The sequence below is a fragment of the Paenibacillus sp. J31R30 genome (assembly GCF_059692115.1).
Map to the genome: position 1 here is coordinate 1 of NZ_JCAUAV010000018.1, position 57,671 is coordinate 57,671.

At 47.0% G+C, this 57,671-nt stretch carries 44 protein-coding genes and 2 riboswitches; of the genes, 13 read left to right on the forward strand and 31 right to left on the reverse strand.

The window, feature by feature from the left end:
• Positions 1–389: 389 nt before the first annotated feature.
• Genes atzF through AC58QO_RS30875 form a run of 4 tightly spaced genes read right to left on the reverse strand, consistent with a single transcriptional unit; the run spans position 390 to position 7,287 of the window.
• The gene (gene atzF / locus AC58QO_RS30860; RefSeq protein WP_497272375.1) at positions 390–2,216 is read right to left on the reverse strand and encodes an allophanate hydrolase; all 1,827 of its coding nucleotides are present in this window, start codon (positions 2,214–2,216) and stop codon (positions 390–392) included.
• A 17-nt stretch (positions 2,217–2,233) separates the two neighbouring features.
• A complete protein-coding gene (gene uca, locus AC58QO_RS30865) occupies positions 2,234–5,857 on the reverse strand; it encodes an urea carboxylase (RefSeq protein ID WP_497272377.1) in 3,624 nt (1,207 codons plus the stop codon).
• A gap of 28 nt (positions 5,858–5,885) precedes the next feature.
• Positions 5,886–6,536, reverse strand: coding sequence for an urea amidolyase associated protein UAAP2 (locus tag AC58QO_RS30870; protein ID WP_497272379.1), 651 nt, complete (start codon positions 6,534–6,536; stop codon positions 5,886–5,888).
• 31 nt (positions 6,537–6,567) lie between these two features.
• Positions 6,568–7,287: an urea amidolyase associated protein UAAP1 gene (locus AC58QO_RS30875; protein WP_497272381.1), complete on the reverse strand. Its 720-nt coding sequence runs from the start codon at positions 7,285–7,287 to the stop codon at positions 6,568–6,570.
• A 69-nt stretch (positions 7,288–7,356) separates the two neighbouring features.
• A riboswitch (guanidine-I (ykkC/yxkD leader) is annotated at positions 7,357–7,455 on the reverse strand.
• 190 nt (positions 7,456–7,645) lie between these two features.
• Positions 7,646–7,750, forward strand: a riboswitch (guanidine-I (ykkC/yxkD leader).
• A gap of 90 nt (positions 7,751–7,840) precedes the next feature.
• Here AC58QO_RS30875 and AC58QO_RS30880 point away from each other — a divergent pair.
• Positions 7,841–9,184, forward strand: coding sequence for an APC family permease (locus tag AC58QO_RS30880; RefSeq protein ID WP_497272383.1), 1,344 nt, complete (start codon positions 7,841–7,843; stop codon positions 9,182–9,184).
• A gap of 187 nt (positions 9,185–9,371) precedes the next feature.
• Here the strand turns inward: AC58QO_RS30880 and AC58QO_RS30885 are convergent, their stop codons facing one another.
• The 4 genes from AC58QO_RS30885 to AC58QO_RS30900 all read right to left on the reverse strand — a co-directional run bounded on the left by AC58QO_RS30885 (position 9,372) and on the right by AC58QO_RS30900 (position 14,155).
• Positions 9,372–10,358 carry a Gfo/Idh/MocA family protein gene (locus tag AC58QO_RS30885; RefSeq protein WP_497272511.1) on the reverse strand — a complete coding sequence of 329 codons (987 nt, stop codon included), beginning with the start codon at positions 10,356–10,358 and terminating at the stop codon, positions 9,372–9,374.
• 99 nt (positions 10,359–10,457) lie between these two features.
• A complete protein-coding gene (locus tag AC58QO_RS30890) occupies positions 10,458–11,564 on the reverse strand; it encodes a Ger(x)C family spore germination protein (protein ID WP_497272385.1) in 1,107 nt (368 codons plus the stop codon).
• Positions 11,557–12,636: a GerAB/ArcD/ProY family transporter gene (locus AC58QO_RS30895; protein WP_497272387.1), complete on the reverse strand. Its 1,080-nt coding sequence runs from the start codon at positions 12,634–12,636 to the stop codon at positions 11,557–11,559. Before AC58QO_RS30895 ends, AC58QO_RS30890 begins: the two co-directional genes overlap by 8 nt.
• A gap of 13 nt (positions 12,637–12,649) precedes the next feature.
• Positions 12,650–14,155, reverse strand: a complete 1,506-nt coding sequence (locus tag AC58QO_RS30900) for a spore germination protein (protein WP_497272389.1) — start codon at positions 14,153–14,155, stop codon at positions 12,650–12,652.
• 216 nt (positions 14,156–14,371) lie between these two features.
• On the opposite strand from AC58QO_RS30900, the gene AC58QO_RS30905 reads away from it, so the two are divergent.
• The 5 genes from AC58QO_RS30905 to AC58QO_RS30925 all read left to right on the forward strand — a co-directional run bounded on the left by AC58QO_RS30905 (position 14,372) and on the right by AC58QO_RS30925 (position 17,014).
• Positions 14,372–14,755, forward strand: a complete 384-nt coding sequence (locus AC58QO_RS30905; RefSeq protein ID WP_497272391.1) for a hypothetical protein — start codon at positions 14,372–14,374, stop codon at positions 14,753–14,755.
• A 27-nt stretch (positions 14,756–14,782) separates the two neighbouring features.
• Entirely contained in the window at positions 14,783–15,205 is a 423-nt protein-coding gene (locus AC58QO_RS30910; RefSeq protein WP_497272393.1) for an SRPBCC family protein, read from the forward strand.
• A gap of 1 nt (position 15,206) precedes the next feature.
• Positions 15,207–15,581: an ArsR/SmtB family transcription factor gene (locus AC58QO_RS30915; protein ID WP_497272513.1), complete on the forward strand. Its 375-nt coding sequence runs from the start codon at positions 15,207–15,209 to the stop codon at positions 15,579–15,581.
• 219 nt (positions 15,582–15,800) lie between these two features.
• Positions 15,801–16,568 carry a DODA-type extradiol aromatic ring-opening family dioxygenase gene (locus AC58QO_RS30920; protein WP_497272395.1) on the forward strand — a complete coding sequence of 256 codons (768 nt, stop codon included), beginning with the start codon at positions 15,801–15,803 and terminating at the stop codon, positions 16,566–16,568.
• Between the two features lie 68 nt (positions 16,569–16,636).
• The gene (locus AC58QO_RS30925; protein ID WP_497272396.1) at positions 16,637–17,014 is read left to right on the forward strand and encodes a DoxX family protein; all 378 of its coding nucleotides are present in this window, start codon (positions 16,637–16,639) and stop codon (positions 17,012–17,014) included.
• A gap of 76 nt (positions 17,015–17,090) precedes the next feature.
• On the opposite strand, the gene AC58QO_RS30930 is transcribed toward AC58QO_RS30925, so the two are convergent.
• The 12 genes from AC58QO_RS30930 to AC58QO_RS30985 form a co-directional block, all read right to left on the reverse strand.
• Positions 17,091–17,546, reverse strand: coding sequence for an SRPBCC family protein (locus tag AC58QO_RS30930; protein ID WP_497272397.1), 456 nt, complete (start codon positions 17,544–17,546; stop codon positions 17,091–17,093).
• The gene (locus AC58QO_RS30935) at positions 17,543–17,878 is read right to left on the reverse strand and encodes a MerR family DNA-binding transcriptional regulator (RefSeq protein WP_497272399.1); all 336 of its coding nucleotides are present in this window, start codon (positions 17,876–17,878) and stop codon (positions 17,543–17,545) included. Before AC58QO_RS30935 ends, AC58QO_RS30930 begins: the two co-directional genes overlap by 4 nt.
• Positions 17,879–18,326: 448 nt before the next feature.
• A complete protein-coding gene (locus AC58QO_RS30940; protein ID WP_497272400.1) occupies positions 18,327–19,232 on the reverse strand; it encodes an AraC family transcriptional regulator in 906 nt (301 codons plus the stop codon).
• Positions 19,233–19,303: 71 nt separating this feature from the next.
• On the reverse strand, positions 19,304–20,014 hold the full coding sequence (locus tag AC58QO_RS30945; RefSeq protein ID WP_497272402.1) for a metallophosphoesterase family protein: 711 nt from the start codon (positions 20,012–20,014) through the stop codon (positions 19,304–19,306).
• Positions 20,015–20,193: 179 nt separating this feature from the next.
• The gene (locus AC58QO_RS30950) at positions 20,194–25,596 is read right to left on the reverse strand and encodes a right-handed parallel beta-helix repeat-containing protein (protein ID WP_497272404.1); all 5,403 of its coding nucleotides are present in this window, start codon (positions 25,594–25,596) and stop codon (positions 20,194–20,196) included.
• A gap of 150 nt (positions 25,597–25,746) precedes the next feature.
• Entirely contained in the window at positions 25,747–27,258 is a 1,512-nt protein-coding gene (locus AC58QO_RS30955; protein WP_497272406.1) for a glycoside hydrolase family 28 protein, read from the reverse strand.
• Positions 27,259–27,277: 19 nt separating this feature from the next.
• Positions 27,278–28,372, reverse strand: a complete 1,095-nt coding sequence (locus tag AC58QO_RS30960; RefSeq protein WP_497272408.1) for a glycoside hydrolase family 88/105 protein — start codon at positions 28,370–28,372, stop codon at positions 27,278–27,280.
• 49 nt (positions 28,373–28,421) lie between these two features.
• A complete protein-coding gene (locus AC58QO_RS30965; protein ID WP_497272410.1) occupies positions 28,422–29,615 on the reverse strand; it encodes a hypothetical protein in 1,194 nt (397 codons plus the stop codon).
• Positions 29,616–29,656: 41 nt separating this feature from the next.
• Entirely contained in the window at positions 29,657–30,532 is an 876-nt protein-coding gene (locus AC58QO_RS30970; RefSeq protein WP_497272412.1) for a carbohydrate ABC transporter permease, read from the reverse strand.
• 38 nt (positions 30,533–30,570) lie between these two features.
• Positions 30,571–31,521, reverse strand: a complete 951-nt coding sequence (locus AC58QO_RS30975; RefSeq protein WP_497272414.1) for an ABC transporter permease — start codon at positions 31,519–31,521, stop codon at positions 30,571–30,573.
• Positions 31,522–31,608: 87 nt separating this feature from the next.
• Entirely contained in the window at positions 31,609–33,144 is a 1,536-nt protein-coding gene (locus AC58QO_RS30980) for an extracellular solute-binding protein (protein ID WP_497272416.1), read from the reverse strand.
• 298 nt (positions 33,145–33,442) lie between these two features.
• A complete protein-coding gene (locus AC58QO_RS30985) occupies positions 33,443–34,960 on the reverse strand; it encodes an extracellular solute-binding protein (protein WP_497272418.1) in 1,518 nt (505 codons plus the stop codon).
• A gap of 156 nt (positions 34,961–35,116) precedes the next feature.
• Here AC58QO_RS30985 and AC58QO_RS30990 point away from each other — a divergent pair, with 156 nt between their 5' ends.
• Positions 35,117–37,438, forward strand: a complete 2,322-nt coding sequence (locus AC58QO_RS30990; protein WP_497272420.1) for a helix-turn-helix domain-containing protein — start codon at positions 35,117–35,119, stop codon at positions 37,436–37,438.
• A gap of 168 nt (positions 37,439–37,606) precedes the next feature.
• On the opposite strand, the gene AC58QO_RS30995 is transcribed toward AC58QO_RS30990, so the two are convergent.
• From AC58QO_RS30995 to AC58QO_RS31005, 3 genes are all read right to left on the reverse strand, one after another.
• The gene (locus tag AC58QO_RS30995; protein WP_497272422.1) at positions 37,607–37,903 is read right to left on the reverse strand and encodes a hypothetical protein; all 297 of its coding nucleotides are present in this window, start codon (positions 37,901–37,903) and stop codon (positions 37,607–37,609) included.
• A gap of 371 nt (positions 37,904–38,274) precedes the next feature.
• On the reverse strand, positions 38,275–39,114 hold the full coding sequence (locus AC58QO_RS31000; protein ID WP_497272424.1) for a sugar phosphate isomerase/epimerase family protein: 840 nt from the start codon (positions 39,112–39,114) through the stop codon (positions 38,275–38,277).
• Positions 39,115–39,164: 50 nt separating this feature from the next.
• Positions 39,165–40,238 (reverse strand): Gfo/Idh/MocA family protein, encoded by a 1,074-nt coding sequence (locus AC58QO_RS31005; protein WP_497272515.1) that lies wholly within the window; start codon positions 40,236–40,238, stop codon positions 39,165–39,167.
• Positions 40,239–40,360: 122 nt separating this feature from the next.
• On the opposite strand from AC58QO_RS31005, the gene AC58QO_RS31010 reads away from it, so the two are divergent.
• Entirely contained in the window at positions 40,361–41,251 is an 891-nt protein-coding gene (locus tag AC58QO_RS31010) for a helix-turn-helix domain-containing protein (protein WP_497272426.1), read from the forward strand.
• A 60-nt stretch (positions 41,252–41,311) separates the two neighbouring features.
• On the opposite strand, the gene AC58QO_RS31015 is transcribed toward AC58QO_RS31010, so the two are convergent.
• Both AC58QO_RS31015 and AC58QO_RS31020 read right to left on the reverse strand, forming a co-directional pair.
• A complete protein-coding gene (locus AC58QO_RS31015) occupies positions 41,312–42,295 on the reverse strand; it encodes an aldo/keto reductase (protein ID WP_497272428.1) in 984 nt (327 codons plus the stop codon).
• 377 nt (positions 42,296–42,672) lie between these two features.
• Positions 42,673–42,882: a hypothetical protein gene (locus tag AC58QO_RS31020; protein ID WP_497272430.1), complete on the reverse strand. Its 210-nt coding sequence runs from the start codon at positions 42,880–42,882 to the stop codon at positions 42,673–42,675.
• A gap of 198 nt (positions 42,883–43,080) precedes the next feature.
• On the opposite strand from AC58QO_RS31020, the gene AC58QO_RS31025 reads away from it, so the two are divergent.
• The 3 genes from AC58QO_RS31025 (at position 43,081) to AC58QO_RS31035 (ending at position 46,049) form a co-directional block, all read left to right on the forward strand.
• Positions 43,081–43,824 (forward strand): spermidine synthase, encoded by a 744-nt coding sequence (locus AC58QO_RS31025; protein ID WP_497272432.1) that lies wholly within the window; start codon positions 43,081–43,083, stop codon positions 43,822–43,824.
• A 95-nt stretch (positions 43,825–43,919) separates the two neighbouring features.
• On the forward strand, positions 43,920–45,476 hold the full coding sequence (locus AC58QO_RS31030; RefSeq protein WP_497272434.1) for an ABC-F family ATP-binding cassette domain-containing protein: 1,557 nt from the start codon (positions 43,920–43,922) through the stop codon (positions 45,474–45,476).
• A gap of 237 nt (positions 45,477–45,713) precedes the next feature.
• Entirely contained in the window at positions 45,714–46,049 is a 336-nt protein-coding gene (locus AC58QO_RS31035; RefSeq protein WP_497272436.1) for a DUF5658 family protein, read from the forward strand.
• A 124-nt stretch (positions 46,050–46,173) separates the two neighbouring features.
• Here AC58QO_RS31035 and AC58QO_RS31040 read toward each other — a convergent pair whose 3' ends face one another.
• Positions 46,174–49,551: a response regulator gene (locus AC58QO_RS31040; RefSeq protein WP_497272438.1), complete on the reverse strand. Its 3,378-nt coding sequence runs from the start codon at positions 49,549–49,551 to the stop codon at positions 46,174–46,176.
• A gap of 16 nt (positions 49,552–49,567) precedes the next feature.
• Complete coding sequence (locus AC58QO_RS31045) at positions 49,568–50,839, reverse strand: GGDEF/EAL domain-containing response regulator (RefSeq protein ID WP_497272440.1); 1,272 nt, start codon at positions 50,837–50,839, stop codon at positions 49,568–49,570.
• A gap of 267 nt (positions 50,840–51,106) precedes the next feature.
• Between AC58QO_RS31045 and AC58QO_RS31050 the strand changes: the two genes are divergently transcribed.
• Positions 51,107–51,820, forward strand: a complete 714-nt coding sequence (locus tag AC58QO_RS31050) for a response regulator transcription factor (RefSeq protein WP_497272442.1) — start codon at positions 51,107–51,109, stop codon at positions 51,818–51,820.
• A 127-nt stretch (positions 51,821–51,947) separates the two neighbouring features.
• Here the strand turns inward: AC58QO_RS31050 and AC58QO_RS31055 are convergent, their stop codons facing one another.
• Together AC58QO_RS31055 and AC58QO_RS31060 are read right to left on the reverse strand one after the other, a co-directional pair.
• Complete coding sequence (locus tag AC58QO_RS31055; protein WP_497272443.1) at positions 51,948–52,397, reverse strand: RrF2 family transcriptional regulator; 450 nt, start codon at positions 52,395–52,397, stop codon at positions 51,948–51,950.
• Positions 52,398–52,519: 122 nt separating this feature from the next.
• Positions 52,520–53,470: an AraC family transcriptional regulator gene (locus AC58QO_RS31060; RefSeq protein WP_497272445.1), complete on the reverse strand. Its 951-nt coding sequence runs from the start codon at positions 53,468–53,470 to the stop codon at positions 52,520–52,522.
• 216 nt (positions 53,471–53,686) lie between these two features.
• Here AC58QO_RS31060 and AC58QO_RS31065 point away from each other — a divergent pair, with 216 nt between their 5' ends.
• The gene (locus AC58QO_RS31065) at positions 53,687–54,538 is read left to right on the forward strand and encodes an aldo/keto reductase (protein WP_497272447.1); all 852 of its coding nucleotides are present in this window, start codon (positions 53,687–53,689) and stop codon (positions 54,536–54,538) included.
• Between the two features lie 104 nt (positions 54,539–54,642).
• On the opposite strand, the gene AC58QO_RS31070 is transcribed toward AC58QO_RS31065, so the two are convergent.
• Together AC58QO_RS31070 and AC58QO_RS31075 are read right to left on the reverse strand one after the other, a co-directional pair.
• Positions 54,643–55,905 (reverse strand): voltage-gated chloride channel family protein, encoded by a 1,263-nt coding sequence (locus AC58QO_RS31070; RefSeq protein WP_497272517.1) that lies wholly within the window; start codon positions 55,903–55,905, stop codon positions 54,643–54,645.
• A gap of 239 nt (positions 55,906–56,144) precedes the next feature.
• Positions 56,145–57,644, reverse strand: a complete 1,500-nt coding sequence (locus AC58QO_RS31075; protein WP_497272449.1) for a DHA2 family efflux MFS transporter permease subunit — start codon at positions 57,642–57,644, stop codon at positions 56,145–56,147.
• Positions 57,645–57,671 lie beyond the last annotated feature (27 nt).

Consider the following 57,671-nt stretch of genomic DNA (forward strand, 5'->3'; position numbering starts at 1 on the left):
TCGTCCTATTTGAAAGCTTAATTGCTCATTTGCGTTGCTAGCGAGATTTTGCAATCTCTTTTTTTGAACGATTTCTCGTTCGTGCTTACTCACTCGTTGTTCAGTTTTCAAAGATCAATATTCCATGCACTCTCTGCCGTGTTACCGAAGCAGCGAGAAGTAATGTACCATGTACACTTTTTAATTGCAAGTGTTTTTTTTGTTTCTTTTTCTCAGTCAATCTACATCCCCATTCCACAAGAAACTTCTCTCGAAAAGAATGGCGGACTAGCAATATACCATGGATATAAATGCATTGCAACCCTCATTCGCAAAAAAGTTAAAAGAAGACGACTGCCCCTTCAAGATATAAAGGAACAGTCGTCTCTATTAAGTTCCTATTACAATTACTACAAAGGCACCACGTTGCGCCAGCTGCGCAACGCCGTAACATCTTCCGCGCCCACGGCCGCGTAAGCTTCGCACACGAAGCCCGGGACTTCCGTGCCGTCCCGGAGCTCAACCTTGCCGATCCCGAGCGGAGCCGGGATCGCTGCAGCAAAGCCGCCGAATGCCTCGAGCGGCATCTCCCAGATCTCCAGCTGGATGGCCGCGCCACCCTGCTGTTGCTTGATCATCCCCGGCTTCGCAGGGGATGTTGGCAGCTTCACAAGGCTGTACTTCGCAGCGGATTCATCCTCCCGGATGAACCGCGCTCCACAGCCTTGCATCTGTTTCTCCAGCGGGTAGCCACGCATGTGCAGCCCGCAAACCGCTACCAGCGTCGTTTGCGCAGCACCGGCGCCATCCGCACTTGAACTCGCCTTTGCACTCGCACCCACACTCGCGGCAGCAACCTCCGCCTTCGCACCATCACTAGCGCCAGCCACGAACAACTCCGCCGCCCCACAAATCAACCCTTCCTCTTCCGCTACAGCAAATAGCGTAATCCCAAAAGGCGTCTCCGGAGCCGCATCGCCCGCAGGCACAGCAACCGCGCACAAATCCAGCAGGTTGCAATGGTTTGTATAGCGCCCCATATCGCGATTCGTGCTGATCGGGTCCGCAAGCACCTGCTCGCGTGTCCATGTACCTCCGCAGGTCGGCATGACAAGCACCGCATCCTGCAACAGCTTTCTAGCTTCCAATTTATACCTTTGGAGCTTATGCATCGCAACAAATACCGAGGCTGCATCATACTCAGTAGCAGAACCAGAGCGCAATATCTTCTCCGTCACCGGATAAGCTACACCTGGATTAGCTTCAATAAACGGCCCTATATCAGCCCAGCGTTCTGCCACCCAAGGTCCTTCATATAAAATCGCCGCAGCTTGCGCAAATAAGGTTACGTCCACCTCTACAACTTCGATGCCCTCACGAAGACTAACTTCATATACATAGTCAACAGCTTCTTTCCACGCTGCACGATACTCATCAGCGTAAGGCCCATAGAAGCCCAGTTCACCTTGAGGCAGGAGAACGCGAGCAGGCAATCCCGCTGGTTTCCGCACCACGCTGCGGGACCAAGGATCTTCCGCGTGGACACCGCGCGCCACGCTGTCTACGATAAGCGCATCCGCTAGCGTATGCGCGAAGACCGTGACACAGTCGAGGCTCGCACAGGCGGGAACGACCCCAAGGGTCGGCCACGCGCCGAGACTCGGCTTGTAGCCGACTAGGCGATTCAGCGCTGCCGGCACACGGCCGGAGCCCGCTGTATCCGTACCAAGTGAGAAGACCACTTGGCCACGGGCCACGCTAACGGCTGAGCCTGAGCTCGAGCCGCCGCTGATCAGCTCGGGACGCAGTGCGTTATGCGCGTCTCCGTAAGGACTGCGAGCGCCGACTAAACCCGTCGCGAACTGATCCAGATTCGTTTTGCCTACAGGAATAGCGCCTGCAGCAATTAATCTTTCCACCACACCCGCATGCTCCTCCGGGGTAAACGCATATTCCGCACAGCCTGCCGTTGTAGGCACGCCAGCTAGATCAATGTTATCTTTTATCGCGAAGGGAATCCCCCACAACGGTGCATCGGCTATAGAAAGAGATGACAATCGATCCAAGTACGGCTGGATCACATCCATCGACGGCGGTGTAATCCAAATGTTCATGTCAGCATCCGCTGCGGAACGCTCTACTATGATGGTCATGACCTCCTGTGGAGATAATGCGCCCGTTTCATACTTTTCACGCAAATAAGATATGGTTAACTCTTTTTCCAAACGAACTCCCATAACCCTTCACCTCTCCCTTACGCAGATTGTGCAATACCCAGAATTAATTGACCTGCATGCACCTGATCGCCTGGCTTCACACCAATCATCGAAACATAGCCATCACAAGGCGCGTGCTGCGGGAATTCCATTTTCATACTTTCGAGAATCGCGAGTTGGTCGCCTTTCTTCACTTGTTCGCCTGGGGACACGAGTACTTTCCACACACTGCCCGGCATAATACCACGCACAGCAACAGTCCCTGCAGGCAACTCATCTTCCGGCGCAGCATCACCTGTCTCCTGCTCGGAGACATATTCAGCAAGCCCTTTCGCTTTCCAGCTTTCACGTTCCTCATTGAACGCTACGCGCTGCTCAGTACGGAAGATATCCGCACTTTCTTCTATAGAACTTAAGAATTGTAAATATTCACCTAAATCAAACGTCGTCTCTTGAATGTCAGCCTCATAACGACCGCGAGGGAAATCCTCACGCAGTTGAAGCAACTCTTCCGCGCTCACTTCATAGAATTGGATTTGGTCAAAAAATCTCAACAACCAAGGCTTGCCCGCATGAAAGCTCTCCGTTGAGCGCAGACGATTCCACATTTGGATAGTACGCCCTACGAATTGATATCCGCCTGGACCTTCCATCCCATACACACACATGTAAGCTCCACCGATACCAACAGCATTCTCCGGTGTCCATGTACGCGCAGGGTTGTATTTCGTAGTTACTAGACGATGACGAGGATCAACCGGCGTTGCCACAGGAGCCCCCAAATACACATCCCCTAACCCCAGAACGAGGTAGTTGGCTTCATATACGATTTTTTTAACTTCATCTATCGTGTCTAGTCCGTTAATTCGTTGAATGAATTCAAGGTTGCTCGGGCACCAAGGCGCATCCGGACGCACTCCCTGTTGATAACGTTGAATCGCCAGCTGGGTAGCCGGGTCATCCCATGATAATGGCAAGCGCACAATACGCGAAGGTACACGGAACTGTTCTAATGGAGGAAGAGCAGCGTCGATCTCAACTACCTTTTTACAAGCCTCTGTCACCGTAATTTGCGATGGATCAATATGAATTTGCAAAGAGCGAATACCTGGCGTCAAATCGAGTACCGGAATCGAACCACTTTCGACAATGGCCTGCATCAACGCCTGCACTTGGAAGCGAAGCAGCAAATCCAGCTCTAGCTCACCGTATTCAACGAGCAAGTTTTGGTCCCCGCAGCAGCGGATGGTAATTGGGAATCGGCGGTTCTCCACTTCATGGAAAAGTCGTGGATATTCCGGTGTAATCTCTTCATTCACAGCAGGCAACTGCACGTGTAGCAATTGGTCAAAATGACCCTCGCCAATCGCACGCAGGTTGCTCTCTTGCAGATCACGCAGCGCTTCCGCTTCTGGCAGCGTCAGCAGGTGGAAACGGATCGTGTCGCCAGGGTGCAGCTGACCCAGTTTCCAGAACTCAGCTGATGCCGTCGTCACTGGACACACGAAGCCACCAAGACTCGGCCCGTCAGGTCCAAGAAGAATCGGCATATCGCCGGTCAAATCTAGCGTCCCAATTGCGTAGGCATTATCGTGAATATTAGAAGGGTGAAGTCCCGCTTCCCCACCATCTTCACGTGTCCATAACGGAGCAGGCCCTTTCAAACGAACCCCCGTCCGCGAGGAGTTAAAATGCACTTCCCAGCTCGTTTTTGTCAGTTGATCCAAATACTCTGTGCGCAAAAACTCACCTGTACAATGCGGTCCAGGCACGACTCCAATCGTCCACTCGCGTGTCATCCCTGGGCGATGTTCGATAGCAAGCTCAGTCGCCTCACCACTTAACATCTCGCTGCCTTCATTAACCCCAAGCACATCGCCCGTGCGCAGCGCACGACCGCCGTGCCCCCCGAAGCCGCCCAACGTAAACGTGGCCGAGCTGCCCAGAATCTTCGGCATATCGAGTCCGCCTCCGATGAGCAAATACGTGCGCATGCCTTCTTTGGCCTCGCCGAAGCTCAGCACTTGCCCGCGTGCAGCAAACACAGGACGGTACGTAGCAACCGCCTCTCCGTCGAGCTCCGCTTGCATATCCGCACCTGTTACGCAGAACCACATGTCGCTGCGGAACTTGTAAGAACCGCCACGTAAAGTCATTTCAAGACCAGGCGCATCGTCAGCATTGCCTAGCAATTTATTCCCGATGCGGAACGACAAGGGATCCATCGGTCCGCAAGGCGGCACCCCTACATCCCAATGGCGAATACGACCCGGGAAGTCTTGCACAGTCGTTTGAATACCGCCATCGACGACTTCAAGTGCTCTTTCCGTAGGTTCAAAAGTGTTAAGCAGCTGCGTATATACATTGCCGCTCAGGCAAGCCTCTTCTTGCAGAAGTGCACGTACATACTGCAGATTCGTCGTTAAACCGTACATGCGCGTTTCAGCCAGCGCTTCCACTAATTTATGGATCGCGTCTAAGCGGTCCTTGCCGTGAACAATGATTTTAGCCAACATCGGGTCATATAGTGTCGTTACGGTCAGACCATCTCTGACCCACGTTTCGTTGCGAGCACTGCTTGAGAAAACGGCGCGATCCAACTGCCCTGCACTCGGACGGAACTGTTGAAGGCAATCCTCTGCGTAAATCCGTGCTTGGATACTGTGGCCTTGCGGCTGGCGGATCAAGGATTGCAGATCATTCAGCTCCAATGCCGCTTCACGCACCATCCACTCCACGAGGTCAACGCCCAGCACTTCCTCCGTCACGCCATGCTCTACTTGAAGACGTGTATTGACTTCCAAGAAGTAGAACTCACACGTTTCTGGATCATAGAGATATTCCACCGTTCCCGCACTGCGGTAACCTACTTCTGCAGCCAAACGTTTGGCCGAAGCAAACATCGCCTCACGCACTTCGTCCGAAAGGTTCGGAGCTGGACTCTCTTCAATGACTTTTTGGTTACGGCGTTGAATAGAGCAATCGCGCTCACCGAGCGTTACAACTTCACCCAAGGAGTTGCCGAAAATTTGCACCTCAACGTGGCGCGCACGGGCAATATATTTCTCGAGGAACATGCCCCCGTTCTTGAAATTCGTTTCGGCCAAATGGCGTACGCCATCATAAGCCGCTCTCAGCGTCGCTTCGTCTGCGCACACACGCATGCCGATACCGCCGCCGCCTGCTGTGCTTTTCAGAATAACTGGATAGCCTATGCGTTTTGCTTCCGTTAAAGCTTCCTCCAGCTCCGTGATTAACGGAGTGCCTGGCAGCATCGGCACACCTGCACGTTCGGCAATCTCACGTGCGGAATGCTTCAGTCCGAACATTTCCATTTGCTCCGGCGTAGGTCCGATAAATACAATGCCATGTTCGCGACAAGCGCGGGCAAAATCCGCATTCTCACTCAAGAAGCCATAACCAGGATGGATCGCTTGCGCACCGGTTTCGAGCGCTGTTTGCAGGATCAGCTCCGTATTCAAATAACTCGACTTCGCCGGCCCCTCACCGATCAGAACTGCTTCATCGGCTCCATCCACATGTAAACTATCTTGATCTGCCGCCGTATACACAGCAACGGATTGAACTCCCAATTTGCGTAATGTACGCTCAATACGTACCGCAATCGCGCCACGATTCGCAATTAGCACTTTTGTAAACATCGTAACCACTCCTTCATGTGTATGTTCGTTATTTATCCCAGATGAGCACCTGAATCGGTGTCGGGTTATAGGCATTACATGGATTGTTAAGCTGTGGACAATTGCTGATCAGTGCCATGCTGCTGCCAATGGACTGCATTTCAACATAACATCCTGGTGCGGATACACCATCATCGAATTTCAGACCACCATCGGGTGTCACAGGTACATTCATGAAGAAATTAATGTTCGGCGCCAGATCGCGCTTCGTATACACACCGTCTTGCCCAGCTAATTGCAGCATGAACGTATCGCGACAATTGTGCATCGACAGCTTATCGTGTGAGTAACGTACGGTATTGCTTTGTGCCGAGCACGAGCCGCCAACTGTATCATGACGACCGCAGGTGTCAGCTACGATTTTCAACAATTCTTTACCTGACTCTGCTCTCAGAATAGAACCCGTGCTCAAGTAGATGTTGCTTTGACCTGTGATTGTCGCCACCGCACTGTAGTGATCCTCCGGATTCTCCGCATCATAGAACAACGTGTCTGCCGCCTGATTGCCTTCCAGATCCACGATGCGCATCACTTGTCCTGGCTTCAGGACACGCATCCAGCCATCTCCCGCCTGAATCACTTCACTATATATGGCATCCTCCACTTGACGAGGGCTTTCTACTCGATTAAATACAGCCATACTTCCTGCCTCCTCCGCATTGTCTTTTCTATTAAGAACCTAACAGTGTGTGGTATTCCCATGTATTTTCAAAAGCTCGGCGATTCTCCGGGCGATAATTCAAGCAAAAATCATCTTCATTAACAGGCGATGCTGCGAGCACTTCGATTTTGACAGGTACGGAAGGGTAACTCTCTCTCGGATCAAGCGGGTTCGGCGTGTTGGACAGGACTACTAATGTATCTAGCTCCGTCCTTAGCGTGACCGTTGCCCCTGCTGGACAGTGATCTAAGCTGAGCCGCATATCCCCGTTATCATCCACGACGACTTTGGAGAATAGATTCACCACTGGCATCATATCCCGCATGCTTAGGCCATTACGAACCAGTTCAACTGCAAAGTTCTCTTGACCGCTCCGCAGCCAATCATTGCGTAGCTCCTGATAGTTCGTTGACCCGTACTTGGCATCTGTCGCCGCACGGCTTGTGTATCCGCTAAGTGGATCATGCCAGCCTAGGCTGTCTTCCACGATACTCACCATCGCACGACCGTTATCGCTCATCAGCACATTCCCTCGGGTTAAATGAGCGGTGTGCTGCGCCTTCAATGTATCTGGCATATTGTAGCGCTCCGTCAGATCCTTCGCGTGGTACAACTGGATCGACACATTCGCGCCCGCTTCCAGCGCAGTCAAACGAATCAACTTTCCTTTGCCAATCGTCCCTGACCATTTATCCCCTGGCCCGATATCTTTGCTCCAAATGTTCCCCATGCTATCGCTCTCCTTCGCTTTTTTCTTAAACAAAAAGGGAGACATCACAAGACCCATTGTCTTGGTGATATCTCCCAGGTTTTTATCCTTCCGTGTCACTCTCTCACAAGAGTGGTTTACTCTCGGACCAGCCCGTAACGTAACGGCGGAACCCTAGTAAACAATCGTATTCGTTTGTGTTACTAAACATAACATCGTTGATGATATGTGTCAATAACTTCTAACTATTTTAGCTAATCGGCATAAAATACTTCTCACAGCCCTAATAATGTGTTATATTAACTTACACAAACAACAAATATCTAACATCATTGATGAAATGGTTAACATCCTTACATATAAGTTATGAAACATCACATACAAAGTTTTCTAGGGTTCCGCGGGCGGCATTGTTTCCGGTCTGGACCAAGAGGAGACGCACAGCTAAAGACTGTGTTCACGGAGGGATAAAAGCCCGGGAGATATCTGCACGTTAGATATCCCCTTGGCTTTTTTGCATATAACCCGCTCCCGAGTTCACAACAGCCAATTACTGATGAGGAGTGTTTCCGCTATGACCAAAGAAGTCACACTACGTAAATCACTAAGCCTTTTCCAAGTTGTCTACATGGGGCTCGCCTGGATGACACCGATGATTTATTTCTCCATCTATGGGATTGCGTATGAGAATGCACATGGAATGCTAACGCAAGCCTACCTTCTGGCCTTCATCGCCATCTTCTTCACCGCGTATAGCTATGGTGTGATGTCAAAGGTGTTTCCGACTTCCGGTTCAGCCTACACCTACACCAAAAAAAGCATCCATCCCTATCTCGGCTTTCTTGTGGGGTGGGCGCTCCTCCTGGACTACTTCTTCTCTCCCATCATCGCGTGCCTAACCTTCGGCATTTATCTGCATGCTCAATTCCCATCCATTCCCGCTTACGTGTGGATTATCGGACTTAATATCGTCCTCGGCCTCATTAATATCATTGGCATCAAGTTTTCCGCGAATATCAGCAAATTGTTCGTCTGGATTCAAATTGTGTTTATTGCTGTGTTTTGCTTCTTCCTATTCCGAAACTTATCTGGCGTTGGTGAGATTAACCCGCTTGGGCCGTTTCTGCAAACGGATGTGCCTTTCTCTACGATTCTCGCTGGTGCTTCTATTATCTGCTTCTCCTTCTTAGGCTTTGATACGGTTACGACAATGGCAGAGGAAACCATTAATTCCGAGAAAACCATTCCGCGAGCCATCATGATCATCATCATCGTAGCCAGTATTCTCTATTTAGTGCCATCTTTTCTAACACAGCTCGTGTATCCGCATCTGACTTTCGTAAACATCGACTCTGCCGGCTTTGAAATTGTTAAAATGGTAGGCGGGGCAGCACTGAGCTCTGTGTTCCTCACCGTTTTGATTCTTGCGATCTTCACCCAAGGGTTATCGTCGGTTACCAGCGTGTCGCGCCTCCTCTTTGTGTTGGGGCGAGATAACGTACTCCCTAAACGGGTATTCGCATTCCTTCATCCGAAGTTCAACACACCAGTCATCAACATCGTGATCGTTAGTGTCGTCTCCCTGCTCGCTCTCGTGATCTCCCTGGATAATGCCGTGAAATTCGTTAATTTCGGCGCCCTGACCGCCTTCTTCTTCGTTAACGTATCCGTTATTGCACAAAAGTACATGAAAGAACGCCAACGTTCGCCGAAGCAAACGTTCCTGTATCTCGTGCTTCCATTGCTTGGCGCTGGATTCATCGGCTATCTGCTGTCACTGCTGGATAAGGACGCTTTATGGATGGGCGGAACGTGGCTATTAATCGGGGTTGTCTATCACCTGGTTCAAAAGCGTGCCGCTCAAACCAAAGAGGCCGCAGTCGGCATGCGGGCAACTCGCTCCACTCCACTAAACTAGCGTAGAACCAGAAGAACCTGAGGATTTCCTCAGGTTCTTCTTTTGTGAGGCTATGTGTCGCTGCTCAACTCGGGAAGCATGATTCTTTACTTGTTTGAAGCGCAGCTGGACAGGTGGTTTCGGGTTTCGGGTTTCGGGTTTCGGGTTTCGCTCTACTCCCCGCGCTTCCGCACCGCCGTCCCTTCCCCTACTTCCGATCCGCCGGGAACACCAGCCCGATCTGTCTCCGCGCCTCATCCATGATCGCCATGGCAGCGCTGGAATTGGCATGCGAGTTCGTCGCAGATTCCAGCTCGCCTTGCTTGATCAACCGACTGAATTCCTCCGCCTCGTAGCGCATGGTTCTCGCGCTCTGCTCCTGCGTCAAATCCTCGACGGAGCCGTCGCGGTAACGGATTTGCACCTTCTCCGGTTGGTTAATTTTATCAATGACCATGGTCGCTAGCTCACCTTGAATCTCAGCAGGCAGGTAGGAGCTGGCGATTTTGGAATGCTGAATCACAGCATCCATCTCTTCGTAGCTCAGCAACAGGCTGCCCTCGCCATCGACGCCTGATTCTAGCATCACTGCACTCGCCTGTACTTTCTCTGGTGCGCCAAACAAGACAACCAACGGATAAATACAATAAACACCTAAATCCATCATCGAGCCATTTGAAAAAATAGGATTGAACGCATTTAACACGGTTCCCTGCTTGTAAGCATCATATCTGGATGAATATTGGCAATAACTCGCAAAATAACGCCTTACTTTCCCAAGCTTATGTAAATTCTCTTGAACGACTTTAAAATTAGGCATGAGCGTTGATTTCAACGCTTCCATAAACACAACCTGATGATTGCGCGCAGCATCAATCATTGCAGCAAGCTCCGTACTATTGGAAGCCGCAGGCTTTTCACAAATCACATGCTTGCCATGCTTCATGCAATGAACCGCATACTGCGCATGCAGCGAGTTAGGGCTCGCTATATATACAGCATCAAACGCATCACTCTGCGCAAAAGTAGTCAAATCTGTGAAGCGATTCTCCACATTGAATTTCTCTGCGAATTCCGCTGCCTTTTCTTCCGTGCGGGAGTATACAGCCGTCAACTCGAACTCTCCTGTTTCAAGCGCCGCATGTATGAATTCCTCTGTGATCCAGTTCGTACCAATAACTGCAAAACGTATCATTTTCCCCATGACTCCTTCACCTTGCTATAGTCTGTGACCTATACCCTATCAAATTCAACCTCCGAATTCAATTGCCTTGTTGCTCTACTAGCTTCGAACTTACTGCAGCTTCCCATAATGCTTGATTTTCACTTTGGTTTGACAATGAATCTCGACTTCAGGGTATACCTCGCGCCAGTCCATGGCCTTCCATTCTTTATAAGAAACGATACCCTTAATAGCGCCACCCAACCCGATACTATCCACGTTATGCTTCTGCATCTCCTTCAGCATCATTTCCATCTGTTCGCTAATTCTATCTGAAATTTTGGATTCGAGTGTATGCCGGTCCTCTTCCTTACTGATTTTCAAATCTCCGACATACTCCAGAATAGCTCCGTTTAGTGATATATCAAAATCCACCCTAAATGAGCCAGATCCCGATCGAGATGCTTTGACATGCCTTTTGCTAATGAGTGCGTCAAATAGCACAAGCTCCTTGGCTTCATTTTCTTTATTTAGAAGCAGCGGTAACGAACCCAACTTGAAATCCCCGCGAAGCATGGCGAAATAAAGCGATTTTTTCGTATCGATCTTCAATCGATACCGTTCGTCCCGAAAAAGGGCAATTCCCTCGATTTCGACATGATCTCCGCCATCTTTAATAATGGGAGCAACAGGATCAATGCCATCGTCATAATAATCTCTTGTGAAATCATATAAGGTAACTTTCGGAACGGTCTGAGCCTGCGATTCCGTTTCCAGCATACGATCAATATACTGTCCTGTTTGCAAGAAGTTGGTGTATTTTTTCTTCAAGATACCATGGGCTTCCCCGTCCACAACCGTGACTTTAACACGTGGTGAGATCGAAGGATCTCTCACTAAGGTATCGATATCGTCCCAGAAGCCTCGCTGAGCTAACGTTAGCCCGAACATGACATTGCGCAGCTGTCCACTAACCAGAACTAACTGTGTTTGTCTGGAGAGGTCAACCTTTGCGCTTTTACTGCTGTGCGAAATGGTTGTCAATACCTCCCTCGCTCCTTTGGAATCGGTAGAAGAAAGCGGGATACTGTTTGTGACCTTGAGCATATCCCCTGGCATTAAATCAAAGCCTATCGTATGGGTCAAACCGATTTTCTCCAGAATGCGTTGATCATTACCACAACCTAAAAGTAGGAGCAACACGCTAATCATCAGGCATCCAAACCGAATCTTAAGCAAGCTGTTTTCGCCACCTTTGAATAGAAAGAATACCAATTAAACAGATCGGCAAGCCAAAGGACAGACTAATGTTGATATACCCGATAAAAAACAACCATTTGCCCGCCTCATCCAAGACACTTGGAATAAACGAGATCAGATAGGTCGTAATCATGACATACAAGGTTATTTTGTTCGCTTTCGTATGCTTGAAAATCTGTTGCATGTTCATGCTTGCAGCCCAGTGATACATCACAATTGTAATAATGACAGTGAATACAAAAAAACCAAAAAGCACATTCTCCACTCTCTCCATAAACGGAAATTTAACGTAAGCGAGTAGATCGAGGAAAGGAAACATAATAAGCTTAAGTTGCTGCAAACTATAAAATCCAAAGCAAATAACAGTTACGCTCAAATAAAACAAGAAGGTAAGTACATTGCCCAGTTGTACAGCCGTGAAAAATCTCGTCTTAGGCTGAATAAAGGGAAATAAAAGTAAACTGAATTCATACCCTTGAAATGAGCCATACAGGTTCAACCCACCTTTCCAGAATTCTTTCCCTTCCTTGAATACATAATGGGTGTATCTCGATAACTTCAAGTCATTCATAAAGGTAAGCTCCAAGAACATCATCCACATTACTAAATAGAAGAAGACCGTACTTGCCTTCGCAATCGTGTAGATGCCTTTGATAACTAACACATACGCCAGGAGACTCATCGCAAACATGAAAACCATCGGATTTGTTGTAGGGAATGCCGTCACTTGGAAAATCAGTACATAGATCTTAGTGACCAAACTCGCTGATAATGACCATGCAAGCGACATGATGACATACAAAGGATAAATGATCCACTTCGGTAGATACCTTTCAAAAATGGCGTATATACTTTCCCCTTTTCCCATCTTCCACACGATCCACATCAAATATATATTAAACGCAACTACACCCGCGATGATGAAAAGCATAAGCCAACCGTTATAGCCAAAATATTCAGCAGCAACCCGAGGCAAGGCAAAGATACCGACACCAATCTGTATCATTGGAATTAAAATGAAGATGTGGAAACTGTTCAGCTTCTCTTTCACGCTCGGATCATCCTTATTTTCTCATTTTATTCTTCGTGGAATTCGCCGTTTTCACTTGATTAGGTCGTGATGTCAGTATGGAGAATGGGCCTCGGATGAAAACATCCCTCCAATCACTCCATTTCGCAGGTGCAACTGGTGTGATATAGGAAGTACCCAAACTTGTTAATCCACAAAGATGGATCACAATGTAGCTGATCCCCATCATGAGCCCGAAGTTCCCCCAAATACCTGCCAGCAGAATTAAACCGAAACGAATAAGACGAATCGAAGCACTCATCACATAACTAGGAATAACGAATGACGCTATTGCGGACGAGGCAACGGCAATGATGAGAATGTTACTTGTGAGCCCCGCTTGAACAGCCGCTTGTCCAATTACGATACCGCCTACGATACCGATGGTTTGCCCGATTTTGGTCGGCAGACGCGCCCCGGCTTCCCGCAATAGCTCGATTGTAATTTCCATCAGCATCGCTTCATACACAGGAGGGAAGGGTACCCTGCTTCGCGACTCTCTCAAAGTTAATAGCAAAGCCTCTGGGATCATTTCATAATGATACGTAGTCACCGATACATAAATAGCTGTAAAAGATATGGCCATCACGAAAGCGATAAATCGAAGCAGCCTTGTGGCGGTTCCAATCGTCCATCTCTGATAATAATCATCCGCGGAGGAGAAAAAGTCGAAGAAGGCCGTCGGACCGCTCACCACTGCCGGACTTCCATCGATGATGGCTAGAATCTTGCCTGAAATTAATTTGGAAACTGCGGTATCCGGGCGCTCCGTTAGTAAGAATTGTGGAAATAACGAATTCGGCACATCATCGATGTGCTGTGTGAACATATTGCCATCATAGATCGCGTCAACCTCGATCCCTCGAATACGGCGAACAAACTCGTCAACCAGATCCATGTTCACAATGCCTTTGAGATACAGGACGAATACGACGGTTTTGGTGACTTCACCCACTTCTAGTTTGATCACTTTCAAATGGGAGCTTTTTACCCGTCTTCGAACTAAGGAGAGATTCGTGCCCGCCGTTTCTGTAAACGAATCATGCGGCCCGGTAATAACGGTCTCGGTTTCGGACTGTTCCACGCTCCTTGCTTGAGGCCCATACAGAAAGACGAGATACACCTTCTCATTATGAAAAATAGCCACTTGCCCAGATAAGATTCCCACGACGATCTTCTTAGGGTCATCCGATACTTCAAATTGAGACTGTTCCAAAATGGAGCTTAGATCATCTGTTTGCACATTAGATAAGGGATCTAACACTTCCCGAGACAATTGCACGTGATCAATGAGATGCGGAAAATAGATAATATCAACTTGGATATTCGGCATGTTTCGATGAAACACATCGATGCAATCCTCAAATTGGTATAGGATATGAGCTAATGACAACGGCTCATTATTGTCGGTCAGGTCATCTAGAGCAGGTATCTCAAACCGCTTAGGCTCCCTTTCTGTTTTCCGCGAAAAGGAAAATAATAAACGATCCCATACGGCCATGCACGATCCCCTCCACCTAGAGCTTTCCTTTATTCTGAGCAGTTCCGCTTAAAATATTCCATATTGCCCATAAGTTGCGCATTGGCGTACACCTTGACATGTAACCAAATGGTTTCATATAATAGAATACGTAACCAAATGGTTCCGCATTTACGGACCGATGGAAAAGTGATTTTGCGGGAAAACTAAGTAGAGAGCTTTATTTTTGAAGGGAGATTGTCTGATGCAAGAGGAGCTTCTGAAAAAGCTCGCTATAAAAAAGGAAGAGCACTTGTCATGCAAGCGCCTGAGGGCTATGTACTCGGTGTCGAGGAAGATGGGGCGCCGAGCGGTACTTATGATTTTGTTCAGCTTTTTGTTAATAATGCTGCTGAAGTGAACACTTGGGTCCATAAAGCGATTGCCTATTTGAATGAGGATGCTTTGTTCTGGATCACGTATCCTAAGCAAAGCTCGAAGATCAAAACAGATATTAACCGAGACAGTCTATTCGGGCTGGTTGCCGATACGACTGATTACCGCGCAGTTAGTAATGTCGCGGTGGATGATACATGGTCCGCTCTGCGATTTCGTCATACGAGTAAGGTAAAAAGTAAATAACGATTACATCACTGGAGGCCTTTTACTATGGAAAATCACATGCAAACCCTATCTGATATTAAACAAACACTCATTTTCAATGCGCCGATTCAAAAAGTTTGGAATGCCGTAGCCACTTCTGAAGGCATTGCCGTATGGTTCATGCCGAATAATTTCATGCCGGAAATCGGCTACGAATTCCATTTGGAAGCTGGCCCTTTCGGTAAATCCCCTTGTAAGGTTACTGAACTAGACCCTCCGAATCGATTGACCTTTTCCTGGGGGAAAGACTGGTTTCTAACCTTTGAATTGTCAGATCTTGATGGCAGAACAGAATTCACCCTAACTCATGGCGGTTGGGATATCGATAAGGTCACCGAATTCGGTCAACCGCATGAAGATGTTCGCGGGAACATGGCGCAAGGTTGGGCAGGTATCGTCCTTAGACTTACTGCTTACGTCGAGGCTTAAGATGGCCATTCCCGCGCAAAAGCATGACGTCTTTCAGGCCATAGCCGATCCGACGCGACGACATTTGCTGCAGCTACTGGGTGATGAGGAAATGCCTGTCACCGCCATCTCTAGCCATTTTCCAATGAGCCGTACGGCCGTTTCGAAGCACCTTCGCATACTTGCCGAAGCAGGTCTCGTGAAGGAACGCAAGGTGGGCCGCGAAACCCGATACCGATTGGAGGCCGAGCCGCTGATGGAGCTCAAACGTTGGCTATCCTATTATGAGCGCTATTGGGAAAACAAGCTCAATGTGCTCAAACGCTTCGTCGAACAGGATGATGACGCAGCTGGGCTTACGTTCTCACCTCTTGAAGTTGTGGATCCGAACAAATAGAAGTTATTGCGTGAGAGAGTCTCCCCTTCCGGGAGGCTCATTTGCGTTTTCGCGGTAGGGGCGCCTATATTCACACCCCTTTCTTCAATCCGTTTTTAGCTTACTAAAAGTAATTTACTTACTTGACTAAACATTTCCAGAGGCGTATCATTAATTACATAAAGTAACTAAATATATTTAAGTAAATAAACTTATGATGAATTAAAGGAGATGTGCGCTATGATTTCACCGATTTTTGTAGGCCACGGTTCGCCCATGATGGCTCTTCAGGATACTGCATGTACACAATTTCTGCTCGATTACGGTAAAAAGTTGTCGCCCAAAGCGATCGTCCTCTTCACCGCACATTGGGAAACAGAAGTACTCACCATATCTTCCACCAATGATGTGTACGAAACGATTTACGATTTCCGCGGCTTCCCCGATGAGCTATTTCAGCTAAAATATCCCGCCAAAGGTGACGTTGCTCTCGCGCAATCGATCGCGGAACGGTTTCAGGCGAAAGATATTCCCGTGCAGTTCGATCGCACACGCGGCCTAGATCATGGCTCTTGGGTTCCGTTGTTAAGGATGTTCCCGACACCAGAATGCCCTGTCATTCAAGTGTCCGTGAATCCATACCTGCCGCCTGCCGAGCAGTATCGGATCGGCGAAGCCTTGCGTGGACTCGATCAGGAAGACGTCCTGATCATCGGTAGCGGCGCCACAGTGCATAACCTGCGCGCGTTGAACTGGAACGCCACCGAGCCGGATGCTTGGGCGGTTGCATTTGACGATTGGCTTGCTGCCAACATGCAAGCTCAGAACTTAGAGGCGTTGTTCAACTACGCCGCAGAAGCACCGAATGCGAAGATGGCGGTACCACGCCCCGAGCATTTCATTCCGCTATTCATCGCGATGGGCAGCGGCGACCCTGGGCGGCCTGTCGAGATCATTCACCGCAGCTATGAAGTCGGTTCGCTGAGCTATCTAGCCGTGTCATTTTAAGCAGCATGAAATTGGTTGGTTTGCACATGCTAACATAACCAATTCCAACAAACAGAGGTGCTCTGGCTTTGACATGGACGACTCGCATCATTCAAATCTTATTGGCAGCAGCGTATGTCATGTTTGGGATTTTGAAGCTGTCTACCCATGACCTGCAAATGAAAATCTTCACGTCCACCTATGGATACACTGTAGGGTTCATGTACATCGTTGGCGCCGTAGAGCTAGTCGCCGGCATCGGGCTTATCATCGGCCTGTGGCGCCCGCGGATTGCGCTCCTCTCCGCAGGCGTCATCGCCATGATTATGGCTAGCGCCATGCTGACCCACATCCGCTCCCACGAGGGGATGCGCACCGCGGTGCTGCCGCTCATTTTCCTCCTTATGGCGATATTCGTTGTTGTGAGCAGCTCACGTCAACGTGAACGGGAGCGAGAGAGGGCCTAAGCGGCGTCATTACGCCAAAAAAGCGTGCGAGCCAATGGCCCGTTCGCTTTTTTTACTTACCCGATACTACCGAAACCTACTCGGACTTCATCGCTTCTTGTTCAACCCTTTGCATAAACTCATGCACCACTTTCAGGTTGCTTTTCTCGCTGCCGAGCTTCAACATCGCTCTTCCAACAAAATTAACACCTTTATTGTGACCCTCATAAATAAATTTCGTATGCGTATGATCGATCTTAATTAACCGAAACGTAAGCTTGATCTCAAACGCCTTTCCCAAGACAAAGCTGATCGTCTTCCGCTTCTCGCTCTCCTGATCTTCATATGCTAAGGTTTCAACGATATACGTTTCCACACGTTTGCCTTCTCGGTACTTCTGCTGATGCTTGGCCCCCGCTTCCGTTTCACTCTTCTCCATGAGCGTATGTTCCTCTACTTTAGGCATAATTCGCTTGATATTTTTATCCGAAAATAAGGCCCATACCTTCTCAATCTCTGCTCTAATTACGATTTCTTCTTTCCATTCGATCATGTATGCTCATCCTTCCCCGAAGCCAGAAATTCATCGATTTCCCCAGCCTGCTCTTGCAGTTCTTCAATTTGTTTCTGTATCTGTTCTCTTTTCTGTACCAACAATTCGTCCAAATGAGCGAAAGACTCATCCGCCATCACGGAACGCATTTCCTGTATCGTAAAGCCAAATTTGATTAATAGAACAGCTAGAAAGTAGCTTCCATCATCGTAATACCGATAATTGTTCATCGGGTCAATCGAAGCAGGCTCAAGCAGCCCCACTTCTGCATAATACCGCAATGTATCTTTGCTTAACCCCGTCATTTCCGAGAACTCACTAATCTTGTACATCTTTCCCTCCCATGAAAATAATAAACCGTTGGGTGCACTACAGGGTCAAGAGGCCTTCTGCCCGAGAGCCATCGTTCTTCGGAGGGAACACGACCCATAGCCCCACATTGACAAAAGGAAGCGCTGCCACAATTCCTTACACGCAACATGCAGATCCTCCATTCAAATTTGACCTTCTATTCTAGAATTGCATCCATATCATCTTTATTCTGCCGATATTATATCATTAAGTAACTGACACTACTTGCTTCTTTATCACTATGTAAGTTTCCGCAAAAAAAAAGAGACCCACAGCAACGGGCCGCGAGTCTTAAGGTATATATATTTAAAAGGGGGTCGAATTTCATTATAGGCCCCGAACCTTAAGGAGAGATGAAATTCAGATGTCATTTACGTGACAAATGATTCCTCCTTTGTTACAGCTTGCACCCATCCTATTTCCGACAGTTTACTTTGCTTTGATTGGAATATAGATATCCATCTCTACAAGCTCGTGCAGGTTGGCATGACAGCGCTCATCATAGTATTCAAACTCGGCGCCCCCCGCATGCTCATACCCTGAATGAGGAAACCATTCCGTGAAAATCGTGTTCCACGTACTCTGAATGGACGCAACAAACTGATCCTGAGGCACCTTCGGTGTCGTAAATACAGCGTAATTCGCCTCTGGAAACTCACGGCACACCAGATTCTCTGGCACATTCTCGAAGCTCGTCGCCTCCATCCCGATGATGTAGGTCATATCTCCGCTCTCCAAGTCAACATCCGCGCAGACCCCAATCTCGACTGGCAGCCCTGTGTGAACGCGGTTCGGGATGTGTTCCCCCAGCCCTTCTTGCATGTATTTTTGCCAAAAAGCAGGAATATCTCGAAGATTTTCCCCCTCTTTGCACGAGGTCTTTAATTCATACCCAATTAATTTGAATCCTGGTTTCGTTTTCAAAGCGTAGTTCATACGTATTCCTCCTAAATAGGGATTAAACTTCCGATCCAGCACATTCACTTTGGGATAACTAGGCGGTCGAATGCCTTCCTTGCGGTAAGCAAGCGGCGTACGTTCAAACACCTTTTTGAATGCCCGCGTGAAATTCTCTGGTGACCCAAAGCCATTATCGAAGGCAATATCGATTAATTTCTGATCCGTATGTGCGATTTGATAAGCCGCTCTCGCTAATCTTCTCTTGCGAACATATTCCATCACAGCGTCCCCCACCATGGTTTGAAAGACCCGATGGAAATGAAAGGCTGAGAAGCAGGCTACCTCGGCTAAGCACTCCACGGACAGCGATCCCGATAGATGTTCCTCAATATGATCCAGCGTCATCTGAATCCGCGACTCATAAGTGGTGTCCATCTTTTGCCTCCTTCAGCTTGTTAACCTCAGTTTACGCCATTCGGAACTACGCTTCTTGATATTTCTTGCTCCTATCTCCAACTCCCTTTGGAAGCAACGGAGTAGGTCTTGTACTGATTCTTCCCCTTAATCTCCAGAAGATTCAGTTGCAGACCGTAGGCACAGCCGCCGTCGATCCCGATTTTATCCGTATCAAACCACACATCCGCTTTGCCGTGAATATCCTTCGTCGTCGTGTGCCCGAATACAACAGGCTTCTTCACAACCGTTTTCTGCTGCACGAATGGCGCACGAATCCAGATAAAGTCCCGCTCCGGCTGCGTTTTCCAGTCTGCATAGGCAGGATTTAGCCCAGCATGTACAAAGATATGCGTGTCAGTCTCGTGATACAGCGGCAGATCCCGTAGAAATGCAAGATGCTCGCCGCAATTCGCCCGAATGCGCTCCTTCGCTGTTTTCAAATCAAAGTCCCTAACACCGCTGAAGCTTTGGAATGTCTGAATGCCGCCATGCTCGAAAAACTTCATCTCCGTCAAAGCATCCGTCTCGCCCATCACTTCCAGAAAGCGTTGATCATGATTCCCTTTGAGAGCAATCGCCCCTTTTTCACGAACCAAATGCATCACATGCTCCACGGTCTCCCGGCTCGCTGGCCCCCGATCCACATAATCTCCAAGCAGAACAAGCTGATCCTCTTCCGCATTGAACTTTACTTTATCTAGTAACTCCTTAAATTCATCCGCACAGCCGTGGATATCGCTGACTGCTAGTAATCGTTTCATAGACCGTTCCCCCTGATGTTGCGCTCCGTACCCAATCTATCTTATTTACGGGCATCTATTAGATTTAGCATGACTATCTATTATTCTATTTTAGCATAGTCATTACCTGTCTTGAACGATTGGTAACTTATGAAATATGAGAAAAAAGGACGCCCTGATGGACGTCCTCCAAAAACGAATTAATTGATAAACTGAACAAATTGTAAGAATCTCTTCAGCATTACCGCGGCTTCTGCTCTTGTCGCCGGAGCTGCTGGAACAAATTCCGTTGCGGTTACGCCATTTACAATACCAGCGCTTACCGCAACAGCTACGGCATCTTTGGACCATACGCCCAATCCCTTGCTATCCGTAAATTTGTCTAATTGCTTGAGGTCAACTACAGCTGATTTGCCGGCAAATTTCATTGCTCGCGTGATCATAACCGCCATCTGCTCTCTCGTGATACGCTCATTCGGTTTGAAAGAGCCATCTTCAAAGCCATCAATCAAACCAGCCTTAACAGATGATCCAACTGCTCCCGCGAACCAACTATTCGAAGGTACATCTGCGAATTTTGCTGAAATCTCCTCTTTCAAGCCAAGCGATCTAATCAGAAGAGCTGCAAATTCAGCACGAGTAATGTTTGAATTTGGTGCGAATTGAGTGTCGCTTACTCCTTTAATAACCAATTTGGAAGCAAGTAATTCCACATCCGCTTTCGCCCAGTGCCCTTTCACGTCGTCGAACGTTTTGAAAGATTGAACGACCGTGTAGATACTGTTACCTTGACGTTTGATCGTAGCTTCTGTCTTACCATTTACTGTTGCAAAAATTGCAGGAACGAAGGTCATCTCCCCAGTTTCCGGGTTGTACATGACGGCAGTTAATTGATTGGAACCTACCGTTTGAACAAGAGTAATCGTTCTAGGCACATAAGTATTTCCAAAATCGTTCAATGTTGTTGTCTTACCATTGCCTTCCGCAGTAATGGTGAAATCAACTGCACCAGAAAGGAGGGATAAGCCTGCTTGTTTGGCTTTAGCGTTAATCAGATCTGCTGTAGGGCCAGTAACTTTTTCGATAGAGATATTAATTTTCACATTGCTTACGTCGGTACCAAGCGTTTTAGCAATATCCGCAAGATTCAACGACTTCGCTGGAAGATTGTAAGTTACTTCATTGCTTTTAATGGATAATACTGTATCTGGAGCATTTGCCAGACCTGCCGATAAAGCGTTAGCTTCAAGCTGAACCTTAGCTGCTCCTTCGCTACTTTTTACTTCAATATTAATTCTTTGATCCTTGGATTCTTTTGTTTTGAGTGCATCAAAAGCTTTGCCCAAAGTACTTCCATCCACTGTAACTACCGCAACGGTTTTCCCGTTGATCGTTTGATTTACTGGTGCGATTGACACTTGCACGCCATCATCGTTGCTGATTGGAGCAGCAGGCGCCGAACCTCCAGGTGCATAGTCATCTGATTTAGAAGGCACTACACTTACTGAATTCGAATATTGACCTTCCCCTAAAGCGTTTGCTCCAGTAACCTTGTAATAATAAGTCATACCGTTAGTTAATTCGCTATTTGTATACGTTGCACTCGTAACATTTGTTGCAATTTTTTCATAGGAGCCATTTTCACCCATTCCACGATAAACGTTATAATAGGTAGCTCCAGTAACGGTACTCCAATTTAAAAACGCTTTTGCGTCACTTGCACTGACCGTCAAACTTGTTGGCGCAGACAGCGGTGCAGTAAATTGAAGGAAGGTCCCCCAGATGATGGTGCCGTCTTCATTTCTTGTGTACGATTCAACCGGTACTAAACTTGTAAAGTTGGCATCCGTAAGTTGAATACCCGATTTGTTAACGGATATAGAACCGTCAAACATGTAGTTATTGTTAGCTTTTAATTCCGACGGATAACTGTCTTTGACAGATACCGTTTTTTGATAGGAAACAAATCCATTAATTGTAAAATCAGTAGGTATGCCTGAATACGTTGTAAAGCTTAAGTTACCTTTGGCATTGTTAAAGCCAATATTATTTTCAGCTCTGACACCTGGGTTACTATTACTTGTAAAACCATTAGCACCATTGCCAAAAGCAATGCTATTGCGAATGATATGAGGTACGTGAATGCCTTCACCTCCAAGCTTGAAGCCATTCTTGTCTCCTTCACCTTTACTGCCATTCGTTAATGTACCGTTATTATAAGCGATGCTATCCTCAATCGTAACAGCGCCTATCGCACCCGAACCTACTTTGGTGTAAAGATCCCAGCCGTCATCAATGTTATTGTGAGCAATATCACCTCTGAAAACATTGCCTACACCCGCTGTCAGTTTTGCCGCAAAACCATCGGCATTGTTATTGGATGGATCTATATTATCAAAGGATTCATTGTTCAAAATCAGATTGTACGACGGCCATGTCGATTTATCCGTGGATCCATCTGTGCTGCTGATCTGTAGTCCCGTGTCACCGTTCGAATAGAATCGGCTGTTCTCAACGATGTTGTAATTCCCGCCTACCGTAAAGCCTTTCGTATTGCCAGCCGAGCGTTTAAAATCAATCCCATTAACGTTCCAGTAATTCCCACTTAATACAACACCCTCAGACTTCCTGGCAAAGTCAATGACAGGTTTTGCACCTAGAGCGGCAATGAGAGACTTCTTGGCATTGGCAGTACCGTCATTGCCCTTCTTAATGTCTAGTTTTGACTTACGAACATATCTACCATCTTGCACAATGATCTTCTGACCCGCGCTTACATATGCGATAGCTGTGTCAAGGTCAAGTGGACTGCTGCTGGAACCTGTACCCGTACTAGTCCCGGTTGGAGATACATAAATGTCTGCGCCTTGACCAAACGTCTTCATCGTGACCGAGAAGGTTTTCACCAATCTGCCATATGATGTTAGAAGCTGTGTATCATCTGGCAATAAAGTAGCGCTAAAGTTCGTAGTTGCGTTCTCGGCAACCGAAGTTTTCAACGTAATCGTTTTTCCAGCTTCAACGGTTTGATCTAATGCGATCACTTCTTCACCTTTTTTGATCGTTACCGTACCGTTCACAGTAGACTTTATCGTTAGGTCATAGTCAGTCTTTGAAGTTTTATCCAATGATAGAATTTGAAGATCAGGTGTAACTGATTCTTTGGGTCCTTCAACTTTTGGTGCATCAGCTTCTGCTGCTGTTACTTTCAACTGGATATTGCTTACATCAATCGTCGCAAGACGTGCTGCATAAAACCCTACATACATTTTGGAATCTTGAACGTTCATGATATCAGGAATAAAGTATTGTACATCTGTACCTGTATTCAATTTCCCAGTAAAACCACTATTTGTTTTTGCAAGCGTAAGTTTGTATGCCGCAGCAGGACTAGTGTTAGCAAGTGCAGGTCTTACATTGTTTAGCATGGTACTTTGAATCCCTTTACTGCCTGTACCATCCTTGGCTTCGACACCTGTTCTTACAAATAGTTGAGTTCCAATCGGCTTTGTTGTTCCGCCACTGTAACCGCCTATTGCTGCAATATTAGAAGCGAATACACTGGAATCACCAGGAGCACCAACTGCATCTCTAGCCATAATCCCAAAAGATTCTTGACCATCGTATGGATTTTTAGCATATAAGGTAACTTTAACATCTGCCGACAACACAAAGTTATCTTGAACGGCATCAAGTTCTGTGTAGTAGAAGGATATCCCATCATGATCACCGGTAACTTTACCGCCGCCTTCTAGTGCTACAAGGGTTACAGTTCCATTTGCATTAGGCGTTATTGTATTACTGACTGCCGTTGTAGATTGTCCGAATCTTATAGCATTCCATTGCGTTTGCACTGGTGCTCTTACGACCACTTTAAATGTAATAGGCATAATGGTTGTATCTGTAGGAATGACTCGTATTTCGTACGTTCCTGCGATATTTTTATTATAATTGGAGGAATCTGTTGAAAAGCTTGTTAAAGGCTCTGTATCCAGATTATCGTATACTTTTGACACACTTAATCCGGTAGTGACTAAATCTTCACCGACTAGATAAGTAGTTTTGGGATATTGGTTAACCTTGATCCCTGTTAATGCTTTTTGTTTAACCGTAACGTTAGAATAAGTTTTTTGTCCTCTATACGAAATTTCAACCTGCTTCGAACCCGCACTGTTCGTATCAAGTAGAGCAGAGTATTCGCTAGACATTAGTCTTACTCTCGAATTATCACTATATTTCGCATAGACAACCATCCCATTAGGTTTGAAAGAATCACCGAGATAATAAAGCGTTTTTTGCGGTGGTTGTGCGATTTCCAAACCAGTGAGCAAAGCATCTTTCACGATCACGTTAAATGTTGCGGTTTTTGCAGGAGTTTCCGTCGATCTGATCGTAACGGTTTTTGTCCCCGGGGTGTCGAACGTATACGTATTCCCCGTAACTGTTGCATTCGGAATCGAGACTGTGTATAAATTACTTGCAAGTTCAGCTCTACTTCCTGAATCGTATCCAGCTGTAACGACTAAACCTACTGGATCAAATTGGTCACCTGTGTAATACACCGTTTTAGCAGGAACTAAGGTCAGATCCAATGCGGTAACTGTCAAAGGAGCGATCGTGAGATCAATCGTTTTGATGGCTCCGTTATAGTTTACTGTAACCGTATTTGTTCCAACTTTACTGCTGTCAAACCCTGTAATGATATAATCATTGTTTGATAATACCTCGTACACGGATCCAGTTACGGAGGTTACTGTCAAACCAGTCGCATCTAAGGTTTGATCCTTCAAATACGTGGTTTTCATTGCCGTTTTGTCTAGTGTAATACTACTAGGTACATGAGAATCCAAGCTAATGTCAAAATTACTAAAAGTGACTTCCGCGTCTCTAGCTACATAAAAGCCTGCATATGCCTTATTTGCGTATATGGAATGGGAAAATAAATCAAGAAATAGAGTCTGACTTTGTCCATTTATCGTTAGTTGGTAGGCATTCCCTGATTTCTTAATCGAAATATCATATTCTTCACCTTCAATGGGGTCATTGACATTATTAAAAGCATTCGATTTAACTTGCGTACCCTGACCCGATGTGAATGCAGTAGCTCCCGTTTTATAAACCACTTGAGTAACGGTAGAAGCAGGGGTACCAGTAGTTGGGACCGCAGCAACACCTAATCCACCGACCGCCACATAATTTGATGTTGTAGCTGTTGATCCTGAACCGATGTTCCCTCTGACCATTATCCCAAAAGAAGCTTGGTTAGGGGTGTTAGCCGGATTGGTAAAACTAACTACTTTTGCTTTAGTATGTATCTCAAAGTTGGACTCCGTTGTTAAGTCTATCTGTTTATAGTAATACGACAGCCCTTCATCTGTAGAAGCAAGTTTCCCTCCATTAACAGCTTTTAGGGTAACTGACCCATCTGCATTGTTTAATATGGAATTTTTAGCTGGAGTACCCGTAAGCCCTGTACTTCCTCCAAAACCTGCAAATGTCCACGCCGACCCAACAGCCGCTGCAGCGGATCCACTAAACGGAATTATTGAAAGTAATAAAACAAGCGACATGACGGTTGCAAACAATCGTTTTTGTTGTTTCAAGTAACATCCCCCCATATTGTCAAAAGAATCAAACTATTGAATACGCTTACATTATTGCTGACTTATTAATGCTTTCCACAGCAACTTGGATAGAAGGACGCCATCTGGCGTCCTTTCTTTCCCAATCCACGAATTACATTAGCGGCAATCTTACGAACGAACCGCCTCTTTCACTTCTTCCAGATAGTCCGGCTCCAACGACTGCCTTCCCGAGAAGAACACATCCTCAGAACGTGCTACACGCACAACGGGCGTCGCGGCATGTTTCCCCTTCATTGTAAGTGAGTGAACATCGACGCCATGCGCATCTTCTAATTGAAGAGCAGGACCTTGCCGCGTTTCGATACGCACATGATGAAGCTCCAAATCCGCAACATGCTTGCACAGCATGCCATCACCTGCCATGATCAACTTCTCACGCACCATGTCAGGCTCATCCCCCTGCTCCGAAGGATCTAGCGTCATCTCAATATGAACATGCGAGAGCTGCACGTCACGAATCGGCATTTCCGGTAATCCGTAGAGGAAGCCAGCAGCCGCGCGGGATCGCTTTGCGGTTACTTGATGTATCCGAATGTGTTCGATCACAGGCGTGCATTCGGTTACGGGAACAGCATCCGGACTGCTGATCAACGGATCGCTTTCGTCAACCCCGTGCCGATAGAACGAGTTAATCGTTAACGGACAAAACACATCTTCCATATAAATGTTGCTGACCAAAATATTTTTGATATACCCGCCGCGGGCGCGGTTCGTTTTCATCCGTATGCCACGATCTGTCCCCGTGAAAATACAATTGGAAATAACCACGTTGCGAATACCGCCAGCCATCTCGCTGCCAAGCACGACACCGCCATGTCCTCTTAGCATCGTACAGTTGGTAATCACGATATACTCGGAAGGCTTGCCTACCCGCCGGCCATCCTCATCAATGCCGGATTTGATGCACAAGCAGTCGTCACCCACATCGAAGAAGCAATCGGAAATACGAACATTTTGGCAAGAATCGATGTCCAGTCCGTCGCCATTCGGCGTATCATTCGGGTTCTTAATCGTCACCCCATGCAGCTGAACATCTGAGCAATAGACCAAATGTGTATTCCAAAAAGGGGAGTTTTGCAAGGTGATGCCTTCGAGCTTAACGCCCTCACAATCGATCAATTGCAACAGCGGCGGCCTTAGAAATTGGGAGGGCCACTCTACAATGTTACTCTTCACGGTTTCTCGCAAGGCTTGGTTCTTTACCTTGAGTTCTTGCGTCTGAGCGGATTCCATCGTGCCGCCTTTACGAATCTCGCGATAAGCCTGCCACCAAGCTCTGCCTTGTCCATCAATAATACCGTCACCTTTGATAGACACCTTCTTCAAGCCTCTCCCATAAATGAGCGGGGAGTACCCGTAGCATTCGTAGCCTGACCAGCGCGTCTGTACGAGCGGATACTTGTCGAACTCGTTGATAAACATCAGCTTTGAGCCCGTCTCAAGCTCCAGTGTCATGTAACTGCGCAGCTCAATCCGGCCCGTGAGATACGTACCAGCTGGGACGAAGACCGTTCCGCCGCCCTGCAGGGAGCAGGCCTCAATCGCCTCCGCGATAGCCTGCGTATTGTCCGTTACGCCATCACCGATAGCGCCGAACGTTGTTATGTTAATGATCGCCATAGGTCGCTCCTTCGGATCCTTACTTATTCAATGCCTGAACTTCAACACACGCCATGACAAAAGCTCCCACACCATGCAGATCATTCTCACTCGTTGGACGCGTTATATAGTTCTCATAGTCTCCCGCAGATGTACCAATACAGATCAGCGGCACAATAACTCTCCCCTGCTCATCGAATTTCAACGTACGCAGCAAGCCTTCATACCCTTTCACGGCTGCTTCCGCGCATTCGCGGCCAACGATGCCGAGATTCACGGCTTTGGCAATCGTGTAGACGAATAGACTTGTACAGGAGCTTTCGAGCCAGTTATCAGGCTGATCGCCTTTGTCGATTACCTGATACCACAGGCCGCTCTTCGCGTCCTGATAGTGGATGATTGTATATACGAAGTCGCACAGCGACTTCACTAGCGCTTCGCGCCCAGGCTCGTCAGCTGGCAATTCGTCGAGGAATTGCGAGACGGCTAGGCCGTACCAGCCAAGCGAACGTCCCCAGAATTCCGGCGAGCAGCCGGTTTCAGGATTCGCCCACGGCATGCGGCGGCTTTCGTCCCACGCATGGTACAGCAGACCCGTGCGCTCATCTTTCATGTACTTGCGCATGAGCTGCTCTTGGTGCAGCACAGTTTGGCGCAAGTCGGTCTCGCCGAAGGCGTTCGCGTATTTCAGCGAGAATACGCCGGCCATGTATAAACCATCCAACCACATTTGGTTGGCGTATTTGTCTTTGTGCCAGAACCCGCCTTCGGAGGTGAGGTTCAGCGTTTTGAGCAGGTTGCGCAGTTTATCCGCAGCAACACGGTATTTCGGCTGGCCTGTGCGCTGCTCCAAGCGGAACAGTAACAGCCCTGCTTGCATCGCGTCGAGCTCGTCACGCGCGAAGTAGAGACTGCCATTGTCGTCGACTAGACCATCGACATAGCCTTGGATGTACGCGTCATAGCGATCATCCTGTCTGGCTTCTGCGAGCATTTCCATGCCGCAAAGGAATACGCCTTGATGGTAATGCCAACGCCCTGCGGGCGGCAGCTCCATCGGCGTATGCGTGTCCATGATCGAGTCGCAGGCAGCTTGTGCCCACTCCAGTGGTGTTTTCGTCTGAACAGGAGCCATGGTTTGAAGTTCTCCTTTCGCTAATGAGAAAATAATTAATTTAAACGTTTCAATTTTGATTCATTACGTGGAATGTCGGCCCTTTGGTCAGGGGTGGCGCTTTCTTGCCTGCTAACTGGTAGCAGACCGAACGAATCAACAAGGCCTGTGTGCCAGCGTTCATATCGCCCTCCACTTCGCCTCCCCCGATCTGGACAGCCTTCGGCATGCCGGGGTAATATTCGCCTTCCTTCACCTGAGCCACATTGGGCGCTATTGGCGAGTGGGCCAGCTCACGGGAAAAGCCCCCGTCTGCACGAAGCAAACGCTTCATATTGCCCAATGTAATCGCAATGATTTCTCGCAAGTCTTCCAGCGGAATGGATAGCTTCATATAGGACAATAAGTGAATTGGATTACGAATATAGCACATGTCAACGGCTTCCTCATGCCGTAAAGCATAGAGAATACTTTGGTAAATTCGTTCCTCTCTTGGCAAAGGCACGTTGAAGTGGTCATAGAAGATGTGCAGCTTGAACGTGCCCGAGATCCGCACATAATAGGACCCTTCCCCCCATAAACCGGTAAAAGGATCCTGTTTATTGGCGAAGAAATCGAATGCTGTTTGGGCAAACTCAGCTCTGCGGCTCGCAGGCTCTACTTGCTTCACATACACGCTGGAGGTCGACAGGCGATCACAGCCTCGCCAGCTGTTCGTTAGCTCAACCGACTTCAGCCACATGAGATAGTCCTCCGGTGAAGCCATATACGATGGTGCTTGCTGCGCCTCGTAAGGCAGTGCATGAAGCGGCTGCCCGCCAAGCTTGCGCAACGCATTCAAGCTATAGGAAATGGCGCGGGCAACCATCACTTCATCTTCGCGCATCAGCGGATTCTCGTCATAGAAGTAACCTGACGATGCCTCCTGCTTGCTTTGAAAGAAACGGATACACCCGCGCTTCACGTCTGTCGACATGGCATCCAGCCAATCACATCGTTCCAGAATGTTCAGTGCTTGCGCCGTCGATTCAATGTCTGGAGCGCCGCCTGGTATCCGTCTGGAGCTTGCGGCGTAATAAAACCCGCCGCTTTCCGCATCCTTTTGCCCACCAAGCCACGCTCCAAAACCATCAAACAATTGATCCATTTCGGCAAGCAGTTTGCTGATCTCTGCACTTTGATCTTGATCTGGCCTCATATCTTGATCTAGCCTCATATCTTGATGATCTTCTCTCTGATCTCTCTGATTTTCCCCATCTGTCATGCGCATTTCCCCGCTTACTGTGTTGTCTTGTCCTTTACAGACTAACCCTTAATGGATCCAATCATCGCGCCCTTAGCAAAATGCTTCTGCAAGAACGGATACACAATCAGAATCGGAATCGTAGCTACGACGATAACAGCCATTTTAATCGACTGTGCTGGTGGTGGTGTCGCGCTGTCCAAGTCCGAACTTACATCCAAACCGCTGGCAAGAACGACAATTTGGCGCAGCAAGACTTGAATCGGCCACTTGGCACTTTCGTTGATGTAAAGAATCGCACTCAAGTACGTGTTCCAATACGTAACCGCGTAGAACAGTGAGATCGTTGCAATCGCAGGCATCGATAATGGCAGAACGATACGGAATAGGATACCGAAGTCGCTGCAACCGTCGATTTTCGCCGACTCCTCGAGCCCTTCAGGGATGTTTTGGAAGAAGTTTTTCAAAATAATTAAGTTAAATGCACTGACTGCTGTTGGAAGAATCAACGCCGCATAGGTGTCGATCATACCAAGTTCCTTTACTACGAGAAACGTCGGGATCAAGCCGCCATGGAACAACATTGTAAAAACAACGAGGAACATGATAATTTTACGTCCATCCACATCTCTGCGTGCCAAGCCGTAAGCCATCAATGCTGTGATGAACATACTGATCACCGTGCCGACAGCCGTCGACCCAATCGAGACCGCCATGGCTTTAAAAATGGTATTCGTTGAAAAAATAAAGCGATAGGCCTCGATACTCCAATCCGTCGGAATGAGGACGAACTTCTTCGTCGCCATTTCCGCACTCGTCGTGAAGGAACCTGCCACCACGTGCACGAACGGGATAATCGTAATCAATCCGATGATGGTTAATAACAAATAGTTAATGATACCGAACATTCTGCCGGCTAATGTTTTATCTTCTACCACGACTTCAACCTCCTAGCTGCTTTACACTCTACCCAAGCCTAGTAAACGCCTTCTTCGCCCAGTTTCTTTGCAATCCGATTCACAATCATCACGAGCACAAGTCCAATGAATGATTTGAACAAACCAATTGCTGCGCTGTAACTGAATTGCCCTTGTTTAAGACCCGCTGTATATACATAAGTATCAATGATCTCAGCAACTTCTCGGTTCATGGAGTTAAGAAGCAAATACACATGTTCAAAACCGAGTTCGAGAACCGCACCAATTTTCAAAATTAATAAAACAATAATGACACTTCGAATCGCGGGCAGCGTAATGTGCCACACTTGTCTAAGACGTCCTGCACCATCCATGCGAGCAGCTTCATACAATCCAGGATCAATAGAAGCAATCGCCGCCAAATAAATGATTGTTCCCCAACCTGCTTCACGCCAAATCACTTGCAAAATATAAATCGGTCTGAACCATTCTGGAGCTAATAAGAAGTTCACTTTTTCTAAGCCGAAATACGAAATCAACTCATTGATAATACCGCCGTCCATAGTCAACATAACGAAGCTGATGGAGACTATAATAACCCAAGACATAAAGTGAGGCAGATACACAATCGTTTGAAAAACTTTCTTAAACAGGTCTCCTCTGACCTCATTCAGCATGAGTGCCAAGATGATCGGAATCGGGAAATAGAACAAGAGATTCATGACGAACAAGATTAACGTATTGCTCAAAATGTTCAGGAAATCCGGCTCTGTGAACAACCGCTTAAAATGCTCCAAACCGACCCATTCGCTTCCGGTAACACCTTTGAATGGCTTGTAGTTCTGAAAGGAAATGATTAATCCATACATCGGGATATATTTGAAAACGATAAAGTACAAAATCCCCGGCAGCAACATGACATAAATCCATTTATTTTTCCAAAGACGTCTGCTCAACTCGCTGCTTGACTTCCTAGCGACCATGTTTTGTGCAACATTCACTTCTTGCATAGGACTTCTTCCTTTCCTTAAAAGGAGAAGGCTGCCGCGGTTTCAGCAGCCCTCTCACCTTGACTAGTCAGACACTTTGTTGCTGAATTACTTTTTCAGTGCGTTGTATTCTTCGATGATTTTGCTGCCGCCACGAGCTTTCCAATCTTCAATCGCTTTATCAAAGCCTGCTTTATCGATTGTTCCATAAATGTATTTGTTCGTTGCATCAGTGATAACGGCTTGCGCTTGAACACCTTTTTCAAGGTTTGTTTTAGAATCAAGTGCAGCTACTGGATCTTGAACAGCGAACTTCAGGTTCGCGATTTTCAACTCGTCTGCTTTTCCTTGTGCTGGGATCGTTGGAATACCCAAGAATCTGCCCGACGTATCTTCATCACCAATTGCTGCATCTGTGAATGGTTTCACTTCGCGTGTCCATTTCTCATCGTCCAGCTTTTTCGCTTTGTTATCAGTTAGACTGTAATGGTTATCTTTGATACCCCAGTTTGCCATGTTCGCTACTTCTGGTGTCATCATTTTGTCGAAGTAAGCTAGTACTTTACGAAGATCAGCTTCCGTTTTATTCGCGGATTTCGGGAATAGAACTACGTTTGCAAATCCAGGCAGTGCCCAGTGTGCGAATTTGCCATCAGGTCCAGCAACCATACTGTGAACATCAACTACTGCGTTTGGAACGTTTTTAACCAAATCCTTGTTCAGTGTCGTCACATCCGTCATCGCTCCGATGTACATACCTGCCGTACCCGCAGTGAACAACTTTTGTTGATCCGTTTTACTTGTTGCTGCGAAATCTTTGTTGATGTAGCCGCCATCACGCATTTTTTTGAAATAATCCATGGTCGCTACATATTGCGGGAACATGAATTCCGGAGCTAGCTTGCCGTCTTTCACGCCCCAGTTATTTGGTGTGCCCTGCCAAGCAGCAATGGTTTTGAAAGCTCCGTAGATGAGATCGTTACGATCTGTTAAACCAATCGTATCTTTTTTGCCGTTGCCATCAGGATCGTTTTCCGTAAACGCTTTCGCCATTGCGAATAATTCGTCTAGATTAGCAGGAGGCTTCAGACCTAACTTATCTGCCCAATCCTTACGGTAGATTAGACCTTGACGAGCGATGTCGACACCGCGGTACAACGTGTACAATTTGCCATCGACTTTCGTATTGTCATTCGTTGTGGATTTCAGCTTGCTCAGGTTCGGGAAGTCCTTCAATAGAGGTCCGATCTCCCAGAACTGTCCGTCACGGATCGCTGATTTCATTTGAATGAACGTCGCTTGGTTTTTCAAATACGTTGCTTGTGGCAGTGCGCCAGTTGCGAAAGTCGTATTCAACTTCTCTTCATACGTGTCTGCTGGGAAGAACTGATACGTCAGCTTCGTGTTCGTCAGCTTCTCAAGTTCTTTAATAATCGTATCCGGCGGCGTTTGTGCCGTATTCAGTGGTGCCATGATGGTAATCGCTGTTGGTGTATTGTCTGTAGGCTTTGGTGTTGCCGCTGTAGGTGCAGTTGTTGTTGCTGCCGTTGTTGATGCAGGCGTTTCTTTATCTCCGCATGCTGCCAAAGCAAAGCTGGAAACGAGTAGTACGCTAAGTGGAATCGTGACTAATTTTCTCTTCATATCGGGTTGACCTCCGTGAAAATGTTGTGTGCTACAACTCACACATTACACGGTCCGACAAGGGTACCGAAACAATCATTTACTCATATAACCCACGCCTAGCGCGGGATGTGAGATGATGATTATCGGGCGGGGAGATGATTATTGAGGAAGCCTTTAAGGCCGCGGCTGGGACTTTAGGCGCAAAAAAGACAAAAGAAAAAGCCTACCAGTTGGTAGACTTCAAATGATAAACTTGTGTGCTTTATACGCGCAACTTACTTATTGCCCTTGGAAAACGACATATCAACATTCGCCATTAACCACGCTTCGCATACGCCTCATTATACTCTTGTATCATCTGATTCCCACCGCCGCGCTTCCAACGCTCGATCTCTTGCTGGAAGGCCGCCTTATCTAACTTACCTAAAATGTAGTTATATGTCGCATCGGAGATGATTTTGTACAATTCGACTCCGCGCTCGTCGTAGGTCTTCGATTCTATACCCAGTGTCGGATCCTTGACCGCATACTTCTCATTATCCAAGCTAAGCGTATCCGCCAGCTGAGACAACGATTCACTTTCTACAACGGGTATGATGTTCGGATTGTTCAAATCGGCGATCATCAGCGCATATAGCGCGTTGACCTCATTAACACGAATCTTCGACGTCTCTTCGGAGAGCTGAATTTGCCCATTCTTGGCCGTATAATGCCGTCCCTCCAAGCCGTATTTCATCAGATTAGCGATATCCTTATCCATCGTCCGATCAAAAAACTGCAGCATCTGCTTGAGTTCCGCTTCCGTTCTAATCGCCTTCTTCGAAAATAGATATAAGGCACTATAATTAGGAATAGACCAAATATGAAATCCCTGCGGTCCTTCAATATGATTCACTAGCGTTAATCTTGCCTCTGGATTCACCAACTGTGCCTCATCCGAAAGACGCTGCACATCCTGCATACTGCCGATGTACACGCCGGCTGTGCCGCGAATCAGCTTATCCCGCTGTACTTCTTTGCTTGTCACGGCAAAATCCGAATTAATCAGCTTCTCATCATACAGCTTTTTCATAAAATTCATCGTGTCTACATACGCTTGTGTTTCAAATTCCGGAATGAGCTTCCCTGCGGAAACTCCCCAATTATTCGGAGTTCCAAAGTAGGAGCTGATTGTCTTGAATGAGCCGAATACCAAATCATTGCGATCCGTTAACCCAATCGTATCGTCTTTCCCATCACGATCAGGGTCCCCAAATGTGAATGCTTTGAGCACTTCATACAATTCATTGAGATTCGTTGGCTTCTTCAATTTGAGATTATTCAGCCAATCTTCACGAATAATAATACCCTGCCGAGAGGACGGACGTTCGGTGTATAAGCCATAAATTTTGCCGTCAACAGCTGCTTGACCCAAAATCTCTTTATTCAGCTTTTTCAAATTCGGATACGCCGCCAGATAAGGTCCAATATCCCAGAATGCGCCGGAACGGATCGAATTTTTCATCAGCATATAGTCCGTATATTTGACGTAAGTCGCTTTTTTCAATGAGTTTGTCGTGAGGGCTGTATTCATTTTGTCTGTATAAATACCATCCGGAACCCAATTCAAATCCAGTTTGGTTTGCGTCTTATTCTCAATCGCTTGTACAATCTCTGGTATTGGCGGATGCGGAAAATGAAGCGGTGCCATAATGGAGATAACAGGTCTAGTCCCCTTCTCTTCTTTCACTATTGGCGTACTTTCGTTCTGACAAGCACTTATCAATATAAGGATGTTCAGAGCTATGATCATCCGCGTCCATTTGAGCCTCCCACCAAATAAACCACTTCTCAAGCTAATTCCCCCTTGCTACACAAGTGTTTTTTAACAGCAAATATGAGATAATGATTATCCCATTTGCAGATGATTATTGATCTGAACTGCACTCTTGACTACAATACATAGATAGTCTGACGAATGATTCTTCAAATAGATAAGGTGTTGGATGCGATGCGCTCTTTAAGTTTTCTTAGCAAAATGACGATATTCAGCTTCCTGCTCAGCACGCTGCCTGTGATTTTTATCGGCGCTTTCGCCTTCGTGACATCTTCAAGTGAAATCCAAAAAAATGTAAACGAAGGAAAAATGCAGTTAATCACCCAAATTAACTCCAATGTAGAGCAGAAATTAACCACTGTCAACCATACACTAAATCAGGTCATCAATTCCACTGTTCTCAAAAAGGCAATGGAAATGCCGCTAACTGTATCCGATTTCATGATGTACGATGATCTGCGCAGCGAAATCCGATATATGCAATCTTTTGACACGAGGCTCGAAGATGTGCTCTTGATTAACGCGAAGCAGAATTGGATGATCAAAAATTCAGGCCTTTACCGTTTTGACAACTATCCGTTTGCCGATAAATTGATTTCGCTGATGAACGCGCAAGATAACAGTACGTGGACCTTGAATCCTTCGGAATGGTTCTACACAGAGGAAAACGCGCGCAGCGTAACCTGTGAGTATAGTATTTCGCTAGTCAAAAAGCTTCCGACAACCGGCCTGGATAAATACGGCCTTGCTTTAGCAAATATTCCCGCCTGCTCGTTGCAGGATATGATTCAAAGTGACTCCGAACACCCCGATGACATTGTCATCATCGATGAACAGCAGCGGATTGTGATGAATCGGGATCCCGGTCTAATCGGCAAATCAATCACAGCGGCAGGCCTGACTGACCTTAAACCGCTTGAAGAAGGAAGCGGACAATTCCGCGCCAGCATTCATGATAAACCTTATTCCGTTACGTTCTTGCGTTCGAACCTAAACAACTGGACCTACTTATCCTTGACCTCAATCGAGAGCTTGACCAAGGAATCCAGCAAAATCGGAACTTATACGATCTACATCTGCGTCCTGATGCTGCTTCTTGCTTTGGTGCTTGCATGGCTAGTCTCGCGTAAAATGTATTCACCGATCCAACTGCTTCTGAATCAAATCGGGGGACTAGTGACGGGGAATCAGAAGCGCAAAGCCAATGAATTTCAGATGATCAGCGAGCATGTGCATACCTTGTTCCAATCAAAGTCGCAGCTGGAAAAAGAAGTCCACCAACATATCGGCCAAGTGCGGACCTTCTTCCTCATCAAGGCTTTTCAGGGACATATTAAATCGGCGGAGTTGTTAGAAAAACTTGCACAATTCGGCTACACCGAACATATTGCTTCATGGAAAACGATGTCGGTCATCACGATCCAAATTGACGCTATCGACCATACCCGCTATGAGAAAAAGGATATGGAACTGCTGCTTTTTGCCGTGCACAACATGCTGGAGGAGCTCATCCCTTCGGAACAACGCTTAGCGCCAATCCTAATTGATCAAACTATCGTTACGATGATCGGTAGTTCGGACTCGGTTGATAGTGACTTCCGTACAATGGTATACAGCTTGACGGAACAGGTTCAGCAGCATATTTATAACTTCTTGAAGCTGCATATTTCCATCGGGATTTCCCTGCCGATTCACGCCTTTACCCAGATGGCCCTGGCGTACAAAGAGGGACTTGAGGCGCTGAAGCACCGAATCAAGCTCGGAGAGGGCATCATTATTCAATATGAGAATATCAACTCTGGGAAGCATTACTTGAACTTGAACTATCCGAAGCCTTTGGAAAACGATCTGATCGACAGCATCAAACTAGCCGAAAAGGATAAATCCCGCGAGCTGCTGAAGCAGCTGCTGCAGGCTGTTTTCGCAGCGCCGCTTTCGCCGCAGGAGTACCAGATCCCGCTGGCGCGGCTGCTTAACAACCTGCTGATGATGATGCAGGAATCCGGCATCGCCTTGAATCAAATCCATCCGAACAAAGGCTCTTTGTTCGAAGAGGTGCTCGGCCTGCATACGACGGCTGAAATCGAGGATTGGTTCTGGACCGAGGTTATCCATCCGCTGATCCGGATTTACCGCGACCGCCAGGATGCGCAGTACCATAACATTTCCGAGAAAATCATCGATCTCGTGCAGCATTACTACGACACAGATCTGACGCTCGAGGAATGTGCTTCACGCTTGCATTATAATGCTAACTATTTGAGCAGCATTTTCCGCAAAGAAACGAACTGCTCCTTCAGTGACTATTTATCGAACTACCGCTTCAATATGGCGAAAAAATGGCTCTCCGAGACCGATATGCCGATCAAGGATATCTCCTCGAAGCTGCGCTACAACAACTCGCAGAATTTCATCCGCTCCTTCCGCAAACAGGAAGGACTCACTCCCGGTCAGTACCGGGATAAGCAAAAAGAGGGCTCACCGCCGAGTTCGTGAGGCGATTGGAAATAGCAAACAGCCTGCGAAGCCACCACATGCAAGCCACAAGCAAACAGCCTGCGAAGCCACCACATTGTAGTTGGTGGTTTCGCAGGCTGTTGTTCGTTTTGTAGGACAGCCTTCGGAGAGGCTTGTCCATTGATGAAGCTGCTTAAGTATAGATCCCTAGGCGGAAACGACTTGACTGGCTTCAATCGCTGCTTTAAGCGCAGCACGGTTGTCCCACAGGAAGGAGAGAACCTGATTACGCTCCTCGAAAAACGACTCTTCCGCATCCTCATAATCTTTTCCCACGCCATGAACACTAAAGCGTTCGTCTTCGTAATTCATTAAAGTCCATTGACCTCCACGTTTTTTATCGGCAAAAACGAGGTAAAGCTTCTTCCCTGCTGCATCCCACTCCGCGAAGTTTGAAAAGTTGTCCAAAATCAAGCCGATGTCCTGTTTATTCTTAATTTGCATGATCTTATCTCCTTTTCGCTTTTTATAAAATCGTACCCGAGTTTTCATGAGAAGTTTGTCACACTTTAGGGACGAATTATAGGAATTTTTGTCGAAGGTGGGACGTACACTTCCTGGCATGTTAGACGTTATATGTTACACGGTAGACTTCTTACGTCATACGGCATGCTTCATACCTCATTTATTTCTCTATCGCCACTATCCCTTTGACTCAGATTACAACTCCCTGCATACAAATTCATCAAATCTTCCTCCTAAGATATCATCCAACATATCGTCTTTCTGAGCCGATGGGATAGTAAGAATAGCGACGAAAAACAAATAAAAACGAACCCCTCACGAGGTTCGCTTCGAATTCTTCAAGCCTCAAACTACTTCAGCCCCGCCGCGGCATACACCTTGTCGAAGCCAGCCTTAGACCGCTCCGCCAAGCTCTCCGGAGAATCCGTCGGCGCTTCGGCCGTCAAGATCTCCTGCGCCACCGCGCCGGTGTAGCCAATGCGCTGCAGACCTTGCAGGAAGCCTGCCAGGTCAATGACGCCTTCACCCGGGTACACGCGCCCGTTGTCGAGCGCTTCCTCAACCGGCACGTCCGGCGCATCGTTGATGTGCACGTGCACGATCTGATCGACGCGGAGTTTCTCGATATCCGCGACAGTCCCCCCCGTCGTGTACCAGTGGTACGCGTCGAACAACAAGCCCACGTTGCGCTCGCCGATCGCATCGATCCAATCCAACGTTTCATCCATCGTCCAGATGAACGGATGCTTCCACCGCGTCCGCAAATGATGCGGACCCACGAACTCCAGACCTAGGCGGATGCCGTAGGCGCCTAGGATTTGGGCGCACGTGCGTAGTCTGCGCGTCGCGAGCGCCATGAAGTGCGCTGCCCCCAAGTCCGTGGAGGGCAGCACATACGTGCAGCAGCTCGTACAGCCGAGCGCTGCTGCCGCTGCCGCGGCTTGGGCTAGCTTCGGCAGCCCCTCGCGGAATACCTCTTCCGTGGAACGCCATTCCACGGGGAGACCGATCGAGCCGACGACGAGGCCTCGACTCGCTAATAACTCACGAGCACCATCAAGGGTGTGAGCTTCTACAAGGCTCAAAGCGTCAATGTCGACCGCTTGGAAGCCATATTTTGCCGCTAACTCTATGAATTGTTCGTTGCTCTCGATCTTGCCAAGCCCTGCTCTTGTTAACCCTCTAAGCATCGGATCATCCTCCAAATGGTTGCTTGCTATTGTTTTCGTTCACTCTTCCTTTAATTCCAGTTCAACTTAACTTCACTGCCCGTGCGCGAAGACTCATAGATCGCATCGAGGATCAAATTGTTCGTATAACCAGAAAGCGCAGACGTAATCGGCTGCTTGCCTTCCCGAATACAAGCTAAGAAATGTTGGCTGAGACGCTGGCGCTCGCCTTCATCATTTTCTGGCTTTTTGAGCTCAGTCTCGATCGCACGGTTGAATTTCTCGGTCAATAATTTACCTGTAGGCCCCTTGTAGCTAGCTCCGCCATCCGAGCCCATGAGGTGTACGAACGGTGTGTTGTCCGTATCCATGTGCACCGCCCAGCTCACTTCAAGCGTCAACGTACTGCCATCCTCCATACGAATCAGCGCCGTTGCCAAATCCTCAACATCATACGTCCCGTTCCAGTTCGGCTTGCCCCATGTGCCAATCCCTTTACGGCGCGGTCCGAACTCGGCATACGTTGCACCAACGACGGATACAGGCTTTGGATTCCCCATCAAATAGAGGGCAAGATCCAGCATATGAACGCCGATATCGATCAAAGGACCGCCACCCGACTCGTCCATTTTCGTAAACCATGTTCCCCAACCTGGGATACCTTTGCGGCGGAACCAACCGGTTTTGGCTGTGTAAATTTTGCCTAGCTCACCCGCTTCGACCTGCTCTTTAATTTGCATCGGAACGGATTCCCATCGCATTTGATGACCGATCATCACAATCGTATTCGACGCTTTGCTTGCTTCATATATTTGTTTGGCCGCTGCGGCATTAATGCCCATTGGCTTCTCGATAAGGACATGTTTGCCCGCTTCAATCGCTTGTACAGCAAGGGAAGCATGGTATTGATTCGGTACTCCAATAATTACGGCGTCGACTTTATCGCTCTGGATAAGCTCCTCGGGTGTGGCTGCCACATAGGCAATGCCATGCTCTTGTGCTTTCGCCTCAGCTAAAGGCAAGTACGCATCCGTAATCGCCGTGATTTCGCATTGATCCGCCAGCTTCGAAAACTCACGAATATGAACGCCGCCAATATTTCCTGCACCGATAATGCCAATTCTAATTTTGTTAACGCTTTCCACCATTCGTTCCTCCTCATAAGTACACGCTGTTGACCCTGCTTTTATGATAAAATAAGTACGATAGAAAGTCGTACCGTATATTCGGAAAACGTCCCATTTTTTCGAAGGAGCCCTGAATGACCATGACGTATTTTCCAGATTATTTGAAAACGTACCCCAACATGCACTCTCCTTTCCCATTTCACCTCAGTAGAAATACATTGGAACATGGCTTCCGTGCACATCGTCATGATTACCTCGAATTCTCTTATGTGGTGGAAGGACGAGGCGCAGAATCGATAAATGATGTGAAACACGCGATGGCACCAGGCACTTTTACGTTTGTGCTGCCTTATCAGGTGCATGAGATCTTTACGGATCCGGGTCAAAAGCTAGTGCTTCTCAACGGCATGTTCAGTATGGATCTGCTCATGGAGCCAGGGAATGATCAGGGATTGTCTGATTTATTTAATGACGCTAATGATTTACCTGCTTATGTACAATTTGAAGAGTTCGAGCAGAGGCAGATGACGGCTCTCATTGAAGATATGTTTAAGGAGTATCACGGGGACGAACGTTACAGGCAGACCCTGCTGAAGGCCAAACTGAAGGAGATTCTGATCCGCTTCGATCGGCATCGGTTTCAGCATGTTGGACAAGAAGAGGCTGTAAGCACTTCAGCCAAAGCTTCCTCCAAAGCCAGCCAAGCTGTGTGGCCTATCATTCATTACATCCATCGGAATTATCAAGAGGATCTTGCCTTGTCCGATCTCGCTGTACGCTTCAAGATGAGCGTCTCGCGCATTAGCGAGGTGATCAAGCAAACGACTGGACAGACTTTTGTTCATTTCTTGCATGATCTGCGCTTGCGCCATGCCTGTAGTCTATTAGTCTCCACGGACATGAGTGTCACGGAGATCGCGTTGGAGGTTGGCTATGGCTCGTACAAAACCTTTTCGCGGATTTTCCGAGAAAGCAAGGGCATCGTGCCGAAGGACTACCGGAAGGTTGAGCATGGTCGTGCGGTGACCTAGGTCGGATTGATTATCGCCAAAAAGCCCCCAACTCACATGGTGTGATTGGAGGCTTTCTTTTTATTTGTTCAGCACCTGATTGGAAACATCGCTGATTTGCTTTAATTCCTCTTCGGTTAGTGTGAATTGCATGGCCTTCACATTTTCTTCGGCATGATGCGTCTTCGACGCGCCTGGGATCGCAAATACTGTCTCCCCATGCGCATGGATCAACCAATTCAGCGCGATCTGCGTCGGTGACGCATCATAGATGACCGCGAGCTCATCCAACTTATCTATCAGCGGCTTTGACTTCTGGAGCCCTGCGCCACGAAAAGCCGAAGTGAATTTGCGCGGACCTTTGATCGCTTTCACCAGCGCTGGATTCTTGTGAAACTTACCACTAAGAATGCCCTGCTCCAGCGGTGAATACGCGATAATCGCAACACCCAGCTCTTTCGCAGCATCCATGATGCCATTATGCTCAATGCGGCGATCCAGCAAGCTATATTTCACTTGGTTGGAAATAAGACGAAGTCCATGCTCACCCAGGACGCGGTCGGCTTCACGCATTTTGTCAGCGGAGAAATTGCTGACACCCACGTTCTTGATTTTGCCCCGCTTCACCAGCTCAGCCATCGCGTTCATTTCCTCACGAACGGACGAGAACGAAAAAGGCTGATGCACCTGATGCAGCTCAATTGTCCGGTTCTCTAGCAAGCGAATGCGCTCATCGATGGTGCTCGTGATGCTGCTAGCCGTGCGCAGCAGCGGCCACCACTTCGTAGCAATATGAGCTCCTTCAGCCAATGGTCCTGCTTCACGCAACGCTTCTGCCAGCATTTGCTCCGATTGACCTTTTCCGTAGACCTCCGCTGTATCAAACCAATTGATCCCGCCCTTGAGACTGGTTTGCACAATGCTTCGCACATCTTCCTTCTGCAACACCGGCCAAAACCTGCCAACCATCCCCTGACCGTTGCTGAATTGCCAGCAACCCAGTCCGAGTGGTGACAAGGCCAGAGACGAGCTGCCCATCTGCCTGCGTACTGCTTTCCCCGCCATACTTTCACCCATTCCTTGCTATGATGTGATTCTCCCATTGATTATACACGATATCCGTGGGAATCACCCGACTCGCGCGCGGGGCTTGAGTATTCGTTTTCGTCATTCCTATTCAATAAGAAAAACTCAGGCTGCCGAGAAAGTCTCAACGGCCTGAGTTAGTCCAGTTCCTATTCTATTGGTAATCCTTCTCTTTCTTCACCAATTCATCATAAGCCGCTTCAGGCGTAATTTTACCGAACATCACTTTTTCACCAATGTCCTTATAGTCACAACTTCATCCCAATCGAACACAACCACTGTGAAGCTCATTCCTAGTTAACACGAAAAACCAAAAAAGAGCTGCCCTCAGCAGCTCCTATCTCAACTAACCCTACTCACACAGTTACGCGCGCACTCGCTTCTTCCTGGCTCGAAGACAATGCCTCCCGCTTCATGAAGAAGCATGCGATGAACGCCACAACCCCAAACCCGAAACCGATCGCGAATATATGTTGAAAACTCTCAGCAAAAACGGACTTGCTCATCAGCAGCAGATCCGCCGACAGCTCGCGCTCCATCTGTACGCTACTCCCTTGATCCGTCATAAGAACCTCCTTATAACCTGCTATGAGATTGACTTCATCAGCCCGTAAACCAAGTATTAATTCGTTACATCTATTATAGAGCTATAAACTCCCCCACTCATCAGACCCAAGCTTTAACCTCATCTCGGTCTAGAGATGTAGTTTGCTAGGCTATGGTATACTGTCCTCATACCTCACAATCGAAGGAGTTCAGAACCCTTGAACGTGTTATACAAGGAACAAACCGCCCATCATGACATCACCATTTATGACACCAACACCTTTTCGGATGAAAAAGGGAGCTTCCGCATCTTGGAATTTTCCAATCAGGCCATGCAAGGTGCGATGGATTTGCTGCATCCGGACCGTATTCTTTTTGAATATCCACGGGCAATGATTCATCTCATGCAAATAAACGCTCCACACTTCCAACGTGTTTTCCTTATCGGACACGGCATTGGCACCATCGCTTCCCACTTTAAGGAGAAACGCTTCACCGTTGCGGAGCTGGATGAGCATGTCGTAGCGCTTAGCAGGCGCTATTTCGGCTACGGCCAAGATAATGTGCATATCGGTGACGGAAGACAGCTCCTTCACAGCGAGCCTCCAAGCACCTACGATTATATTCTTGTTGATGCTTTTACCGATAAAGGCACACCCCTGTCGTTAACGTCATTAACTTTTTTCCAAATGGCTGGGGAAAAGCTCGACGCCGAAGGCGCCATCCTCCTGAATCTTATGGGCAAAGGTGAGCATGATCCGCTCCTCGCAGCCATCCATACCACGCTTAGCGAGGTATTTCCGTACGTGAAAGCTTATAAGCTTCCGGCCGAGGGGCGCCGCGATCTGCAGAATATCATCCTGATGGGTCAAAATAAGCCGATCACCTGCCACCGCCGCCATATGGCCGGCTTCCTTGAAATAGAGCCAAGCTATGGGCATATCCTGATGGATGAAGCCTAATTTCCTTATTTTATTCACCTGGGGGAGTTGTTTGCTTCCTATCGTTTATAATAAAATGTAAGAAGAAAAAAAGTTCAATAGAAAAGGTGTCATTCATGAGCATATTAAATGTAGAACGACTTAGTCACGGCTTTGGAGATCGCGCGATCTTCAACGATGTATCCTTCCGCCTGTTGAAAGGCGAGCACATCGGACTTATCGGCGCAAATGGTGAAGGGAAATCCACCTTCATGAACATCATTACCGGGAAACTTCAGCCGGACGATGGGAAAGTCGAATGGTCCAAGCGCATGCGCGTTGGTTACCTGGATCAGCATGCGGTGCTGAGCAAAGGAATGACGATGCGCGATGTCCTTAAGGGAGCCTTCCAGTATCTGTTCGATATGGAACAAGAAATGAACGATATGTACGGTCGTATGGGCGACGTTTCCCCTGAAGAGCTTGAGCGCTTGCTTGAGGATGTAGGAACGATTCAAGATACATTAACGAATCAAGATTTCTACATGATCGATGCCAAAATCGAAGAAACGGCCCGCGGTCTGGGTCTGACAGATATCGGCTTGGATAAAGACGTGAATGATTTGAGCGGCGGGCAGCGGACGAAGGTTCTGCTTGCGAAGCTGTTGCTAGAGAAGCCAGACATTCTGCTTCTCGATGAGCCGACGAACTATCTGGATGAGCAGCATATCGAATGGTTGAAACGCTACCTCAACGAATATGAGAATGCCTTCATCCTCATTTCCCATGACATTCCGTTCCTGAACAGCGTTATCAACTTGATTTACCACATGGAAAATCAAGCTTTGAACCGTTACGTTGGTGACTACGATCACTTCCTAGAAGTCCACGAAATGAGAAAATCCCAGCTGGAGTCCGCGTACAAGCGCCAACAGCAGGAAATTTCTGAGTTGAAAGACTTCGTTGCTCGCAACAAAGCGAGTGTCGCCACACGTAACATGGCGATGTCGAGACAGAAGAAGCTCGACAAGATGGATGTTATTGAGCTTGCCAAGGAAAAGCCAAAACCACAATTCAACTTCAAAGAAGGGCGTACGTCAGGTAAGCTCATTTTTGAAGCGACAGATCTGGTTATCGGTTACGACACACCGTTATCCCGTCCGCTTAACCTGCGCATGGAGCGCGGGCAGAAGATTGCTCTCGTCGGTGCCAACGGGATCGGTAAAACGACGTTGCTGCGCAGCATTTTAGGCGAAATCCCTGCTTTAGCGGGTTCCGTGCACAAAGGTGAAAATCAGCAGGTCGGCTACTTCCAACAAGAAATCAAAGAATCTAATAACAATACGTGTATCGACGAGGTTTGGAATGAGTTCCCTTCGTTGAATCAATTCGAAGTACGCGCGGCGCTTGCTCGCTGTGGACTCACAACCAAGCATATCGAGAGCAAGATTGTTGTGCTCAGCGGTGGTGAAAAAGCGAAAGTTCGCTTATGTAAGCTGATCAATCGCGAAACGAATCTGCTTGTACTCGATGAGCCTACGAACCATTTGGATGTCGACGCGAAGGAAGAGCTGAAGCGTGCACTGAAAGCATACAAAGGCAGCATCATTCTGATCTCCCATGAACCTGATTTCTATCGCGATGTCGTGACGGAAACATGGAACTGTGAGTCCTGGACGACGAAAGTGTTCTAAACGATTTATACAATCCCCTCGATCTGCATAAGATCGCAGGGGATTTCTTCATTCTCGGTAAGTGAACTGAACGTTAACTGATCTCAGACCATCTGACGCTCAAATCTGGACAAACTCATTCAAATATGATACATTATGTATCATTAAATAGTTACTTCCCTACACTTTGTCCCTGTCACATATCCCTTACCTACGAACGCACGCATCCGAATTCAGCCACGGAAAGCGAGGAATTGTATGCTTGTTCTACGATCCTTTTTTCAGAGAAAAATGCTGGTATTGCTGCTCATTCTCTGCTTCTCCGACGCATTATTTACCGATATCGGCCTGCAGCTAGACTTCATTCAAGAAGCAAACCCGTTCATCCGCAGTCTCTACGAATGGCATGTCATCGCTTACTATCTCGTGAAGCTCATATTCCCTATTGCTCTGATGTTCATGTTTCCTTATATCCGCCAGAAATTCTGGGCGCAGCCCTTTTTAACTCTTACCGTTATTGTGTATGCCGCCGTCAACGTGTATCATTTCGTCTGGCTATCTTATGGACTAACGTATCTCGCTAGTAACACTTAGTAGAAAGAATTTGCTACTCATCGTATCTTAAACATAGACGCCTGATGTTCGCCAACCGACTCACTCGGTTCAACGTCAACATCAGGCCTCTTCGTCTACTTAGCTTGCAGCAACTATCGCGATCTCAACGAACCTCACTTACCACCACGGACTCACTGCGCATGCCAACAATCCCGTCGACTTCATTCTGTATACGTTTCAAAATGGGGAAGATCTGCATCGAGTCGAGCCCATTTTCCAGCTCTTTCTCCATGGCGAGCACCTCCGCCACTAACGCTTCCGCGTAGAAATTCGCGGCAATCCCTTTCAGCGTATGGATCTTCCTTTTCACTGCGACCAGCTCCCCGCCTATGATAAACGGTGTGATCTGGACACTGAAGTTACTATAATCTTGCTTGAATTTCTCCATCATATATTGGAAAATATGCAGCTTATGATCGATATTCCGCATCAATTGCTCCACGCCAACACCTTGATATTGGTTTAACCAGCTGGAATGCTCCCATTTCCCCAGCATGTCTGTCAGCTGCCGTTCCGTAATCGGCTTAATGAGCAGATCATTCATTCCCAGCTTCAGAAGCTGCATGCGATCCTGCATAAGCATATTCGCGGTGAGCGCTACGATTGGCACGAGGTTCAAGCTCTTACGCTGTCTCAGCTTCTGTGTGGCCTCATAGCCATCCATCTCCGGCATATGAATATCCATGAGAATAAGCTTCCACGACTGCGTCTCAGCCAGTTCTAACGCTTCAAGGCCATTCTGCGCCATCACCGCGTGATAACCTAGTTGCTTTAGCAGCTCCGAGATAACGAGTTGATTAATCTCATTATCCTCGACCACGAGAATGTTCCCTTTGGACTCAGTTACCTGCATCCCAGCCGGGGCTGTTGTCAGACTCGGTTCCGTTACCACGTTCCGTGCCTCTCGCTTAGCTAACCCTTCGACGGCCGTCCTCAGATTAGCTCTACTCACTGGCTTCACTACCACGCTATCTGCCCGCAGCGCTTCCGGCAGCTCCGACATCTGTTCCCTGCCATCGAGCGTCGTATAGGCGATTATCTTCGTACGTGAGCGGTCAATTGGAGCCATCACTTGCTCTAGCCCCTCTTGATGTTGAAGCTCCTCCATTTGCATATCAAGAAGCACGTAATCGACTGGAGCGGCATTCCGAGCATCCTGCTCTACTGCGGCTACCAAATCTGCCGCTGTCGTTACGATATCTGTCTGCAAGTGCATATCTCTCAGTAATTCAGCGATATGCTCTGCAACTAGAAGGTGGTCCTCGGCAATCCGAATTCGCTGATCCTTAATTGAAATAGAATTCTCATGCATTTCGGAAGGCTGTGCTTCCACTTCAGGATGCGCTTTTCCTAGCATCAAGCTGAAGTAGAATCGGCTGCCTTGGCCAAGGGTGGACTCCACCTGTAAGACACCGCCCATAGATTGCACCAAATGCTGGCAAATAACAAGCCCTAACCCCGTCCCGCCATATCGCCGACTCATCGACGTATCTGCTTGAGAGAATGGAACGAACAGCTTCGAGAGCTGCTCCTTGGAGATACCTATGCCGGTATCCTCCATGACAAACGAGAGCAAGTAACCTTCATCTGAGGTTCCCTCCAGCGCGACTTTTAATCTCAAATAGCCCCGCTTGGTAAACTTAATGGCATTATTCGTTAAATTAATAAGCACCTGCTCCAAACGAAAAGGATCTCCAGTAACTAGATCAGGCAGGTCTTCGGACGTATCCAGCATGATCTCGATTCGCTTCTTTCCAAGCGAAACACTCGCAAGATCAGCTACCTTCTGGAGAGATGACGCTAAGGAGAAATCTACTGTTTCTAGTGTCATTTTGCCCGCTTCTAGCTTCGAGAAATCAAGAATATCGTTAATCGTAGCGAGCAGAACATTAGAGGAGGAATCTATTTTGCTCAAATAATCCTGTTGGATTGTCGATAGCTCTGTTCGTTGTAAAAGCAGTGACAGACCGATGATCCCGTTCAGCGGCGTGCGTATTTCATGACTCATCCTAGCTAAGAATTGACTCTTGGCTCTATTGGATTGATCGGCTTCTTCCCGCTTCTTCAGATCCGTAATATCGTGAACCGTTCCCGTTACGCCATCGATCTCTATTTCCCCATCGGTGAATAGGGGAGACAACGTGACATTATACGCATACGCCGATCCGTCTGGATGCAGGAGTTGAATACCGAATTGCTGCGTTTTCCGCTCCAAAATCGTTAATTCGAACCACATATTCCATGTCTCAGGCTCGTCCATCTGAACCAAATCCGTTAACAGCTTCCCTTTTACTTGGTCGGTATTCAAGTTGTATGTAAGATTCATCTTACTATTAGACGAAGCAATTGTGCCATCCAAACGAAATCTGAATATGAAATCCTCTGAATTTTCGACCAAAGTCCGATACTGCTCATCCCTAGCCTTCGCTTTAATTAATGCGGCGCGGTGCTCCGTAACATCACAGGCAGACCCAATTAACTCCGTCACATACCCGAATTTGTATATTGGCACAAGACTTACCAGAATCGTAAAGCCATTGTATTCATACTCGTAATTAACGCGTTCACCCTGCCAAGCCTTATCGTAGTATTGCCGGATTCGAGCTAGAAAGGATGCATTGAGCACATTCACATCGCTAATCCTTTTGCCAATAAATTGACTAGGGTGTAAACCCAACATCTGCAACAGCTGTCCTTCAATTACGATGTAAACGTATTCATCGCGGTGTTTATGCAGTTTAAATGTGAATCCGGGCTGAGAACGCAGCATATCAATCAGTTCTTCCTCTACTTGCCGAATCTGCTGCTTATACTCCCGATTTCGAACCAAATACCGCATAAAGCAAGCAATGACGAAAACGCACATCAACTGATAGCTGATATATTTCCAGATGACATCAAGTGATGTCCCGTATACCATCCAGATCATGGCATAATAAAAAACAAAAAAGAACGTTGATCCAGCGAACCACTTTATCCAATAAGAGTTTATTTTGGAAAATATGATACCTGTTCCTGTAACCGCTGCGAAGCCTATCAATAGCAATGGCAATGAAATCGTACCTTCCACAATGTATCTCCCTATCCATAAACAGACAAAGGTAATGAATAAAGAAATGATGCCTCCCATATAGGCAGCTAGCAACAAACCAACACCGCGGAAATTCAGACTTACTTGTGGAGCCATTTGAATGCTGAAATTCATCAGAACGACTACAAGCGCCCCATGTGCCAACCCAATATAGAGTTTATTTAACCAGGTTGGCCGCTGATCAAGATTCATGAGAAGAAAGAAGTGTTCTACGAATACGACAAAGACGGTTATTAACGCAAAATTGATAATCAAATCACGTAACAGAGGAATCACCAACCCGTTTCTGACTCTAGTGAGAAGATCTCTATCGAGGCATTCCAACAATGAGCAGCCTCGCTTAGATGTGTATATGATCGCAGTATTTGGTGCCGAAAACATATACTTCATTATTCTACCACTTTATCTAGGCTAGTTGAAACAACATTTCTTCAATATATCCAACTTCAACTGGTTTGCTATAGTAATACCCTTGAACGTAGCGGCAGCCATACTCGCGTAATACCTGCAGTTCTTCCTCTGTTTCGACACCTTCCGCAACAACGGTAAGGTTCAAATCTTTCGCCATTGTCAGGATCGTATTAACAATGACCGCGTTCACTTGTCCATGTTGCAAACCTTTAATGAAAGATTTATCAATTTTCATTTTATCGACAGGTAAATCACGCAGGTATCCGAGTGAGCTGTATCCTGTTCCGAAATCGTCCATAGCAATGCGGAGACCTAGTTGCTTTAGCTTTCCAAGCGCATCTGCCGCTAATCTGGCGTCCACACTTAAGCTCTCCGTTATCTCGATCTCCAAATACTGAGGATCTAGGCCAGTTTCCTTAAGAATCCCAGCGATGGTCTTACTAAGATGGCAATCATTGAACTGTTTTCTAGATATATTAACGGCTACGAACATGGGTGGAAGCCCCACTGACTGCCATTTCTGATTCTGTTTACAAGCTTCTTTCAGTACCCACTCCCCGACCTCGTGAATGAGCCCGCTTTCTTCTGCGATCGCAATAAATTCCGCTGGGGGTACATTCCCTAAGTAGGGATTATCCCAACGAAGCAGACACTCCATCCCTACAATGCAGTTCGTTTCGATATCTACAACAGGCTGATACACGAGCTTAAACTCTTGTCCCGTTATCGCTCTGCGCAAATAAAACTCAATATCCATCCGTCTCTGCAGGATAGCTCCATTGATAAATGGCAATCCAGCCTGCGAGTTGTCCATATGTCCTTCTGAATGTTCTGCTGCGGGATATACACCTTTGACACCATTTTGAATGGCTACTTTGCACCGTTCTAGGAAGTAGGTGATAACCCCCTCACCCTCTAAACCTGAAACTAACATCTCTTTATGAAAATAATCAACCGCGCCAAATCGCATCGCTTGGATGGTTTGAACCGACCCTTCTGATGTATGTTTGCTCAGCATAATCACTGGAATAGGACTATGGTCCATAATAAGTTGGAGTGCCGTAAGCCCTAGCAAATCGGGCAAGTCCATATCAATTAGGACCAATTCTGGCTTATCACGTAACATACACGCCAATGCGGCACTGCCATGCGCTACAATTCCTGTCAGTATGAGCTGTTTATCCTGCTCCAATATGGTCGTAATGACCTCCTGAGTATGCTCGGATATACTCACCAATAGTACTCCGTACCTGCCTGTCAGACCCATCTTCTCCCCACCTCTTCAAGCCATTCTTACTTATAACCCCATTGTACTTTCCACTTATTAGGTTACTTCCTTAAATCCTATGAATTTTACACCTATTTTTCGCTAATAATTTACTAATAATTTTTATGTTTTCTTATTTGAAAACGGTTTACTCTTAAAATTCGACAGCGTATAATAGAATTATTAGCTAAATATTAGCAACATCACTCACCTCTTCACTTTTTACGAATTTCAAATTAGAAAACTATGCGTTAGGGGGGACTTCTAATGGACAGAGTTCTATTAATTGAGGACGATGATATAATCGGTGAGATGATCTGCATGTATCTGAAAGAGGAAGACTTCTTAGTTCTCAGGTGCCATAACGGACAAGAGGGTCTAACGGCTCTGCACGATTTCCAGCCAGACCTGATTCTACTTGATCTTATTCTTCCAGACTTTGAAGGTACAGAGCTATGTAATTCCTTGCGAGGACTAACACCCGTTCCGATTATTATCATCTCTTCAAATTCCAAAGTCAGTGAGAAAATCGAAGCCTTTACTGTTGGAGCCGATGATTATTTATGCAAGCCATTCAGTATGCATGAAATGAAGGCCCGCATTCAAGTCTTACTACGTCGCTTCAAGAAGGAACTACCCGCCGAGCAGCAGCCTGCACCACCTACCCCGATTCGCCAACGGATTACCGTTCCCGCTATGGAGCTCCAAATTAATTTAGAGAAACGCACCTTGCACGTACGAGGCGAATCTATCGAAATGACTTTCTCTGAGTTCGAGCTCATTCGATTGTTAGTTGAACATCCTGAGCGGGTTTACCGTCGCGAAGACCTGATTAATGCTTTACGCGGATTCGATTCCTACATAAATGAGCGTGCGATTGACGTACATATTACGAATTTGCGCAGGAAAATTGAGATCAATCCTAAAGAACCAAAATATATAAAAACCGTATGGGGCGTAGGCTATAAATTTGTTATCTAAAATTCAACTAAGCATCGACTCGATCCGTTATTGGATGGGGTCTTATTTTTTACATACCAACCCAATAAAGAAGCGCATGCCCTTTTCGGTCGCATGCGCTTCTTTATTGGGTTGCGAATATAATTACTCACTCACTACACGGTTTCTTAAAGAACTCAACACGATTCATGACCTGGGTAATCGTGAACTGACCTAGGTAATCAATTGTGCGCTGTTCGGCTTCCGTTAGTATTTTCTCCAGCTCTGCATCCAGCAGTTCACCAGCTTCACCGCACTCAGAGTCGCCTTCGGCCTCAACACATCCAAGACTTACAGCGGAGTATACGTCTCCCAGTGTAATTTCTTCGGCCCGCTTCCGCAGCATATAGCCGCCTTCACGCCCGCCTTTGGATTGGGCGATCCCTGCATCTGCGAGTGACTGCATCACTCTGCGCATAAAGGTTGCATGTGAATCCACTTGGCTCGCGATCGTCGCACTGGATAGAAGGCAACCACTGTTAGCTAACCAGACAATGGCGTGAACAGCTATTTTGAAACGTGGCGGACCTATGTTCACTCCGCGATTGGCAGTACTCACTCGACACACTCCTATTGATCCGCAGCATCGTCAATGCCCAGTTTAGTAAACTCATTATAGCATCACGAAGAAGCGCAATAAAGCTTGATACAGCCTTTTCTAGATGTTACTCGCATGAACTCTTAAGGGACATTGGATTCGGCAAATTCTTGTTCAGTCATTACCTGTGCCGTGTCATATGTATCCTTCAGGCGCTTTATGTCAGCCTTAGGAGGAAAACCAAACATGCGAGAATATTCACGGCTAAACTGAGATGCACTTTCATAGCCTACCCTGTAGGCAACCTCTGTAGCATCAGCAGACTCCGTTAATAGTAGGCGCCGAGCTGCTTGCAACCTAATCTGTTTTTGGAATTGAAGAGGGCTCATAGCCGTGATTTCTTTAAAGTGTCTATGAAACGAAGAAACACTCATATTCGCTATTTCGGCTAATTCTTCCATCCGCAGCGAACGATCATAGTTATTCATTAATTGTTCAATAACACCTTGAATTTGATGGGTTGGGCTTCCTTCCATTACAATTTGCTCCAACACAGTTCCATTCTCTCCCTGCAGCACGCGATAAAGAATTTCCTTCGTAAATAGTGGAGCAAGCACTGGAATATCTTTAGGATTATCAAGCAAACGGACAAGCCTCATAACCGCATCTAACAAAGAGGATTCCATCTGGCTGACAAACATAGCTCGCTTAGGATTCCCTTTCGAATCCACTCGAAAATCAGAATCATGCAGAACCTCTAAGATTTGACTCGGTGAAAATTCAAGCTTGAAACCCAAATATGGAACATCCGGCGTGGCTTCCGTTACTTGGGCGGTTACTGGTAAGTGAACCGATGTAACAAGGTAATCAGCAGGACTGTATGTAAAGCGCTCCTGCCCTAGCCATACCTCCTTCACCCCTTGAACTACCATACAGAAGGAAGGCTTGTAAACTCCGTTTCGTTGATCAGCAGCATCCGAGACACGCATGAAAAACAAGGACGGAATAGCCGTCGGGTGAACACCATCCTTTTCCGAATAGCGCTCAATGATTTGGGCAAGCTCATTCTGCAGTTTGGTCATTATTTCAGACATTGAATTCTCCTTGTTCCTATTTTAATAATTCGATTATAGTCCCTATTTGTCTTTTACATAAGTGGCAGTGAGAGGATTAGGCAAACATTTGGCATGAATGGGATAACGTTCTCTTTGTCGTCTGGTGCATAATAAGAATGTGAAGAGCAGGAATCATACATGGCAAAAAAGACTGAATCGGCTTATAGATCATTTTCTAATAATGGAGGAAATACGATGCAAAAAGTAATTTTGAACAATGGTGTTGAGATGCCTATCCTCGGTTATGGTGTTTTTCAGATTGCAGATCCCAATGAATGTGAACAATGCGTCTATGACGCTATTATGGCAGGCTACCGGCTGATTGATACTGCTGCCTCTTACCTGAATGAAGAAGCAGTTGGCAGAGCGATCAAACGGAGTGGCATCGCAAGAGAGAAATTATTCATCACTACGAAACTTTGGGTTCAGGATGCTGGATATGAGCGTACAAAAAAAGCATTTGAAACATCACTTGCAAAATTACAATTGGATTATTTGGATTTATATTTAATTCATCAGCCTTTCGGCGATGTGCATGGTTCTTGGCGCGCTATGGAGGCGTTGTATCGTGAAGGAAAGGTCCGTGCAATTGGCGTTAGTAACTTCCATGAGGATCGTCTGATCGACTTGATCATTCATAATGAAATCGTCCCTGCTGTAAACCAGGTTGAAACGCACCCATTCAACCAACAAGTCGAACATGCAAAATTCATGAAAGAAAATAATGTTCAGATCGAATCCTGGGCGCCTTTTGCTGAAGGAAAAAATAACTTATTCCAGAATGAGGTATTGGTATCCCTAGCTGAGAAGTATAATAAATCCGTTGCTCAGGTGGTTTTACGTTGGTTGATACAAAGAGAAGTCGTTGTGATTCCAAAGTCTGTTCGTAAAGAAAGAATGATCGAAAACTTCAGCATCTTTGATTTTGAATTAAGCCAAGCGGACTTGGAGTCGATGTCTACGTTAGATACGAAACAGAGCTTGTTCTTTTCGCATCGCGATCCTGAAGTAGTGAAAAGGATCGGTACCCGTAAACTTGATCGCTAATCATGATTGCAAACTTCTATACAAATAACCCGGTTCAAGCCTCGTGGCCTGCCGGGTTATTTTTTTACCATGCTCAGTGTTGTGTGCGAATGAGAAGACCAACTTTACTTCTTATCCTTCACTCTTATGGAACCTAGTGTCGCGCTCTCAGGAAGGGCATGTCCCTTCGACTTCGACAACCCAATTCGTTGCGACGTATAGATGCCTGAGTGACCGGAGAACAGATAACTCACAATACATGCCATGAACATGTAGATGATCCCCTCGGAGCCAAACAGCTCGACGCCCATGATGAAGCAAGCGAGTGGCGTGTTCGTTGCGCCACTGAATACCGCGATAAGTCCAAGCGCAGCCAAGAATGGCGCGGATAGCCCCAACAGATCGGCAAGCGAATTGCCCATCGTGGCGCCAACGACGAACAAGGGAGTCACTTCCCCGCCGAGATAGCCCGCTCCGAGCGTTAACGCGGTAAAGATGGTCTTCCACAAGAACGCCAAATGGCCTACTTGCGCTTCGAACGATTGCTGTAATAGCGGTATACCGAGTCCGAGGTAATCCCTCGTTCTGAACACCGCGACCAGCGCAATGATAACGAGACCGCCGACGAAGGCTCTCCATACAGGGTTGGCGAATAGCCGCGTGTACAGCTTTTTCATCCCATGGGTAAGCTCACTAAATAAGATACTGGCTAGACCAAATAGGATAGAAGCAAACACCACCTTGAGAACAACCCCTGTGGATAACTGTGGCACGGCTCCCATGGCATATTGCATATGGTGAATCCCCCAAGCCGTGGTAACCAGATTCGCTATGAAGCTGGCGATAAAGCAAGGGATCAGCGCCTGATACCGCATCATCCCAATCGCAGCCACTTCCAAGCCAAAGATGGTTCCCGCAAGCGGTGTTCCAAACACGGAGCCGAACCCGCTGCTGATGCCGCACATGAGCAGGATTTTCCGATCATTTTCGTCGACTTTGAATATCTTTCCGATCCACTCGGCAAAGCTTCCCCCCATTTGAACAGCCGTCCCTTCGCGGCCTGCAGATCCCCCAAGTAGGTGAGTGACCAGTGTCCCGATGAGCACCAAAGGCGCCATGCGAAAGGGAACCGTCTCCTTGCCCTCATGAAGCTGTTCGAGGATCAGGTTATTCCCCCTGCCCGCATTTTTGCCGGTTTTCAGATAGACATAAGCCATCATCGCTCCGCCTAAGGGTAAAAGAAACAACAACCATGAATGGTTCAATCGCTTCTCGGTTACAAGATCTAAGCCAGCTAGAAACAGTGCAGAAGCTGACCCCGTTATCATGCCCACGAGGCTCCCATAGAACATCCATTTTACTAACGAACCGATAAGTGCAACATGCATGAATTTGGCGGCATGCTCGAATGCCTTAAGACGATATTTCAACGACTTTCACCCCTCATTGAAAGGCCTAGTGCTGTACTGGTTCTACGCATTATTTTCGTTAGATATTTACATGATTTTGGAAATCGCCGTCACGTCAGCTTGTCTCATTATACACAAATCGCATGCATCCCTCTATGTAAAAAAGAAAAGTACAGCACACTCCCTCTCAGGAGCATACTGTACTCACAATACTATGCTTAAGTTGCACTAACTGTTTTATGATTCGCATTCGCAACAACTTCTGTTTCTTCTTCCTCTGCTTGACCTACACGTTTAATAAAGAAGGAAAGCAGTAAGCCAATTGCTGCGATTCCAATGATAACAAGGTAGGAATCATTAATGCCCTGAATAGTCGCCTCTTTAATCATTTCCTTCGTAGCCGTTGCTGTTTTACCTGCTGTCATTAACTCAATGACATGAGATTTGGTTCTAGTGGTCATAACCGTAATCAATAGTGCCGTACCTACACCGCCTGCTACTTGCTTGATGGTATTGGAAATTGCTGTACCATGCGCATTTAGTCTTGATGGCAATTGATTGAGACCCGCCGTAGTGATTGGCATTAAGAATAGCGCCATCCCGAAACGACGTCCTGTGGACATAAGAACTAAATACGTATAGCTTGTGGAATCCGTCAAATTGATGAATCCAAGTGTGGTTACGATCGTAATGGCCATACCGATAATGGACAACCATTTCGCTCCAAACTTATCGAACAGCTTACCGGCCACTGGCATCATGATACCCATGAGCAGCGCACCAGGAAGCATAAGGATACCTGACTCTAACGCGGTATAGCCGCGAGCATTTTGCAAATACAACGGAAGCAGAATCATATCCGCATACATCACCATCGTAACTGCAATGTTAATTAACGTCGTTAAGGTAAACATGTTGTGCTTGAATGCTCTAAGATCTAATAGTGGATCTTTGATAACGAGTTGACGCCATGTGAATAGGATTAGTGCAACTACACCGACGATAATCGAGACGATTACTTCTGCACTTGACCAGCCCTTGCCACCAGCACTGCTGAAGCCGTAAAGAAGGAAACCGAACCCGATCGTTGAAAGAATGGCACCCCATGTATCAATTTTGGGATACTGACGTTCAGAGACATTTTTCAAATAAATAAATGCGACACCAATTACGATAACAACAAATGGGATGATACCATAGAAAAGCACACGCCACGAATAATGCTCTAAGATATAACCAGCGATAGCAGGACCGACAGCAGGGGCAAAAATGATAGACAACCCTACCATTCCCATCGCTGCACCGCGCTTATCTGGAGGGAAGATCGTCAAAATAACATTCATAAGAAGCGGCATGATAATACCTGCCCCTGCAGCTTGAATTAGGCGACCAGTGAGCAATAGCTCAAAGCCAGGTGCCACGGCCGACACAATGGTACCGATGAGGAAAATAATCATCGAAGCTTGGAAAAGCTCACGCGTCGTAAAGCGTTGCATCAGGAATGCCGTTATCGGAATTAAAACGCCGTTAACCAACATGTAACCAGTGGTCAGCCATTGGCCAGTTGAAGCGGCGATATTAAATTCGACCATAAGCGGCGGCAAGGCAACACTCATAATCGTCTGATTCAAAACGGCTATGAACGCCCCCAGAATCATAACAAATAGAAGGGGCCCCTTCTTAATAGAACTAGGATCAAATGCGGCAATTTTACTCATTTCACATATTCCTTTCAAATTCGACTT

What these genes read in the sequence shown, in the direction of transcription:
- atzF (WP_497272375.1), bottom strand. Translation starts at nt 2,216, where the DNA reads ATGGGAGTTCGTTTGGAAAAAGAGTTAACCATATCTTATTTGCGTGAA.
- uca (WP_497272377.1), bottom strand. Translation starts at nt 5,857, where the DNA reads ATGTTTACAAAAGTGCTAATTGCGAATCGTGGCGCGATTGCGGTACGT.
- AC58QO_RS30870 (WP_497272379.1), bottom strand. Translation starts at nt 6,536, where the DNA reads ATGGCTGTATTTAATCGAGTAGAAAGCCCTCGTCAAGTGGAGGATGCC.
- AC58QO_RS30875 (WP_497272381.1), bottom strand. Translation starts at nt 7,287, where the DNA reads ATGGGGAACATTTGGAGCAAAGATATCGGGCCAGGGGATAAATGGTCA.
- AC58QO_RS30880 (WP_497272383.1), top strand. Translation starts at nt 7,841, where the DNA reads ATGACCAAAGAAGTCACACTACGTAAATCACTAAGCCTTTTCCAAGTT.
- AC58QO_RS30885 (WP_497272511.1), bottom strand. Translation starts at nt 10,358, where the DNA reads ATGATACGTTTTGCAGTTATTGGTACGAACTGGATCACAGAGGAATTC.
- AC58QO_RS30900 (WP_497272389.1), bottom strand. Translation starts at nt 14,155, where the DNA reads ATGGCCGTATGGGATCGTTTATTATTTTCCTTTTCGCGGAAAACAGAA.
- AC58QO_RS30910 (WP_497272393.1), top strand. Translation starts at nt 14,783, where the DNA reads ATGGAAAATCACATGCAAACCCTATCTGATATTAAACAAACACTCATT.
- AC58QO_RS30915 (WP_497272513.1), top strand. Translation starts at nt 15,207, where the DNA reads ATGGCCATTCCCGCGCAAAAGCATGACGTCTTTCAGGCCATAGCCGAT.
- AC58QO_RS30920 (WP_497272395.1), top strand. Translation starts at nt 15,801, where the DNA reads ATGATTTCACCGATTTTTGTAGGCCACGGTTCGCCCATGATGGCTCTT.
- AC58QO_RS30930 (WP_497272397.1), bottom strand. Translation starts at nt 17,546, where the DNA reads ATGATCGAATGGAAAGAAGAAATCGTAATTAGAGCAGAGATTGAGAAG.
- AC58QO_RS30935 (WP_497272399.1), bottom strand. Translation starts at nt 17,878, where the DNA reads ATGTACAAGATTAGTGAGTTCTCGGAAATGACGGGGTTAAGCAAAGAT.
- AC58QO_RS30940 (WP_497272400.1), bottom strand. Translation starts at nt 19,232, where the DNA reads ATGGACACCACTTATGAGTCGCGGATTCAGATGACGCTGGATCATATT.
- AC58QO_RS30945 (WP_497272402.1), bottom strand. Translation starts at nt 20,014, where the DNA reads ATGAAACGATTACTAGCAGTCAGCGATATCCACGGCTGTGCGGATGAA.
- AC58QO_RS30955 (WP_497272406.1), bottom strand. Translation starts at nt 27,258, where the DNA reads ATGGCGATCATTAACATAACAACGTTCGGCGCTATCGGTGATGGCGTA.
- AC58QO_RS30960 (WP_497272408.1), bottom strand. Translation starts at nt 28,372, where the DNA reads ATGGCTCCTGTTCAGACGAAAACACCACTGGAGTGGGCACAAGCTGCC.
- AC58QO_RS30965 (WP_497272410.1), bottom strand. Translation starts at nt 29,615, where the DNA reads ATGACAGATGGGGAAAATCAGAGAGATCAGAGAGAAGATCATCAAGAT.
- AC58QO_RS30975 (WP_497272414.1), bottom strand. Translation starts at nt 31,521, where the DNA reads ATGCAAGAAGTGAATGTTGCACAAAACATGGTCGCTAGGAAGTCAAGC.
- AC58QO_RS30980 (WP_497272416.1), bottom strand. Translation starts at nt 33,144, where the DNA reads ATGAAGAGAAAATTAGTCACGATTCCACTTAGCGTACTACTCGTTTCC.
- AC58QO_RS30990 (WP_497272420.1), top strand. Translation starts at nt 35,117, where the DNA reads ATGCGCTCTTTAAGTTTTCTTAGCAAAATGACGATATTCAGCTTCCTG.
- AC58QO_RS30995 (WP_497272422.1), bottom strand. Translation starts at nt 37,903, where the DNA reads ATGCAAATTAAGAATAAACAGGACATCGGCTTGATTTTGGACAACTTT.
- AC58QO_RS31000 (WP_497272424.1), bottom strand. Translation starts at nt 39,114, where the DNA reads ATGCTTAGAGGGTTAACAAGAGCAGGGCTTGGCAAGATCGAGAGCAAC.
- AC58QO_RS31010 (WP_497272426.1), top strand. Translation starts at nt 40,361, where the DNA reads ATGACGTATTTTCCAGATTATTTGAAAACGTACCCCAACATGCACTCT.
- AC58QO_RS31015 (WP_497272428.1), bottom strand. Translation starts at nt 42,295, where the DNA reads ATGGCGGGGAAAGCAGTACGCAGGCAGATGGGCAGCTCGTCTCTGGCC.
- AC58QO_RS31020 (WP_497272430.1), bottom strand. Translation starts at nt 42,882, where the DNA reads ATGACGGATCAAGGGAGTAGCGTACAGATGGAGCGCGAGCTGTCGGCG.
- AC58QO_RS31030 (WP_497272434.1), top strand. Translation starts at nt 43,920, where the DNA reads ATGAGCATATTAAATGTAGAACGACTTAGTCACGGCTTTGGAGATCGC.
- AC58QO_RS31035 (WP_497272436.1), top strand. Translation starts at nt 45,714, where the DNA reads ATGCTTGTTCTACGATCCTTTTTTCAGAGAAAAATGCTGGTATTGCTG.
- AC58QO_RS31040 (WP_497272438.1), bottom strand. Translation starts at nt 49,551, where the DNA reads ATGAAGTATATGTTTTCGGCACCAAATACTGCGATCATATACACATCT.
- AC58QO_RS31045 (WP_497272440.1), bottom strand. Translation starts at nt 50,839, where the DNA reads ATGGGTCTGACAGGCAGGTACGGAGTACTATTGGTGAGTATATCCGAG.
- AC58QO_RS31050 (WP_497272442.1), top strand. Translation starts at nt 51,107, where the DNA reads ATGGACAGAGTTCTATTAATTGAGGACGATGATATAATCGGTGAGATG.
- AC58QO_RS31060 (WP_497272445.1), bottom strand. Translation starts at nt 53,470, where the DNA reads ATGTCTGAAATAATGACCAAACTGCAGAATGAGCTTGCCCAAATCATT.
- AC58QO_RS31065 (WP_497272447.1), top strand. Translation starts at nt 53,687, where the DNA reads ATGCAAAAAGTAATTTTGAACAATGGTGTTGAGATGCCTATCCTCGGT.
- AC58QO_RS31070 (WP_497272517.1), bottom strand. Translation starts at nt 55,905, where the DNA reads ATGCATGTTGCACTTATCGGTTCGTTAGTAAAATGGATGTTCTATGGG.
- AC58QO_RS31075 (WP_497272449.1), bottom strand. Translation starts at nt 57,644, where the DNA reads ATGAGTAAAATTGCCGCATTTGATCCTAGTTCTATTAAGAAGGGGCCC.